The 56,643-nt window shown below is 71.0% G+C and carries 54 protein-coding genes and 1 pseudogene (1 of these 55 only partly in view); 12 read left to right on the top strand and 43 right to left on the bottom strand.

Annotated features, from left to right (window positions below):
• Window positions 1-465: the 3' portion of an FAD-dependent oxidoreductase gene (locus ACWBNA_RS37105; protein ID WP_482708941.1), read on the top strand. Its footprint begins 735 nt before the window's first position; the window shows 465 of its 1,200 coding nt (coding positions 736-1,200); the start codon falls outside the window, past its left edge; its stop codon occupies window positions 463-465.
• Between the two features lie 52 nt (window positions 466-517).
• On the opposite strand, the gene ACWBNA_RS37100 is transcribed toward ACWBNA_RS37105, so the two are convergent.
• From ACWBNA_RS37100 to ACWBNA_RS37040, 13 genes are all read right to left on the bottom strand, one after another.
• The gene (locus ACWBNA_RS37100; protein WP_482708940.1) at window positions 518-1,111 is read right to left on the bottom strand and encodes a TetR/AcrR family transcriptional regulator; all 594 of its coding nucleotides are present in this window, start codon (window positions 1,109-1,111) and stop codon (window positions 518-520) included.
• Window positions 1,112-1,162: 51 nt separating this feature from the next.
• Complete coding sequence (locus ACWBNA_RS37095; RefSeq protein ID WP_482708939.1) at window positions 1,163-2,527, bottom strand: acyltransferase domain-containing protein; 1,365 nt, start codon at window positions 2,525-2,527, stop codon at window positions 1,163-1,165.
• Between the two features lie 13 nt (window positions 2,528-2,540).
• Window positions 2,541-3,365: a cyclase family protein gene (locus ACWBNA_RS37090; protein WP_482708938.1), complete on the bottom strand. Its 825-nt coding sequence runs from the start codon at window positions 3,363-3,365 to the stop codon at window positions 2,541-2,543.
• 3 nt (window positions 3,366-3,368) lie between these two features.
• The gene (locus ACWBNA_RS37085) at window positions 3,369-3,956 is read right to left on the bottom strand and encodes a methyltransferase family protein (RefSeq protein ID WP_482708937.1); all 588 of its coding nucleotides are present in this window, start codon (window positions 3,954-3,956) and stop codon (window positions 3,369-3,371) included.
• Between the two features lie 44 nt (window positions 3,957-4,000).
• A complete protein-coding gene (locus ACWBNA_RS37080; RefSeq protein WP_482708978.1) occupies window positions 4,001-4,984 on the bottom strand; it encodes a carbohydrate kinase family protein in 984 nt (327 codons plus the stop codon).
• 47 nt (window positions 4,985-5,031) lie between these two features.
• Entirely contained in the window at window positions 5,032-5,484 is a 453-nt protein-coding gene (locus tag ACWBNA_RS37075) for an SRPBCC family protein (RefSeq protein WP_482708936.1), read from the bottom strand.
• A 4-nt stretch (window positions 5,485-5,488) separates the two neighbouring features.
• Window positions 5,489-5,740 carry an acyl carrier protein gene (locus tag ACWBNA_RS37070; RefSeq protein WP_482708935.1) on the bottom strand — a complete coding sequence of 84 codons (252 nt, stop codon included), beginning with the start codon at window positions 5,738-5,740 and terminating at the stop codon, window positions 5,489-5,491.
• A gap of 115 nt (window positions 5,741-5,855) precedes the next feature.
• A complete protein-coding gene (gene acpS, locus ACWBNA_RS37065) occupies window positions 5,856-6,284 on the bottom strand; it encodes a holo-ACP synthase (protein WP_482708934.1) in 429 nt (142 codons plus the stop codon).
• Complete coding sequence (locus ACWBNA_RS37060) at window positions 6,263-7,501, bottom strand: beta-ketoacyl-[acyl-carrier-protein] synthase family protein (protein WP_482708933.1); 1,239 nt, start codon at window positions 7,499-7,501, stop codon at window positions 6,263-6,265. Before ACWBNA_RS37060 ends, acpS begins: the two co-directional genes overlap by 22 nt.
• Window positions 7,498-8,784 carry a beta-ketoacyl-[acyl-carrier-protein] synthase family protein gene (locus ACWBNA_RS37055; RefSeq protein WP_482708932.1) on the bottom strand — a complete coding sequence of 429 codons (1,287 nt, stop codon included), beginning with the start codon at window positions 8,782-8,784 and terminating at the stop codon, window positions 7,498-7,500. The genes ACWBNA_RS37060 and ACWBNA_RS37055 overlap by 4 nt, the downstream gene beginning before the upstream one ends.
• Before the next feature lie 2 nt (window positions 8,785-8,786).
• Window positions 8,787-9,839 carry a methyltransferase domain-containing protein gene (locus ACWBNA_RS37050; protein WP_482708931.1) on the bottom strand — a complete coding sequence of 351 codons (1,053 nt, stop codon included), beginning with the start codon at window positions 9,837-9,839 and terminating at the stop codon, window positions 8,787-8,789.
• 11 nt (window positions 9,840-9,850) lie between these two features.
• Window positions 9,851-10,885, bottom strand: coding sequence for a methyltransferase (locus ACWBNA_RS37045; RefSeq protein WP_482708930.1), 1,035 nt, complete (start codon window positions 10,883-10,885; stop codon window positions 9,851-9,853).
• Window positions 10,882-11,289, bottom strand: coding sequence for a cupin domain-containing protein (locus tag ACWBNA_RS37040; RefSeq protein WP_482708929.1), 408 nt, complete (start codon window positions 11,287-11,289; stop codon window positions 10,882-10,884). Before ACWBNA_RS37040 ends, ACWBNA_RS37045 begins: the two co-directional genes overlap by 4 nt.
• A 258-nt stretch (window positions 11,290-11,547) precedes the next feature.
• On the opposite strand from ACWBNA_RS37040, the gene ACWBNA_RS37035 reads away from it, so the two are divergent.
• Window positions 11,548-11,997 carry a helix-turn-helix domain-containing protein gene (locus tag ACWBNA_RS37035; protein WP_482708928.1) on the top strand — a complete coding sequence of 150 codons (450 nt, stop codon included), beginning with the start codon at window positions 11,548-11,550 and terminating at the stop codon, window positions 11,995-11,997.
• Window positions 11,994-12,632: a TetR/AcrR family transcriptional regulator gene (locus ACWBNA_RS37030; protein ID WP_482708927.1), complete on the top strand. Its 639-nt coding sequence runs from the start codon at window positions 11,994-11,996 to the stop codon at window positions 12,630-12,632. Before ACWBNA_RS37035 ends, ACWBNA_RS37030 begins: the two co-directional genes overlap by 4 nt.
• A 5-nt stretch (window positions 12,633-12,637) precedes the next feature.
• Here the strand turns inward: ACWBNA_RS37030 and ACWBNA_RS37025 are convergent, their stop codons facing one another.
• The 8 genes from ACWBNA_RS37025 to ACWBNA_RS36990 all read right to left on the bottom strand — a co-directional run bounded on the left by ACWBNA_RS37025 (window position 12,638) and on the right by ACWBNA_RS36990 (window position 20,317).
• The gene (locus ACWBNA_RS37025) at window positions 12,638-12,991 is read right to left on the bottom strand and encodes a cytidine deaminase (protein WP_482708926.1); all 354 of its coding nucleotides are present in this window, start codon (window positions 12,989-12,991) and stop codon (window positions 12,638-12,640) included.
• A 250-nt stretch (window positions 12,992-13,241) separates the two neighbouring features.
• Window positions 13,242-13,601 carry an MmcQ/YjbR family DNA-binding protein gene (locus ACWBNA_RS37020; RefSeq protein ID WP_482708925.1) on the bottom strand — a complete coding sequence of 120 codons (360 nt, stop codon included), beginning with the start codon at window positions 13,599-13,601 and terminating at the stop codon, window positions 13,242-13,244.
• Entirely contained in the window at window positions 13,598-14,899 is a 1,302-nt protein-coding gene (locus ACWBNA_RS37015; protein ID WP_482708924.1) for a hemolysin family protein, read from the bottom strand. The genes ACWBNA_RS37020 and ACWBNA_RS37015 overlap by 4 nt, the downstream gene beginning before the upstream one ends.
• Window positions 14,896-15,393 carry an rRNA maturation RNase YbeY gene (ybeY, locus tag ACWBNA_RS37010; protein WP_482708923.1) on the bottom strand — a complete coding sequence of 166 codons (498 nt, stop codon included), beginning with the start codon at window positions 15,391-15,393 and terminating at the stop codon, window positions 14,896-14,898. Before ybeY ends, ACWBNA_RS37015 begins: the two co-directional genes overlap by 4 nt.
• A gap of 12 nt (window positions 15,394-15,405) precedes the next feature.
• Window positions 15,406-16,464, bottom strand: a complete 1,059-nt coding sequence (locus ACWBNA_RS37005; protein ID WP_482708922.1) for a PhoH family protein — start codon at window positions 16,462-16,464, stop codon at window positions 15,406-15,408.
• 163 nt (window positions 16,465-16,627) lie between these two features.
• Window positions 16,628-17,785 carry a carbohydrate kinase family protein gene (locus ACWBNA_RS37000; RefSeq protein ID WP_482708921.1) on the bottom strand — a complete coding sequence of 386 codons (1,158 nt, stop codon included), beginning with the start codon at window positions 17,783-17,785 and terminating at the stop codon, window positions 16,628-16,630.
• 298 nt (window positions 17,786-18,083) lie between these two features.
• Window positions 18,084-19,373 (bottom strand): glucarate dehydratase family protein, encoded by a 1,290-nt coding sequence (locus ACWBNA_RS36995; protein WP_482708920.1) that lies wholly within the window; start codon window positions 19,371-19,373, stop codon window positions 18,084-18,086.
• Window positions 19,370-20,317, bottom strand: coding sequence for a 5-dehydro-4-deoxyglucarate dehydratase (locus tag ACWBNA_RS36990; RefSeq protein WP_482708919.1), 948 nt, complete (start codon window positions 20,315-20,317; stop codon window positions 19,370-19,372). The genes ACWBNA_RS36995 and ACWBNA_RS36990 overlap by 4 nt, the downstream gene beginning before the upstream one ends.
• Before the next feature lie 99 nt (window positions 20,318-20,416).
• Between ACWBNA_RS36990 and ACWBNA_RS36985 the strand changes: the two genes are divergently transcribed.
• Together ACWBNA_RS36985 and ACWBNA_RS36980 are read left to right on the top strand one after the other, a co-directional pair.
• Window positions 20,417-21,211, top strand: coding sequence for an IclR family transcriptional regulator (locus tag ACWBNA_RS36985; RefSeq protein WP_482708918.1), 795 nt, complete (start codon window positions 20,417-20,419; stop codon window positions 21,209-21,211).
• Between the two features lie 315 nt (window positions 21,212-21,526).
• On the top strand, window positions 21,527-22,864 hold the full coding sequence (locus ACWBNA_RS36980; protein ID WP_482708917.1) for an MFS transporter: 1,338 nt from the start codon (window positions 21,527-21,529) through the stop codon (window positions 22,862-22,864).
• A 12-nt stretch (window positions 22,865-22,876) separates the two neighbouring features.
• On the opposite strand, the gene ACWBNA_RS36975 is transcribed toward ACWBNA_RS36980, so the two are convergent.
• From ACWBNA_RS36975 to ACWBNA_RS36955, 5 genes are all read right to left on the bottom strand, one after another.
• The gene (locus tag ACWBNA_RS36975) at window positions 22,877-23,869 is read right to left on the bottom strand and encodes an adenosine deaminase (protein WP_482708916.1); all 993 of its coding nucleotides are present in this window, start codon (window positions 23,867-23,869) and stop codon (window positions 22,877-22,879) included.
• Between the two features lie 20 nt (window positions 23,870-23,889).
• The gene (locus ACWBNA_RS36970; protein ID WP_482708914.1) at window positions 23,890-24,795 is read right to left on the bottom strand and encodes a ribonuclease Z; all 906 of its coding nucleotides are present in this window, start codon (window positions 24,793-24,795) and stop codon (window positions 23,890-23,892) included.
• 6 nt (window positions 24,796-24,801) lie between these two features.
• On the bottom strand, window positions 24,802-25,155 hold the full coding sequence (locus ACWBNA_RS36965) for a histidine triad nucleotide-binding protein (protein WP_482708913.1): 354 nt from the start codon (window positions 25,153-25,155) through the stop codon (window positions 24,802-24,804).
• A 108-nt stretch (window positions 25,156-25,263) separates the two neighbouring features.
• Window positions 25,264-28,467, bottom strand: coding sequence for a S41 family peptidase (locus tag ACWBNA_RS36960; RefSeq protein WP_482708912.1), 3,204 nt, complete (start codon window positions 28,465-28,467; stop codon window positions 25,264-25,266).
• A gap of 85 nt (window positions 28,468-28,552) precedes the next feature.
• Window positions 28,553-29,083 carry a hypothetical protein gene (locus ACWBNA_RS36955; RefSeq protein WP_482708911.1) on the bottom strand — a complete coding sequence of 177 codons (531 nt, stop codon included), beginning with the start codon at window positions 29,081-29,083 and terminating at the stop codon, window positions 28,553-28,555.
• An 80-nt stretch (window positions 29,084-29,163) separates the two neighbouring features.
• Here ACWBNA_RS36955 and ACWBNA_RS36950 point away from each other — a divergent pair, with 80 nt between their 5' ends.
• Window positions 29,164-29,562 (top strand): hypothetical protein, encoded by a 399-nt coding sequence (locus tag ACWBNA_RS36950; RefSeq protein WP_482708910.1) that lies wholly within the window; start codon window positions 29,164-29,166, stop codon window positions 29,560-29,562.
• Here the strand turns inward: ACWBNA_RS36950 and ACWBNA_RS36945 are convergent.
• The 5 genes from ACWBNA_RS36945 to hrcA all read right to left on the bottom strand — a co-directional run bounded on the left by ACWBNA_RS36945 (window position 29,504) and on the right by hrcA (window position 34,066).
• Window positions 29,504-29,899, bottom strand: coding sequence for a VOC family protein (locus ACWBNA_RS36945; protein ID WP_482708909.1), 396 nt, complete (start codon window positions 29,897-29,899; stop codon window positions 29,504-29,506). The genes ACWBNA_RS36950 and ACWBNA_RS36945 overlap by 59 nt on opposite strands.
• A 24-nt stretch (window positions 29,900-29,923) precedes the next feature.
• Window positions 29,924-30,661 (bottom strand): 16S rRNA (uracil(1498)-N(3))-methyltransferase, encoded by a 738-nt coding sequence (locus tag ACWBNA_RS36940; RefSeq protein WP_482708908.1) that lies wholly within the window; start codon window positions 30,659-30,661, stop codon window positions 29,924-29,926.
• Window positions 30,658-31,731 carry a nitronate monooxygenase gene (locus tag ACWBNA_RS36935; RefSeq protein WP_482708906.1) on the bottom strand — a complete coding sequence of 358 codons (1,074 nt, stop codon included), beginning with the start codon at window positions 31,729-31,731 and terminating at the stop codon, window positions 30,658-30,660. Before ACWBNA_RS36935 ends, ACWBNA_RS36940 begins: the two co-directional genes overlap by 4 nt.
• 181 nt (window positions 31,732-31,912) lie before the next feature.
• Window positions 31,913-33,049 (bottom strand): molecular chaperone DnaJ, encoded by a 1,137-nt coding sequence (gene dnaJ / locus ACWBNA_RS36930; protein ID WP_482708905.1) that lies wholly within the window; start codon window positions 33,047-33,049, stop codon window positions 31,913-31,915.
• Entirely contained in the window at window positions 33,050-34,066 is a 1,017-nt protein-coding gene (gene hrcA / locus ACWBNA_RS36925; protein WP_468654320.1) for a heat-inducible transcriptional repressor HrcA, read from the bottom strand. It abuts the gene before it with no gap.
• 161 nt (window positions 34,067-34,227) lie between these two features.
• Between hrcA and ACWBNA_RS36920 the strand changes: the two genes are divergently transcribed.
• Window positions 34,228-34,956, top strand: coding sequence for an MBL fold metallo-hydrolase (locus tag ACWBNA_RS36920; protein ID WP_482708904.1), 729 nt, complete (start codon window positions 34,228-34,230; stop codon window positions 34,954-34,956).
• A gap of 34 nt (window positions 34,957-34,990) precedes the next feature.
• Entirely contained in the window at window positions 34,991-35,797 is an 807-nt protein-coding gene (locus ACWBNA_RS36915; protein ID WP_482708903.1) for a DUF3097 domain-containing protein, read from the top strand.
• Window positions 35,798-36,008: 211 nt separating this feature from the next.
• On the opposite strand, the gene hemW is transcribed toward ACWBNA_RS36915, so the two are convergent.
• Both hemW and ACWBNA_RS36905 read right to left on the bottom strand, forming a co-directional pair.
• Entirely contained in the window at window positions 36,009-37,241 is a 1,233-nt protein-coding gene (hemW, locus tag ACWBNA_RS36910) for a radical SAM family heme chaperone HemW (RefSeq protein WP_482708902.1), read from the bottom strand.
• 169 nt (window positions 37,242-37,410) lie between these two features.
• Entirely contained in the window at window positions 37,411-39,345 is a 1,935-nt protein-coding gene (locus ACWBNA_RS36905) for a SpoIIE family protein phosphatase (protein ID WP_482708900.1), read from the bottom strand.
• A gap of 113 nt (window positions 39,346-39,458) precedes the next feature.
• On the opposite strand from ACWBNA_RS36905, the gene ACWBNA_RS36900 reads away from it, so the two are divergent.
• Both ACWBNA_RS36900 and ACWBNA_RS36895 read left to right on the top strand, forming a co-directional pair.
• Complete coding sequence (locus ACWBNA_RS36900) at window positions 39,459-43,589, top strand: HAMP domain-containing protein (protein ID WP_482708899.1); 4,131 nt, start codon at window positions 39,459-39,461, stop codon at window positions 43,587-43,589.
• A 14-nt stretch (window positions 43,590-43,603) separates the two neighbouring features.
• Window positions 43,604-44,173 carry a response regulator gene (locus ACWBNA_RS36895; protein ID WP_482708898.1) on the top strand — a complete coding sequence of 190 codons (570 nt, stop codon included), beginning with the start codon at window positions 43,604-43,606 and terminating at the stop codon, window positions 44,171-44,173.
• Window positions 44,174-44,257: 84 nt separating this feature from the next.
• Here the strand turns inward: ACWBNA_RS36895 and ACWBNA_RS36890 are convergent, their stop codons facing one another.
• Window positions 44,258-46,132: an AMP-dependent synthetase/ligase gene (locus tag ACWBNA_RS36890; protein ID WP_482708897.1), complete on the bottom strand. Its 1,875-nt coding sequence runs from the start codon at window positions 46,130-46,132 to the stop codon at window positions 44,258-44,260.
• Between the two features lie 212 nt (window positions 46,133-46,344).
• Window positions 46,345-48,213 carry a translation elongation factor 4 gene (lepA, locus tag ACWBNA_RS36885; RefSeq protein ID WP_482708896.1) on the bottom strand — a complete coding sequence of 623 codons (1,869 nt, stop codon included), beginning with the start codon at window positions 48,211-48,213 and terminating at the stop codon, window positions 46,345-46,347.
• Between the two features lie 231 nt (window positions 48,214-48,444).
• Between lepA and rpsT the strand changes: the two genes are divergently transcribed.
• Window positions 48,445-48,711, top strand: coding sequence for a 30S ribosomal protein S20 (rpsT, locus tag ACWBNA_RS36880; protein ID WP_482708895.1), 267 nt, complete (start codon window positions 48,445-48,447; stop codon window positions 48,709-48,711).
• A 212-nt stretch (window positions 48,712-48,923) separates the two neighbouring features.
• Here rpsT and ACWBNA_RS36875 read toward each other — a convergent pair whose 3' ends face one another.
• The 6 genes and pseudogenes from ACWBNA_RS36875 to ACWBNA_RS36850 all read right to left on the bottom strand — a co-directional run.
• Entirely contained in the window at window positions 48,924-49,322 is a 399-nt protein-coding gene (locus ACWBNA_RS36875; protein ID WP_482708893.1) for a nuclear transport factor 2 family protein, read from the bottom strand.
• 573 nt (window positions 49,323-49,895) lie between these two features.
• Window positions 49,896-50,885 (bottom strand): DNA polymerase III subunit delta, encoded by a 990-nt coding sequence (gene holA / locus ACWBNA_RS36870; RefSeq protein WP_482708892.1) that lies wholly within the window; start codon window positions 50,883-50,885, stop codon window positions 49,896-49,898.
• A 76-nt stretch (window positions 50,886-50,961) separates the two neighbouring features.
• On the bottom strand, window positions 50,962-51,207 hold the full coding sequence (locus ACWBNA_RS36865) for a hypothetical protein (protein ID WP_482708891.1): 246 nt from the start codon (window positions 51,205-51,207) through the stop codon (window positions 50,962-50,964).
• 36 nt (window positions 51,208-51,243) lie between these two features.
• Complete coding sequence (locus ACWBNA_RS36860; protein ID WP_482708890.1) at window positions 51,244-52,125, bottom strand: YceI family protein; 882 nt, start codon at window positions 52,123-52,125, stop codon at window positions 51,244-51,246.
• 152 nt (window positions 52,126-52,277) lie between these two features.
• Window positions 52,278-53,123 (bottom strand): arylamine N-acetyltransferase family protein, encoded by an 846-nt coding sequence (locus ACWBNA_RS36855; protein WP_482708889.1) that lies wholly within the window; start codon window positions 53,121-53,123, stop codon window positions 52,278-52,280.
• A 4-nt stretch (window positions 53,124-53,127) separates the two neighbouring features.
• A pseudogene (locus tag ACWBNA_RS36850) lies at window positions 53,128-53,730 on the bottom strand (ComEC/Rec2 family competence protein); the annotation flags it as partial.
• A 141-nt stretch (window positions 53,731-53,871) separates the two neighbouring features.
• Here ACWBNA_RS36850 and ACWBNA_RS36845 point away from each other — a divergent pair.
• A complete protein-coding gene (locus tag ACWBNA_RS36845) occupies window positions 53,872-54,636 on the top strand; it encodes a phosphotransferase family protein (protein ID WP_482708888.1) in 765 nt (254 codons plus the stop codon).
• Between the two features lie 24 nt (window positions 54,637-54,660).
• Here ACWBNA_RS36845 and ACWBNA_RS36840 read toward each other — a convergent pair whose 3' ends face one another.
• Both ACWBNA_RS36840 and ACWBNA_RS36835 read right to left on the bottom strand, forming a co-directional pair.
• Entirely contained in the window at window positions 54,661-55,107 is a 447-nt protein-coding gene (locus ACWBNA_RS36840) for a hypothetical protein (RefSeq protein WP_482708887.1), read from the bottom strand.
• Window positions 55,104-56,594, bottom strand: coding sequence for a hypothetical protein (locus ACWBNA_RS36835; RefSeq protein WP_482708886.1), 1,491 nt, complete (start codon window positions 56,592-56,594; stop codon window positions 55,104-55,106). Before ACWBNA_RS36835 ends, ACWBNA_RS36840 begins: the two co-directional genes overlap by 4 nt.
• Between the last annotated feature and the right edge of the window lie 49 nt (window positions 56,595-56,643).

Here is a 56,643-nt window from a genome sequence, read left to right as displayed (position 1 = left end):
GTCTCCAGCGTGCATCCGCCCTTCGCCGCGCGGGTCGAGGAGGAGATCCGCGACTGGGACGAGGTGAAGCTGCTGGGCGTCCGCGTCGACCGGCTGCGCACCTGGCACCGGCCCGGCCTGCTGTGCATCGGGGACGCGGCGCACGCCATGTCGCCGGCCGGCGGGGTCGGCATCAACCTCGCCGTGCAGGACGCGGTGGCCGCCGCACGGATGCTCGGACCGGTGCTGCGCACGGGGCGCACGCCGACACCGCAGGAGTTGCGCCGCGTGCAACGGCGGCGTGAACTCCCGGTGCGTGCGGTGCAGTTGGCGCAGGTGCACATGCTGGCGGACCTGTATCCGAAGGACCGGCGGTCGGTGGTGGAGCGGCCGTTCGCGGCCCGGCTGGTACGACGCTTCCCCTTCCTGAACCGGTGGACGGCACAGTTCATCGGGGTGGGGCTGCGGCCGGAGCACATCTCCTGAGTCGTGATCCGTCCTTGCCCGTCCTCCCTCTGTCGTCGCTCCGTCGTCGCTCTCAGGTGGACCGGATCGCCGGCCAGATCGTGTCGACCACCGAGTCCGCCCAGTCGGCGGGCGGCGGCGCGCCCCGTACGGCGAACCGGGCGATGAACGAACCGGCCAGCATGCTGACGACCGTCTCGTAGTCGACGTCGGCCCTCAGCTCGCCGTCCTCCACCCCGGCCTGCAGGGTCCGGAAGATGACCTGAAGGCGCGGCCCCAGGATGGTCTCGCGGAAGACCTGGGTGAATTCCGGGTCCTCGTCGCCGTGCAACAGGGCGACCAGGGCCCGGAGGCCGACGACCTCTTCCAGACCATGCCTGAATTGCTTGAGCAAATAGACAAGCCGTTCACGCACCGGAAGGCCGGGGGACGGTTCCGGGATGTCCTCCACAAAGGCGAGCGAGGACCGAAGAAGTTCATAGCGGTTCTTGTACCGGCGGTAGATGGTCGTCTTCGCGGAACCCGAATACTGGGCCACCGCCTCCACCGTCACGCCCTGCGGGCCGCGTTCCCGCAGCAGGGCGAGAGCGGCCAGATTGATTCCTCTGGATACTTCCGCACTGCGGGGGCGGCCCGGAGTGGACCGGGCGATATCTTCTTCAACCATTGCGCCCAGTATAGGGACGACCGGGGGCGGTTCAGGGCGGCACAGGGACGGTTATACGGCGGAGCCGGGCCCGAAGTGGACACGGGTCCAGCTCACCGGCACTCCCGCCGCGTGCAGTCGCCCCAGCGCCATGAGCATGGGGGCGGTGCCGTCGGTGCTCCGGCCGAGCGAGGCCAGCCACAGCCGCTCGCCTCCCGGCAGACAGCGTGCGCCGAGCCCGGTCAGCGCCCGGCCGGGGCCGACCTCCACATGGGCGCGTACGCCGAGTTCGTCGAGGACGCGGACCGCGTCCAGGAACCGCACCGGGCCGCGCAGGTGCCGGCACCAGTGGTCCGGGGCGAGCGGACCGGTGACCCGCGTGCCGGTGACCGTGGAGACGAAGGGGATGCGAGGCGGATGCGTGCGGATCGTGGCGGCCACGGCTCGCAGTTCGTCCGAGGCCGGTTGCTGGAGCGGTGAGTGGAGACCGGCTGAGACCGGCAGGCTGCTGGTCCGGACGCCGGAGGCCGTGAGCCGGTCGACGATCCGGGCCAGTGCCGTGGCCCGGCCGGACAGGGACACCTCGTCCGGGGAGATGACCGCCGCGAGGCCCACCGACGGCTCGGTGTCCGCGAGGAGTTCGAGGGCGGCCTTCTCCCCCAGCGCCACCACCGCCATCGCGCCGTCGGTGACCCGCTCAGCCAGCGTGACCTGCGTGCCGAGCAGCCGCACCGCGTCCTCCGGGGAGAAGATCCCCGCCCAGCAGGCGGCGGCGTACTCGCCCGAGCTGAAGCCGAGCACGGCCGCGGGTTCGACGCCCCAACTGCGCCACAACTCGCCCAGCGCGATGTTGACGCAGAACGTGCCGAGGGCCGCGTGGGCGAGCCGGTGCACCACGGGTGGCCCGGCGCCGGGGTCGAGCAGCTCCTGGAGAGGCACGCCGACGAAGGGGCGGGCCGCCTCCGCACAGCGGTCGAAGGCCGCCCTGAACACCGGTTCCGTGCGGTGGAGTCCCTGGGCCATGCCGGCGTACTGCGCTCCCTGGCCGCTGAACAGGAAGGCGACCGGCGGCCGACGGGCCGGGTCGGCGTGCCCGACGAAGACCTCCCGGACCGGCTCGCCCGCCAGGTGGACGCCGATCCGGTCGGCCATCTCACCCGCCGTACGGCCCACCACACCGAGCCGGTGGCCGGAATGCGGCCCCGCGGCGGCCTCGGCGCACAGTTCGGCGGGGGAGACTCCGCCGAGCCGGGCGAGGCGGGCGGCGGTGTCGCGGGCGGTGGTGGTCAGGGCGTCCGGGGCGGAGGCGGCGAGGATGAGCAGGTGGGTGGTGCGGGGGGCGTACGGGGCGTGGGGGTCGTAGCGGGCGCCGTAGGAGTCGACGTGTGCGTCCCCGCGGGAGTCGTCGAAGGGGTCGTCGTAGGGGTCGTGCGTCATGGTGGGAGGCCCTTCACCTGGGGGCGGGGTCGTCGGACCCCGTGCGGGCGACCGCCCGGCACCAGGCCGCTCCCGCGTCGGCGAGGGCGATCGGGAACGCCATGAACGTGAACGGGCCGTCGGGAAGGGTCCGCAGCCGGGCCAGCCCTTCGATCTGGATGAACTCCCGTTCCCGCCCGTGCAGATGCGTGGGCCACAGGGCCCCGGAGTCGCCCGTGGCGAAGAAGTTCTCGACCATCCGGCGGGCCGGCCCGTCGAAGCTCCAGCAGTCCGTGCCGAGCACCTTCACGCCGAGGTCCAGGAGGAGGTCGACGGCCTCAGGGGTGATCGCCGTGGACTCCGTGTAGTACGCCGGGGTGCCGAGCCGCAGATCGGAGTCGGTGCGGAACAGCACCACCCAGCCCGGGCCGACCCGCGGATGGGCCGCGCGCAACGCCTCCTTGACGTCGGTCGCCGTCACCCGGCCACCGCAGTCGCGCACGTCGAGGACGACGCCGGGGCCGTGGAACCACTCCAGGGGCAGGTCCATGACCTTCTTCGCCGGCTGCCCCTCGCACTCCGGGCCGTAATGGAAGGGCGCGTCGACGTGGGTGCCCTGGTGGACGGACATCCGGTAGAACTCGTTCGACATGAAGCAGCCGTCGGGCAGGTCCTGTTCGCGCAGGCGGCGGCTGCCGGTGAGCCAGCGCAGGTGATTGACGAGCCGGTCCCGGCGGCTGTCCCCGGGCAACGCCCTGATCCTCCGGGAGAGGTGGCGGACACCGTCGCGGTGGAGCCACTGCTCGAACTCGACACCGGGGGCGTCTCGGCTGACGGGGATGCTCAGATCGACGAACACGAGCTACTCCTTGGTGGTTCCGGACTGCGGCTCCTCGCGTGCGTCCGGCAGCGGTCGCCGCCGGACGGCCCGGCGCCCGGTGCCCGCCGTGGTGCCGGGTATCCACGCGGGCACGGCACGCCGGTAGGCGGTGTACTCGGCGCCGAAGGTCTCGGACAGTCCCGGCTCCTCGACCCGGCGGGCGGTCGTCCAGGAGACGGCCAGGACGAAGGCGGCCCACAGGGCGATGCCCGGCGCGGACCACAGCAGGGTCTCGCCGGTCAGGACGAGGGTCATTCCGGCGGCCATGGGGTTCCGGATCACCGCGTACCAGCCGGAGCGCACGAGGCGTTCGGGCGGCCGGTCGCCGAGGGGGGTGGGCTGACGCAGGTAGACGCGGTCCACGGCGTCCGCGGTCATCCAGGCGCCGAGCAGGACGAGGCCGGCCCCGGCAGGCAGCGACAGCCAACCGGACAGAGGCAGTCGCGGACCGGGCAGCCACAGCCCCAGCACCGCGGGCACGATCCCGGCGACGGTCACCGGAATCAGGAGGGGACCGGTGCGTATACGGCGACGGCGGTTCACGGGTTCGTCGCTGTGTACGCCGCTCACAGGTTCCTCACCCGTGTGCCGGTTCACTCCTCGGCGTCCCCGGTTCACAGAAGTCTCCGCGCCGCGGGTGTGCACACGGCGGCCAGCTTCGGCACGTCGGCCAACGCCGCCATCACCCGCTCCCCGTAGACCTCCCGCACCCGGCCCGCCACCGCCCGCGCGCCCGGCGCATACGTCTGGGTGCCGATCGACTCCAGGGCGAAGGACGCGAGCACACAGCCCAGTCGGGCCGCGGCCTCGACCGGTACGCCGAGGGAGACCGCAGCGAGCATGCCCGCCCGCAGCGCGTCGCCCGCCCCCGTCGGATCGGTCACCGGGACACCCGGCACCGCGGGCACGACGACCGGTTCGTGGCCGGCGCGCTGGAGACGTACGCCGTCGGCGCCGAGCGTGGTCACCCAGGTGCCGACCCGGTCCAGGACGCTCGCGGCGCCCCAGCCGGTGCACTCCTGGAGCAGTGCGGCCTCGTACTCGTTGGTGAACAGCCAGCGGGCCTCCCCCAGCAGAAAGCGGACGTCCGCCCGGTCCATCCGGGCGATCTGCTGGGAGGGGTCGGCGACGAAGGGCAGTCCGGCGCTGCGGCACTCCTCGGTGTGCCGCAGCATCGCCGCGGGGTCGTTCGGCGACACCACCACCAGGTCGAGCCGCCCGAGGCGTTCGCGCACGTCCCGTAGGGCGATGGTGTACGCCGCCCGCATCGCACCCGCGTGGAACGTGGCGATCTGGTTGTGGTCCGCGTCGGTCGTGCACACGAACCGTGCCGTGTGCTCGCCGGGCACCACCAGCACGGAGTCGGTGTCCACGCCGTGCTGCTTGAGCCACACCTGGTAGTCCGGGAAGTCGGCCCCGGCCGCGCCGACCAGCACCGGGGACAGCCCGAGCCGCCCGAGACCGTACGCGATGTTGGCGGCGACGCCACCACGCCGTATCTCCAGCCGGTCGGAGAGGAACGACAGGGAGACGCTGTGCAGTTGGTCGGCGACGAGTTGCTCGGCGAAACGGCCCGGGAAGGACATGAGGTGGTCCATCGCGATGGACCCGGTGACGGCGACACGTACCGAGGACGGGTGTCGGGTCACGGCTTTACGGCCCCCGACTCGATCTTCTCCTTGATGCCGGCCTGGTTCTGTCGGGTGTGCGTGTTCATCCGCTCCAGGACGGTGGCGAGCGGGACGTCGAACTTCTCGTCGAGCTCGAAGTCCTGGATCCAGGTCATCAGCGTCCCGTCGGGGACGGCCTGACAGCTCCACCTGAGGTGCATGTAGGCGAACGGGTAGAGGGGGTCACGGCGTTCGGCGACCGCGACCAGCTCGCGGTGGTCCAGGATCCGCCAGGAACGCCAGCTAGCCCCCTCCTCGTTGGTCAGCTCGAACACGATCTCCGTCCAGCGGCCGTCGCGTTCCTCGGAGAGGACCTTGGCCTGGCTGTACTCGTCGAAGATCTCCGACCAGCGGGCGATGTCGTTGGTGACGTCGAAGACGAGCCGGGCGTCGGCCCCGATGACGATGCTGTTCTCGATCCGCGGCATCCCGTCACCCCCGCACGGCGGTGCCGGCGGACAACAGCCGCCCGACACACGCCACCAGGTCACCCACGGTGGTGAACCCGCCCTCGGCGTCGGCGTCGATACCGATGCCGAAGTGCTGCTCCAGGGCGACGACGATCTCCACCAACTCGGTCGAGTCGATGTCGAGGTCCTCGGCGAGCCGCCGGCCGTCCTCCAGTTCGTCCCCGTCGAACCCGACGCCGCGCATGACCGCGACCACCTGCTCCCGTACGTTCATCGCTTCTCTCTCCTCCTCTGCGTGATCCCTGTGATCCCTGGGTTATGTGGCTATGTGGCTATGTGGTTATGTGGTCTCTGTTGTTGCCGTGTCCCCGTGGACTCCGTGGCTGCTCCTAGACGGCGAGGGCGATCGCCACGGCGACCCCCGCCTCATGGGTGATGCTCAGGTGCAGCCCGGTGAACGAGGCCCGCCGGAACGCCTCCTCGGCCCGCCCGGACAACCGTGGCACCGGCTGTCCGGAGGCCGCGCGGCCGATCTCGACGTCCAGCCAGCCGCAGCCCGGCCCATGTCCGCCGAAGGTCTTGCGGACGGCCTCCTTGGCCGCGATCCGGCCGGCCAGACGGTAGACCCGGTGGCGCGGCGAGCCGCTCTCGCACAGGGCCTGCTCGGCGGGCGTGAACAGCCGGTCGTACAGAGGCTGTCCGCGGCGTTCGAGCATGGCTCGCAGGCGTTGTACGTCCACGACGTCGATGCCGATCCCGCGTACCGTCGCGGGGACGTCCCGGAGGGCTTCCGCGATCAACGCCTCAGCAGCAGACACGCGTTCACACCCCCAAGGCCTCGGGACACGACCAGCGTGTGCTCCCACTCCGGGGCCGGCCGGGCCACCCCCCGCACGAGGTCGAGGTCGATGCCGGGCGCCGGGCGGTCGAGGTTCACGGTGGGCGGGATCACGCCCGCCGCCATGGCCCGCAGGGCGAGCGCCACGTCGGCCGGGGCGGCCGCGCCGAGCAGGTGCCCGAAGCCCGACTTGGGTGCGGTGACCGGGAGGTGGGCCGCGTCCTTGCCGAACGCCTCCTGCAGGGCGTAGCCCTCGGTGACGTCCTCGAAGGGGATGCCGGAGCCGTGTGCGAAGACCGCGCCGAGGTCGCCGCCCGAGATCCCGGCCCGCTCGGTGGCGGTACGCATGGCCCGGCCCAGCACCTGTCCGGTCGGTTCGACCGTGTAGTACGGCATGTAGCCGTCGGTGCTGACGCCCCAGCCGGCGAGTTCGCCGAGGATGCGTGCGCCGCGCCGCTCGGCGTGCTCGCGGCGCTCCAGCACCAGGAACGCCGATCCTTCGGCGAAGACGCTGCCGCCGTGCCCGGCGTCGAAGGGCCGGTACAGCTCGTGCGGGGCGAGGGAGCCGCGGGCCTTGGCGACGAGGCCGCTGGTCTCCAGGCACAGCCAGCCGTACGGCGACAGGGGTGCCTCCACGCCGCCCGCGATGACGACGTCGGCCCTGTCGCGCAGCAGGGTCTCGGCGCCGCCGATCAGGGCGTAGGCGCCGCTCGCCCGGTCGGCGACGAAGGTGCGGGCCGGGCCCTTGATGCCCTGGTCGATGCAGATGTTGCCCTGCGGCGCCGCCGGGAACCAGGCCGTGGCCTGGTACGGGCTGACCGCGCGCGGCCCGTCGGTCCACAGCTTGCGCAGCTCACGCTCGGCGAACTCCCAGCCGCCGAGGATGTTGCCCACCATGACGCCGGTGCGCTCGGGGGCCACGTCGGTTCCGACCGCGACCCCGGCGTCCGTGAGGGCCCGGCGGACGGCGTGCACGGCGAGGTGGGTGAAGCGGTCGGTGCGTTTGACGAAGCGGGACGGCAGCTCGGCCTCGGCGTCGAAGCCGGCCTGGCCTGCGACGGGGCAGGCGTAGTCGCCGGCGTCGAAGCGGTCGATGGTGGCCAGGTGGGAGGTGCCCTCGCGGGCGCTGTTCCACAGGGGTTCGAGGCCGTCGCCCGCCGGGGTGAGGGCCCCGGCACCGGTGATAACGATGCTCATGACCGGCCCCCGTCCCGCACGGCCCGGACGACCATTGCCGCGTGCAGCCCTGCGAAGCCGCTGGCGTCCTTGAGGATGACCTCGCCGTCCCAGGGGCGGCCGGTGCCCGGCACGTAGTCGAGGTCGCACGTGGGGTCGGGCGTCTCGTAGTTGGCGGTGGGGTGGACGAAGGAGTGCCGGCTCGCCAGGGCGCACAGCACGATCTCCATGGCGCTGGCGGCGGCCAGGGCGTGGCCGAGCATGGACTTCGCCGAGTTCACCGGGATCTCGTGGGCGCGCTCGCCGAGCGCCAGCTTGAGCGCGCTGGTCTCGCAGGTGTCGTTCTGCCGGGTCGAGCTGCCGTGCGAGCTGACGTGGTCGACGGCCCCGGGCGCCACCCCGGATGCGTCGATGGCCTGGCTCATGGCCCGGGTCAGGTCCTCGCCGTCGGACAGCAGGTCGGTCATGTGGATGGCGTTGGATGTGTGCGAGAAGCCGCTGATCTGGAGGTAGGCGGTGGCGCCGCGCCGTAGCGCGTGCTCCTTCTCCTCCAGTACGACGACACCGCAGCCCTCGCCGAGCACGAAGCCGTCGCGGTCCGCGTCATAGGGGCGGGACGCCGCCTCGGGGCGGTCCGGGTGGGCGCGGGAGAGGCAGTTGATGATCTCGAAGGAGGCCACGGTCACCGGGGTGATGGGGGCCTCGCTGGCTCCCGCGATCATGACGTCCGCGTCGCCGTGGGCGATCGTCTCGTAGGCGTGGCCGACCGCGTCGATGCCGCCGATGCAGCCCGTGGACAGGGTGACGCAGGGACCCTGGGCGCCGAGCAGGGCCGACAGGACGGTCCCGGGTGTGTTCGACATGGCCGCGAGGTACAGGTCACGGCCCGCCTTCGCCGGGTCGATGGGCTTACGTCCCTCATCGGTGACGGCGAGGAACTCCTCCTCCATCTTCGGCGTGCCGCAGATGGCCGTGGACAGCGAAATACCGGTGCGCTCCCCGTCGTGGCCGCCCTCGTCGAGGCCCGCGTCCCGTACGGCCTGCAAAGCCGCCGCGACCGCGAACTGCACGTACCGGTCGAGCCGCTGCACCTCCGGGGGCAGTGACGGTATCTGCTCTTCGAATCCCGGCACTTCGGCTATCGCGTCGGAGGCGAAGTCGAAGGACGTGAACAGTGAGGAACTCGTGATTTCGGAAAGGGATTTCGTGACGCTTTTGCCTGCCGAGACCGTGTCCCAGAAGGCGTCCTTTCCGATTCCCGCCGGGCTGATCACGCCGAGCCCGGTGACGACCACTTCTCGCATGGTTACCGCCTTTCTCCTGTCTGGGCCGTCACCAGCCCGCGCGTTACGCATTCCTTCGCCGTCACCCCGGCTTCTTCCATGAGGGCGCGGTAGTTCTCCGCCGCCATGACGGCTCCTTCCGCGGTGTTGACCAGCAGGCTGAGCCCGAGCATCGGGCGGCTCAGCGCGGGCCGTCCCGGCTCCGGCCGCATGACGTCGGCCAGCAGCAAGGTGCCTCCCGGGCGCAGCAGGCGGGCGCACTCCCCGACCAACCGTGCCGTCGCCGTAGGTCCCGCGAAGCGGCCCGTGTGCGCCAGCACCACGGTGTCGAAGCCGGCGTCGGCGAACGGCGGGGCGGCGAAGTCGGCGGACACGAAGCGGAACCTGTCGCCCACCGCGAACTCCGCCGCCCGCGCCCGGGCACACTCGAGCAGCACCGGATCGTCGTGCGCGGTCACCTCGGCCAGCGGATCGGCCGCGGCCAGGGCGATGCCCCACTCGCCGCCCCCGCAGGCCAGGTCCAGCACCCGTCCGGCCCGGCCCGCCCCGCGCAGCTCCAACGCCTCCACCGCCTCGAAGGCGACCCGTACGGCGATCGGGAAGCCGCCGCCGAACAGCCCCGGGTGCCGGCCGCGCGAGGCCGGTGCGCCGAAGTTCCCGGAGCGTTCGCCGGAGCGGGTGACCGAGGTCAGGGAGCTCCAGCGGTCCCACTGGGCGAGCACCTCGGCGAAGTGGTCGCCCAGGTAGGCCGGTTCGCCCTCGACGAGGTAGGTGCGGGACAGCTCGGTCAGGGTCTGCCCGTCCTCGGTGAGCAGCCCGAACTCCGTGAGGACGGCCAGCAGGTCGCCCAGCGCCCGGGGGTCGCAGCCGAGGGCCGTCGCGAGGTCCTCCACGCGGCGCGGCCCCCAAGCCAGTTCGCTGAACACGCCCAGCTCCAGGGCCGTACCGAGGGCTCTGGCCCTGGCGAAACCGAAGTTCAGGGCCAGTAACGGAGCGGGGTCGGGGGCGTTCGTGTAGCGGGCCAGGGCCGCAGCGTGGGAAGCGGGGGGCGCGGCCGGCGCCGAGGTGTCGGTCATCCTGGCGCGTCCTACTTGGTGGCCGTGAGCAGACCGGAGAGCAGGGACACGTTGCGGGTCCCGATCTCGCGGAACCCGGCGCCCTCCACCCAGGCCCGGATCTCGTCCACGTCGCGGACCTCGCCCTCCTCCGTGTTGACGAGCAGGATCAGCCCGAACATCGACGGGAAGAGGCCGGTGGCCAGGGCGGGCATGTGGGAGTGCACCAACAGCCGCCCCCCGTCGGGCAGATGGGCGTGGATGCGTTTCACCAGGTGCGCGGCGCGCTCGGGGCCGTATCCGTCGAGCACGTGGGACAGGAGGACCGCGTCGGTCTCGGGCCAGGGGTCCTCCATGATGTCCGCGGGCCGGACCTCGACCCGGTCCTGCAGACCGGCCTCGCGCACGTTGGCGCTCGCCAGGTCGGTCACCGCGGGGTAGTCGAGGGCGGTGACCTTCAGCTCCGGGTGGTGTGCGGCCAGGGCGATCGAGTAGTCGCCGGAGCCGCAGCCCAGGTCGACGACGCGGCGCACACCGGCCAGCGGTGCCGCGGCGGCCAGCTTGCCCGCCTGGAGGCGGGAGCTGACCCGCATGGCCTGGATGAGCCGCCCGGTGCCCTCGCGGCCCTCGCCGGCCGCGGCGCCCTGGTCGCGGTAGCCCTTCTTCAGGACCCGCTGGTTGAGGGAGGTGTTGGTGCGTACGGCCTCGTCGAGGCGGGAGAAGTGGCCGAAGTGGGTGTTCTGGTGCGCGGCGAACCCGCCCATGTACTCGGGGCGCCCGGCGACCAGGTAGCGGCTCGCCTCGTCGGAGTTGCGGTAGCCGCCGTTCTCGACGCGTACCAGGTCCAGGCCTTTGAGCGCGACGAGGAGGGCGCGGGCGGGGCGCTCCTCCAGCCCCAGTCCACCGGCGAGTTCGGCCAGGGTGTGCGGGTGCTTCTCCAGCGCCTCGAAGACGCCGAGTTCGAGGGCCGTGAACACGGCCTTGGACTGGAGGTAGGCGGTCAGGATGGTGTGGACCCGGGACGAGTCCCCGCCGACGGAGGCCTTCGCGGCCTGAGCGCTGGTCACTTGCCCTCCAGGAGGCTGGTGTACTCGGGCATCTGCGTGTACTCGTAGGGGTCCTCCGAGAGGAAGACGTTGCGTACCGGAGGCCGCTCGCACGGGGCGACCACGAGGAAGCGGCACGTCTGTCCGGGCCCGGTGACGAAGCCGTGCGGCTCGCCTCGGGGGATGAAGATGGCCTCGCCCGGACCGACCTCCTCGGTACGGCCCTGATCGGGCAGGACGAGCCCCATGGAGCCTTCGAGCACGTAGATCTCGTGCTCCCACTCGTGGAAGTGGGGCGGGGTGGATCCGTCGGGCGACACCTCGAACTCGGTGAGAACGAAGCGGTCCGCGCCGTCCGGAGTGTCGATCAGTTTGCGGTGCGTTGTTTCCTTCGCTCCCGGTTCCCTTACGATTTCCGCCTTCACGTCGGTTCGGTGCACGCGTTTCATCGGCCGCCTTTCGGTTCGCCGGGACCCGTCATCCCTTGATTCGAAACGCGACTCTAGGGCGGAAACAGGAAATCCCTCTACGGGCACCTGTCACCGCGCATCCGTGACAATCACCCAGAAACGACCGGGACATGCGCCCACCCGGTGGGGACACCCACCCAAGAAGCCACCGCCGGTCAGAACTCTGCCGGAATTCGACTGTGGCCGGCATGCGGAAGCCGGAATTCTGAAGATGTGAACAAGGACCGAATTCTCAGCGCGGCCCGTCAGGAACTGTGCCGGCACGGCTTCGAGGGGACGACCCTGCGCGGGGTGGCCCGTCGGGCGGGGGTGGACGCGCGACTGGTGAGCTACTACTTCGCGGGCAAGGAGCAGTTGTGCACCGAGGCCGTGCGGCTGCCGTGGGACTGCCCATCCGCGGGCCGCGCCGCGCTCGCCGCCGCGCTGACGCACCGGCCCTCCGCCGCCTGGCTGGGCGACGCGCTCGGTGCCGCGCTCGGCGAGAGGTGCCGGGCGGCGGGGGCGCGGGACCCGGCCCTAGGTGCGGGGGCCACGGCGAGCGTCCTGCTGGGCGTCACGCTGCTCTCCTGCGCCGGGGTCCCCGCGCTGGATCCGCCCGAGCCCGGGATGGCCGCGGCCGTGTCGGCCCACCTCGGGACCCTCCTGTCGGAACCGCCGTCATGAGTCCCAGGAGCAGGGGCCGCCGACCGGGCACCGGCAGCGCCCGCGCGCAGATACTCGACGCGGCCCGCACCGTTTTCGCCGAACGCGGCTACTCGGGCACGACCCTGCGGGCCATCGCCCGCGCCGCCGGGGTCGACGCGTCACTCGTCCACCACTTCTTCGGCCCGAAGGAGGACGTCTTCGTGGCCGCGATCGGCCGGGCGCCGAGCCTCGACATCCCCACGGCGGCCGCCACCGGTGGAGCGCCTGTAGGGGTGCCACCGGTCGGGGTGCCGCCGGTCGGGGTCGCTGTCGGCGCCGCGGAGCGCATCCTCCGTGCCTGCCTGGACCAGTGGGAGGCTCCGGAACGCCGCGACGCCGTCCTGGCGGTCGTCCGCTCCACGGTCTCGCACGCCGAGGCCGCCGCACGGCTACGGCACTTCGTCGCCGTGGAACTCCACGGCACCCTGGCGCGGACCCACCCCGGACCCGACGCGGCGACCCGCGCCACCCTGGTGGGGGCCCAGCTGATCGGCCTGATGGTGGCGCGGCACGTGGTCCCGATGGAGCCACTGGCCTCGGCCGACCGGGACACGCTGGTGGGTCTGCTCGCCCCGGCACTCGGGCGGTATCTGGACACGCCCCCGGTCCGGTGAGCCGGTCAGCCCGCGGAGACCGTCGCCCGCACGGCCCCGTCCGGCCCCGCCACCAGCACCGGCGTCTCGGGTCCGCCCAGATCCCGTACGGCTGCCCGGTCCTCCGGTGCCGCCGACTCCGCGTCCGTCACGACCGCGGCCGCCTCCAGGGACTTGGCGCCCGAGGCCACCGCCATCGCCACCGCCGTCTGCAGGGCGCTCAGCTTCAGCGAGTCGAGGTCGACGGTCCCGGCGACATACGTCCGCCCGGTCTCGTCGCGTACGGCCGCCCCCTCGGGCACACCGTTACGGGCCCGCGCCGAACGGGCCAGGGTGACGATCTTGCGGTCCTCGGGGTCGAGCGCGCTGCTGTCGGTCATGAGGTGAGCATACGTAGAACCGCCGCGACGCCCCCGCCGCGGGGTGAGGCACCCAGATATGCGGTACGATTGATCTTGAGCCGAACGCCACAGCTACTGGTCGCCGGTCACGCGTTGGTGGTCCAAGGAAAGACGCCCCGCTTCCTGCGGGGAGATGCAGGTGCAAGGCCTGCCCAGCGCTCCACACCAAGCCCCGTCCCGCATCACGCCGGGCGGGGCTTCACCGTTGTCCGGCAGCGATGTACGCGGTTCACGGCCGGTCGAGGCGGAGCCGGTCGGCGCGCGGGAGACCGGCCACCACCAGGTCGTAGGAGTCCTCGACGAGCTCCCGGACCAGCCGGTCGGGGAGGTCGCCGTCGACCGTGACCGTGTTCCAGTGGCGCTTGTTCATGTGGTAGCCGGGAATGACGAGCCCGGGGTGCTCCTCACGGAGCCGCACCGCGTCCTCCGGGTCGCACTTGAGGTTCACCGTCAGAGGCCGCGCGTCGAGATTCGTCAGGGCGAACAGCTTGCCCCGCACCTTGAAGACGGACGTCTGCGGGTTGAACGGGAAGTCCTCCACGGCCGCGTTGAAGGAGAGACAGAAGGCGCGCAGCTCCTGCGGGGTCACTCCGCCTTCGCCTCCTCGTCCGCGGAGGCCCCGACCGGCTCCACCAGCACCGTCACGATCTTGTTCCGGCGGCCCGCGGCGGCCTCTGCCGTCAGCCGCAGCTCGCGCCCATCGGGAAGTTCGACGACGGCCGACGCCCCGGCGATCGGGACCCTGCCCAGCGCCTTCGCCAGCAGCCCGCCGACGGTCTCCACGTCCTCGTCGTCGTACTCCTCCAGGCCGTACAGCTCGCCGAGGTCGGTGATGTCGAGGCGGGCGGTCACGCGGTGGCGGTCGTCGCCCAGTTCCTCCACCGGCGGGAGTTCGCGGTCGTACTCGTCGGTGATCTCGCCGACGATCTCCTCGAGGATGTCCTCGATGGTGACGATTCCGGCCGTGCCGCCGTACTCGTCGATGACCACGGCCACGTGGTTGCGGTCCTGCTGCATCTCCCGCAGCAGGTCACCGGCGTTCTTGGTGTCGGGCACGAAGGCGGCCGGCCGCATGGCCGTCGACACCAGCTCGCTCTCCGCGTCCCGGCTGATGTGCGTCTTGCGGACCAGGTCCTTCAGATACACGATCCCGACGACGTCGTCCTCGCTCTCCCCGGTGACGGGGATGCGCGAGAATCCGGACCTGAGCGCCAGGGTCAGCGCCTGACGGATCGTCTTGTAGCGCTCGATCACGACGAGGTCGGTCCTCGGGACCATGACCTCCCGTACGAGCGTGTCGCCCAGCTCGAAGACGGAGTGCACCATACGGCGCTCCTCGTCCTCGATCAGCGACTCCTTCTCGGCGAGGTCGACCAGCGCCCGCAGCTCCGCCTCGGACGCGAAGGGGCCGCGGCGGAAGCCCTTGCCGGGGGTGAGGGCGTTGCCGATGAGGATCAGCAGGGACGGGATCGGGCCCATGATCCGCGCGAGCGGGAGCAGGACGTACGCCGCCGCCGTCGCCGTGTTGAGCGGGTGCTGGCGGCCGATGGTGCGCGGCGAGACCCCGACGGCCACGTACGACACCAGGACCATCACCCCGATCGCGACCAGGAGCGCCTCGGTGGTCCCGGCGAACTCCTGCAGGCAGGCGTAGGTGATGAGGGCGGCGGCCGCCATCTCGCAGGCGACGCGCACCAGCAGCGCCACGTTCAGGTAGCGGGTCGGGTCGGCGGCGATCCGGGCGAGCTTCTCGCTGCCGCGGCGGCCGGTCCGCACGGCCTCCTCGGCCCGGAAGCTGGAGACCCGCGCGAGGCCCGCCTCCGCGCAGGCGGCGAGCCAGGCGACGACGACCAGGGCGATCGCGCCGGAGACGAGGGTCGGACTCATGAGACGGTCGGAGCCGGGGACGGACCGGTCAGGCCCTTCTCCCCACGCCAGCCGTCCACGATGGCGGCCTGCAGCCCGAACATCTCGGCCTTCTCGTCGGGCTCCTCGTGGTCGTAACCGAGAAGGTGCAGCACTCCGTGGACGGTGAGGAGCTGGAGCTCCTCGTCCATGGAGTGCTGCGTGTCCGCTTCCTTGCCCTGCTTCTCGGCGACCTCGGGGCACAGCACGATGTCGCCGAGCAGCCCCGGCGGGGGCTCCTCGTCGTCCTTCGACGGCGGACGCAGCTCGTCCATGGGGAAGGACATGACATCGGTCGGCCCCGGCAGGTCCATCCACTGGATGTGCAACTGCTCCATGGCGTGTTCGTCCACGACGATCACCGAGAGCTCGGAGAGCGGGTGGATGCGCATCCGCGCGAGCGCGTAGCGGGCGATGTCGAGGATCGCCTGCTCGTCGACCTCGGTTCCGGACTCGTTGTTGACGTCGATCGACATGGTCGCGCTGGTCTACTTCCGCTTGTTACGGGCGCCCTTGTGGGTGCCGTTCTCCGTACCGTTCTCGCTGTCGTACTTCTCGTACGCGTCGACGATACGGCCGACCAGCTTGTGCCGTACGACATCGTGGGACGTGAGCCGCGAGAAGTGGACGTCGTCGAGACCCTCCAGGATCTCCTGCACCTGCCGCAGCCCGGACTTCGTGCCACTCGGCAGGTCCACCTGGGTCACGTCACCCGTGATCACGATCTTCGAGTCGAAGCCGAGACGGGTCAGGAACATCTTCATCTGTTCGGGGCTCGTGTTCTGGGCCTCGTCGAGAATGATGAAGGCGTCGTTGAGCGTGCGACCGCGCATGTACGCCAGCGGCGCGACCTCGATCGTCCCCGCCGCCATCAGCCGCGGGATCGAGTCGGGGTCCAGCATGTCGTGCAGCGCGTCGTACAGCGGGCGCAGGTACGGGTCGATCTTCTCGTAGAGGGTGCCCGGGAGGAATCCGAGGCGCTCTCCCGCCTCCACCGCCGGGCGGGTCAGGATGATGCGGGTGACCTGCTTGGACTGCAGGGCCTGCACCGCCTTGGCCATGGCGAGGTAGGTCTTGCCGGTGCCGGCCGGGCCGATGCCGAAGACGACCGTGTGCTTGTCGATCGCGTCGACGTACCGCTTCTGGTTGAGGGTCTTGGGGCGGATCGTGCGGCCGCGCGAGGAGAGGATGTTCTGCGTGAGCACCTCGGCGGGGGTCTCCTCGCCGTCGCTCTCGCCGCTCTCACTGGCTCTCAGCATGGCGATCGAGCGTTCCACTGCGTCCTCCGTCATCGGCTGTCCGGTGCGGAGCACCAGCATCATCTCGTCGAACATGCGCTGGATGAGTGCGACTTCGGCGGCTGCGCCGACCGCGTTGATCTCGTTTCCGCGGACGTGGATGTCGACCGCCGGGAACGCCTTCTCGATCACGCGCAGTAGGGAGTCGCCGGAACCCAGTACGGTCACCATGGGGTGCTGGGCGGGGACGGTGAACTGTGCTCTGGCCTGCCCCTGCGCGGGTGTGTGAGCTGTGGGTGTCTGAGTCATGGGCCGGCTCTGTAGGCCTGCGGTTCCTCCTCATCACGGCCGCGTAGCTGAGAGCGGCCTCGCGATACCAAGGGTACGACGGTGCACTGACAACGCCGTAGGGCTTTTCACCGGCCGTTCCCGGGGCGGGGCCGCGGGGACGGTCCCCGCAGGGCCGGGCGGTTCACGCCGACCGGCCGAACCCGATCGTCGGCACGGCCCGTCGCAACGGCCACGGCCGCGCCGCCTCCTCGGGCACCAGCCCCGCCAGGAACCCGTACCGCCGCAGCGCCGTCGGATCCTGCCCGTCCACCGACTGCACCTTCCGCCACCACGCCCCGATCTCGGACCACCCGGGCGCCGACAGCGACCCGCCGAACTCCTGCACGGACAACGCGGCCGTCAGCCCGCCGAACGCCAGCCGGTCGGCCAGCGGCCACCCCGCCAGGGTGCCGGTGACGAAGCCCGCCACGAACACGTCCCCCGCCCCGGTCGGATCCAGCGCCTCCACGGCGATCGCCGGCACCTCCGCCGTCTCCCCCGTCCGGCGGTCCACCGCGTACGCCCCCTCCGCACCGAGGGTGACGACAGCCACCGGAACGTGGGCGGTCAACGCGTGGGCGGCCGCGCGCGGACACGCCGCCCCCGTGTACCGCATCGCCTCCTCCGCGTTCGGCAGGAACGCCTCGCAGTGCTCCAGGTCGGGCAGCCCCGCCAGATCCCACGCCCCCGTGTCGTCCCACCCGACGTCACCGAAGATCCGCGCCCCCTTGCGGGCGGCCTGCGCGATCCAGGGCGCCCGTCTGCCCGGCGTGAGCGAGGCGATGGCGGCACGCGCGCGTGGCGGACACTCGGGCGCGCCCTCGTCGATGAGCTCGGCGTCGGGGGGCGGCTCGTGGCCATGGGAGATCATCGTGCGCTCCCCCTCGTACGCCATGGAGACGGTGACCGGCGAGTGCCAGCCGGGAACCGTGCGGGACGGCGTGAGGTCGATGCCCTCGCCCGTCTCCAGCGCGTCCCAGCAGTACTCGCCGTAGTGGTCGTCGCCGAACGCGGCCGCCAGGGAGGTCCGCAGGCCGAGGCGGGCCAGCGCGGTCGCCATGTTCGCCACGCCGCCCGGGCTGGACCCCATTCCGCGCGCCCAGGACTCGGTCCCGCGCACCGGGGCGGAGTCGAGCCCCGTGAAGATGATGTCGAGGAAGACGGTGCCCGTGAGGTACACGTCCCAGGGTGGTTCGCCGGGGGTGCGCAGGGCGGCGAGCGGGTCGACCTGGGCCCGGGGGTGCCCGGCCTCTCCGAGGTGCGACGGTCCCTTTCCGATGGACGCGGTGGACGCGATCACGGTGCGCTCCCTGACGTGGTGCCGATCAGGCCAGTCTGCACCAAGCCAGGGTCGACGCGCCGTCGTCACGGCGTAGCCGCAGGTCACGTCACGGCGGCCGCGGGTCGCGGCCGGGGCACCGCGGGTCCCGCCCGGATGCGCCGTCCCGGCCGCCCTGCCCCCCGCCTGGGCGGCCTCCTGCGCCCAGCCGTACGCCGGAGCCGCTCGCCGGAGCCGCTCGCCGGAGCCTTCTCCGCCCGTGACCGGATCCGGACGTCGCGCCCGTGCCGTACCGCGGTCGGATGTCGAGCGGGGCCGCCTACCAGCGGGGAACGGCCGGTGCGGCCCAGCCGGGCTCGGCGACCCGCATCGCCGCCGCGTCGTCCCGCTCGCGCAGCGAACCGTCGTCGTCGAGCCAGCGCTGGTGGAGGAACCGGAGCCGGTCCCGGTCGAGTTCGACGCCCAGGCCGGGTGCGTCCGAGACGGTGACCTTGCCGCCCTCGAAGGTGAGGCGCTCGGTGAGGACGTCCTCCGACTGCCAGGGGTAGTGGGAGTCGCAGGCGTGGTGGAGGTCCGGGACGGTGGACGCGACATGGGTCATCGCGGCCAGCGAGATCCCCAGGTGGGTGTTGGAGTGCATGGACACCCCGACGCCGAAGGTGCGGCAGATGGCGGCGAGTTGCCGGGTGTTGCGCAGTCCGCCCCAGTAGTGGTGGTCGGAGAGCACCACCTGGACGGCACCCTGGGTGAACGCCTCCTTGATCTCCGCGAAGGTCGTCACGCACATGTTGGTGGCGAGGGGAACATCCGTACCGGCGGCGACCTCGGCCATGGCCGCTGTACCGAGCGCCGGGTCCTCCAGGTACTCGAGGACGTCCCCGAGCTCCTTCGCCACCTTCAGCGAGGTCGCGACGCTCCACGCCCCGTTGGGGTCGAGCCGCAGCGGGTGTCCGGGAAACGCCTCGGCCAGCGCCCGTACGGCCGCGATCTCCTCGTCCGGCGGGAAGACACCGCCCTTGAGCTTGAAGGAGGTGAAGCCGTGGCGCTCGGTGAACTTCCGGGCCTGCTCGACGACCCCGGCCGGGTCGACGGCGGCGCCCCAGTCGTCCTTCTCGGCCCGTACGCCCTCGGGATGGTCCGCCCACTTGTAGAAGAGGTACGCGCTGTACTCCACCGCGTCCCGCAGCTTGCCGCCCAGCAGGGCGTGCACGGGCAGTCCGAGCGCCTTGCCCAGGGCGTCGAGGCAGGCCACCTCGAAGGCGGACACGACGGACAGGCGCAGCTTGTCGGCGGTCTGGACGCCGCGCAGTCCGCCGACGTCGGCCTGACCGGAGACCCGGGAGCCGTCGACGGCCACCTCGTCGGCGAGGACGAACAGGCCGTTCAGGTCGCTCACCTGGCGGCCGACCAGCTTCCGCGCGAACGGCCTGGCCAGTTCCAGGTACTTGGTGTCGCCGTACGTCTCGCCGACGCCGGTGATCCCGTCGGCCGTCACGACCTCCACGATCAGCCGGGGCGTGTACGGCTGGTGCACGCCCTGTGTGTTCAGCAGCGGCGGGTCGGCGACCAGGATCGGGGTCAGCCGTACGTCCGCGATGGAGAGGTTCACAGGGCGGCTCCCACGAGGTCGAGTCCGGTGGTCAGCAGCTGTTCGAGCTCGGCCAGGTCGGCGGCCGAGGGGTCGGTGAGCGGGGCGCGCACGGGTCCCACGGGAGCGCCGCGCAGCCGGGCCGCCGCCTTCACGAGGGACACGGCGTATCCGGGTACCCGGTCGCGGAGTTCGACGAGCGGGACGTAGAAGTCGCGCAGCAGCTTGTCGACGGTGCCGTGGTCGCCGCCCTGGAACGCGGTGAAGAAGGCGTTCGCGATCTCGGGGGCGAATGCGTGGACGGCGGAGGAGTAGGCGGGGACGCCGACGGTGGCGTAGGCGCGGGCCTGGATCTCGGCGGTGGCGGCGCCGTTGAAGAAGAGGAAGTCCTCGGGGGCGGCGAGGGTGAGGCGCTGGAGCCGGTCGAGGTCGCTGTGGCCGTCCTTGAGGCCGACGACGGTCGGGATGCCGGCGATGCGCTGCAGGGAGGCGACCGCGAAGGCGACCTGCCCGCGCTGGTAGGCGATGAGCGGCAGCCGGGTGCGGGCCGCGATCTGCTCCAGCTGGGCGACGAGTCCGTCCTGCGGGGCGGCGACCAGGTAGTGCGGCAGGACGAGGAGCGCGTCGGCTCCGGCCTCCTCGGCGATGCGCGCGAAGCGGACGGCCTGCGCCCAGCCGTAGCCGATCCCGGCGACGACGGGCACGTGGCCGCCGGCTTCCTCGACGGTGATGGTGACGACCTGCCGGTACTCGTCCTCGTCCAGCGAGAAGAACTCGCCGGTGCCGCAGGCGGGGAAGACGGCGCCGGGGCCGGTGGCGATCCGGTCCGCGACATAGGCGCGGTAGCCGTCCGGGTCGAGGGAGCCGTCGTCGTGGAAGCTGGTCAGCGGGAACGACAGCACGCCGTTCACCATGCCCTGCCGCAGTCTCCGCGTCACGGCGCCGGTGTCAGGACTCACCCTCACTCATCTCCCTATGTAGATGACATCCACGTATGAAGATGAAGATTAGATACGCGAACGATTTCCGTCAATGGGCCGGACGTCCGCGCTTACGATCGACGCATGTCAGAGACAGGGGGCGTCCGCGAGGTGAAGTCGGCCGCACGCACGGTCGAGCTGCTGGAACTGCTCGCCGCGCGGGGCGACCGTCCGGCGCGGCTGCAGGAGCTCGCCGACGAGCTGGGCGTGCCGCGCAGCTCGATGTACGCGCTGCTGCAGACCCTGATCTCGCGCGGCTGGGTCCGCACGGACGTCACCGGCTCCCTGTACGGCATCGGTATCCACGCCCTGCTCACCGGCACCAGCTACCTCGACTCCGACCCGCGCGTGCGCCTCGTACGGCCGTACCTCGACGAGGCCTCCCAGGCGCTGGGCGAGACGATCCACATGGGGCGGCTCGACGGCCGGGGCGTGGCGTACCTGGCGACGCGCGAGTCGCACGAGTACCTGCGGACCATCAGCCGGGTGGGGCGCCGGCTGCCGGCCCACGTGGGCGCCCTGGGCAAGGCGCTGCTTGCCGAACGGGACGACGCCGAGCTGCCCGACGGGCCGTACGAGGCGCTCACCCCGAACTCGCACACCAGCCGGGAGTCACTGGCGGCGGACCTGGCGTGGGTCCGCAGCCGCGGCTACTCGATCGACCGCGAGGAGGGCGTCCTCGGCATCGTCGGCTTCGGCTTCGCCCTGCGCTACGACTCCCCCGCCCAGGACGCCGTCAGCTGCTCGGTGCCGGTGGCCCGGCTGACGACGGAGCACGAGGCGCAGATCGTCGCGGTGATGCGGGAGATCAGGGGCAAGATCGAGGCGACGGCGACGGCGGCGCCGCCTGCGGGAGGCGGGGCGGTGCACTGGCGCTAGCGTCGGATTGCGAGGGTGCCCGGGGCTGGTGCCGGGGGTAGGCCGCGCCGCCCGGCGCTGCGGGGTGCCGTCCGCCCCCACCCGTCCGCGCCCACCCGTGCCGCCCAGCGGCACGACTACCCGCGACGTACAGAGAGGCGCTGCGTTTACCCGGCATCACCAGCCCCAAACACAACGTGCGCCACATCACACCCCCCGCGTTTCTTTCCCGAACCGCGTGCTTGATACAAATTGGCCGCGCGTTCCTGTCCGTCGACGGTCGTCGCCCAACCCCCTTTTTTTGAGCCGCTTCTTTCGCATGCCCTGGGAACGCCCGTGTTCGCCCGCACCACCACGCCCTGGCCCCTCGTTGCCCTTTTCACGGCCGGGTACCTCGCCCCGTACCTCCTCCCGACGACCGTCGGCAGGCTCGACTCGGGACTACCACTGTCCGCCACGCAGGCGGGCGCCATCGGCAGTGCCCTGCTGCTGAGTTCGGCCGCGGCCGGCTTCCTGCTCGCCTCGCGGGTCGACCGCGTCGGCCCGCGCACCCTCGCCCGCGCCGCACTGGCGCTGGCCGTCGTCGGCTACGGCACTGCCGCCCTCACCACCTCCGTCCCGGCCGTGGTCGCGGGCGCGCTGCTCGGCGGCTTCGGTTCCGGTACGGCCACCACGGTCGCCGCCACCGGAATCGCCGCCCAGCCGGACCCGCACCGCACCACCACGCTGGGTCTGCTGAGCGTCTCCGCGCTCGCGGGCACGGTCTATCTGACGGTCCCGCACCTCGGCCCCGGCCACGGGTTGCCGCTCGCCGCGATCGCCCTGACCGCGGCGGCCGTCTGGCCGCTGACGAGCCGTCTCCCGGCCCGTACGGCCGCCACCCGGCACTCCCGCCGACACCGGAATCCGCTCCCCCACCTGCGCTCCGGTCTCGTCCTCGCCACCGCGATGCTCTTCTGGTCGCTCGCACAGAACTCCCTGTGGGGCGTCAGCGGCCGGATCGGCCTCACCCAGGCACATCTGACGGAGGCGACCGTCGGCGTCGTCTTCGCCGTGGCGCTGGGCGCCGGGCTCCTCGGAGTCATCGGCGCGGGGGCGCTCGGGCCCCGGCTCGGCCGGGCGCTGCCCGTCGGCGCGGGCACCGTCCTCATCGCCGGCTGCATCGCGCTCAGCGCGTCCGCCACCGACCTGCCGACCTTCGCGGCCGGCGAGATCGCCTGGAACACGCTCTACCCGATCGTCCTGTCGTACGTCATCGGCCTCGCCGCCTCCCTCGACCCGCGCGGCCGGTGGGCGGTGCTCGTCGGCTCGGCGTCCTCGCTCGGCACGGCGGCCGGCCCGCTCGCCGGCAGTCTGCTGTCCGCGCGGGCCGGCTTCCCGGCCATGGGCACGCTCCTCGGCCTCGGACTGCTGGTCGTGGCACTCCCGATGACCGCCGTGGCCGTGCACACCGGCGGGCGCCCGCTGCTCACCGGCGCGGTGCGCCGCCGGGGCGGCACCCCGGCCGCCGTGGTCGCCGCCTCGACCGGCACCCCGGCCGACGTGCTCCCGCAGGCCGGCGTCCCCGAGCAGCCGGTCGTGGAGATCCCGATCGACACCCCGGCCGTCCCCGCCCAGCGGTCCTACGACACGGCAGGGCCCCGGCAGGCGGGCACCGCCGCACCGGGGTCCTGAGGAACCGACGGCCTACGGGAAGTCGTACGCCTCCACCTCGGCCAGATAGCGCGCCCGTCGCTCCTCGTCGTGCTCCAGGAAGGACGCGACGAAGGAGTTGCGGGCCAGCTCGCGCAGCCGCTCCTCACCGAGGCCCAGCGCCTGGCGTACGGCGTCGAAGTTGTCGCCCGCGTAGCCGCCGAAGTAGGCCGGGTCGTCGGAGTTGACCGTGCACAGCAGCCCGGCCTCCAGCATCGCGGGCAGCGGGTGCTCGGCGAGGACGTCGACGGCGCGCAGCCGGACGTTGGAGAGAGGGCACAGGGTGAGCGGGACGCGGTCCCGGACGAGCCGCTCGACCAGTTCGGGGGACTCCATGCAGCGCAGGCCGTGGTCGATCCGCTCCACGCCCAGCACGTCCAGGGCCTCGGTGATGTACTCCGGCGGCCCCTCCTCACCGGCGTGCGCCACGCGCCGCAGCCCGAGGGCGGCGGCGGCCTCGTACACCTCGCGGAACTTCACCGGCGGATGCCCGACCTCGGCCGAGTCGAGCCCGATGCCGACGATCCGGTCGAGGTACGGCCTTGCCGCCTCCAGGGTCTCGAGCGCCGACTCGGCGGACTCGTCGCGCAGGAAGCACATGATCAGCTGGGTGGAGACGCCATGTGCGGCCTCGCTGTCGCCCAGCGCCCGCCACAACCCCTCCACGACCGTCCCCATGCCGACGCCCCGCGCGATGTGGGCCTGCGGGTCGAAGAAGATCTCCGCGTGCCGCACGCCCTGAGCGGCGGCGCGGGCGAGGTAGGCGTTCGCCAGGTCAGCGAAGTCCTGCTCGGTGCGGAGCACGGCCATGAGCTCGTAGTACAGGTTCAGGAAGGACTGGAGATCCTCGAACTGGTACGCCTTGCGCAGCTGGTCCGTGTCGGCGTACGGCAGCTCGACGCCGTTGCGGGCGGCCAGCTCGAAGGCCAGCTCCGGCTCCAGGGTGCCTTCGATATGGAGGTGCAGTTCAGCTTTGGGGAGGGACATCGAAGCATGGTACGGCGGTTTCACCGACGCTTCGGAACCGACACCCTCAGCAGATCGTGCGCGACCGTCAACTCGCCCTCGAACCCTGCGGCCCGCGCCTGCCGCTCGAACTCCTCCGGCTCGGAGTAACGCTGGCTGAAGTGGGTGAGCACGAGGTGCCGTATCCCGGCGTCCCGCGCGACCCGCGCGGCCTGACCGGCGGTCAGGTGGCCGTGCTCGACGGCCAGTTGCTCGTCCTCGTCCAGGAACGTCGACTCGATGACCAGCAGGTCGCAGCCCTCGGCGAGCGCGTACACGCCGTCGCACAGCCGGGTGTCCATGACGAACGCGAACCGCTGCCCGCGGCGCGTCTCGCTGACGTCGTCGAGCGAGACGCCGTCGAGGACACCTTCCCGTTGGATCCGTCCCACGTCCGGGCCCTTGATGCCGTGCGCGGCGAGCCGGTCGGGCAGCATGCGGCGGCCGTCCGGCTCGGTGAGGCGGTAGCCGTAGGACTCGACGGGGTGCGAGAGCTTGCGGGCGTCCAGGGTGTAGCCGGGGGTTTCGGCGATCGTCCCGTCCGCCGCCACCGGCGCCTCGACGAGCTCGACCGTCTCCCGGTAGGCGGTGGCGTACCGCAGCCGGTTGAAGAAGCGCTGCCCGGAGCGCGGGTAGTGGGCGGTGACCTCGTGCGGGACCCGGTCGAGGTTGATGCGCTGGATGACTCCGGCGAGACCCAGTGAGTGGTCCCCGTGGAAGTGCGTGACGCAGATCCGGTTCAGGTCGTGCGCGGCGACCCCGGCGCGCAGCATCTGCCGCTGCGTGCCCTCGCCGGGGTCGAACAGGATGCCCTCGCCGTCCCACCGCAGCAGATAGCCGTTGTGGTTGCGGTGCCGGGTCGGGACCTGGCTGGCGGTGCCGAGGACGACCAGTTCACGTACGGACACGGCCAGCTATCCGGGGGGCCACTGCAGGCCGCGGCCGCCGAGGACGTGCGCGTGGGCGTGCCAGACGGTCTGCCCGGCGCCGCTGCCGGTGTTGAAGACGATGCGGTAGCTCTCCAGCTTCTCGTCGTCGGCGACGGCCTGGGTCTCGCGCAGGACGTCGGCGGCGAGCTCCGGCGCTTCGGTGGCGAGCGCGGCGGCGTCCCTGTGGTGGGCCTTCGGGATCACCAGGACGTGCGTGGGCGCCTGGGGGTTGATGTCCCGGAACGCGACGGTGGTGTCGGTCTCACGGACGATCGTCGCCGGGATGCTCCCCCCGACGATCTTGCAGAACAGACAGTCGTCCTGCGGTTCCCCTGCCATGCGGTTCCCTCCGGGGGTCGAACGGGTTGAACGGGTTGATCGCGCTTGGGCATCGTATCGTCGCGGGGTGCTGCTGCTCTGTGGCTTGTCGCGCAGTTCCCCGCGCCCCTAGGTGGGCAACACCGGCGGAACCTTCGCCGGAGCCGACTCCAACGCCTCCAGCGCCACCCGCACCGCCTCGTCCAACTGCACGTCCCGCCCCGCCGCATGGTCCTGCGGCCGCTGCACGACCTCCACGTCCGGGTCGACGCCGTGGTTCTCGACCCCCCACTCGTAACCCTCCAGCCAGAACGCGTACTTCGGCTGGGTGATCAGCGTCCCGTCGACCAGCCGGTAGCGGCTGTCGATCCCGATCACCCCGCCCCACGTCCGCGTACCGACCACCGGCCCGATCCCCAGCGCCTTGATCGCCGCGTTGACGATGTCCCCGTCCGAGCCGGAGAACTCGTTGGCGACGGCGACGACCGGCCCGCGGGGCGCGTCGTGCGGGTAGCTGTAGGGCCGCATCCCGCGCGGCACGGCCCAGCCGACGATCCGCCGGGCCAGCTTCTCGACGACGAGCTGGGACGTGTGCCCGCCGCGGTTCTCGCGGACGTCCACGACCAGTCCCTCCCGGGCGACTTCCACCCGCAGGTCGCGGTGGATCTGGGCCCAGCCGGGCGCCTGCATGTCCGGCACGTGGAGGTAGCCCAGCCGGCCGCCGGACTTCTCGTGGACGTACGCCCGCCGGTCCGCGACCCACGCGTGGTAGCGCAGCGGCTCCTCGTCCGCCGTGGGGACGACCACCGCGTGCCGCACCTCGCCCCCGCCGGACGGCGAGATCGTCAGCTCGATGGGCTTGCCCGCCGTACCGACGAGGAGCGGTCCGGGTCCGGTCACCGGGTCGACGGGCATTCCGGCCACCGCCACGATCGCGTCCCCTGCGCGCACCGCGACACCGGGCGCGGCCAGTGGGGAGCGGGCGTCCGGGTCGGAGGTCTCGGTCGGCAGGATGCGGTCGATGACCCAGGTCCCGTCCGCGTGGCGGGAGATGTCCGCACCGAGCAGGCCCTGCCGGGGCCCGCCGCCGTGTCCGCCGCGCGGGACGACGTAGGCGTGCGAGGTGCCGAGCTCGCCCTGGACCTCCCACAGCAGGTCGACGAGGTCGTCGTGGGTGGCGACCCGGTCCAGCACGGGACGGTAGCGGTCGAGGACGCCGGGCCAGTCGACCCCGTTCATGTCGGGGCGCCAGAAGTGGTCCCGCATGACGCGGCCGGTCTCCTCGTACATCTGCCGCCACTCGGCCGCCGGGTCGACGGTCTGCCGTACGCGGGTGAGGTCGACGGTGATGTTCGTGTCGCTGTCGTCGTCGTTCGAGGCACGCCGGTCGCTGGGGACGACCTTGAGCCGGCCGTCGGTCCACAGCAGTACCCGCTTGCCGTCGCCGCTGACGGCGAAGTGGTCGGCGTCGACGGCGAGGTGCTCGATGCGCTGCTGGGCGAGGTCGTAGCGCTCCAGCTCGGTGTGCGGGTCCGGGTCGTCCGGGGTGGCCCGGGAGGAGCCGAGGACCCCGCGCACCGGGTGCCGCAGCCACAGCACGCCGTCCTTCGCCGCCCGCAGGTTGGAGTAGCGGGCCGCCTCCACCGGGAACGGCACGATCCGGTCGGCGAGGCCTTCCAGGTCGATCCGGGTGGCCGGGGTGCCCTCGCTGTCGGGCGTCTCGTCCTTGTCGGGCGCCTCGAAGGGGCGGCCGTGCCGCTGCGGGCCGAACGGGGAGGGCGTGGTCGCGGCCAGCGTGATCAGGTGCGGGCGGTCGCCGACCACGAAGGCCAGGTCGAAGACGTGCTCGTCGTAGACCGGGTCGAAGGAGCGGTTGGAGAGGAAGGCGAGGTGCTTGCCGTCGAGGGTGAACGCCGGGGCGTAGTCCCGGAACCGCAGCGGGGTCGCCTCGGTGACCGAGAGGTCGGTGGTGTTGGCGAGCCGGAGCTGACGCAGCGGGCCCGGGCCGGGGTGCGACCAGGCGAGCCAGGCCGAGTCGGGCGAGAAGACCAGCCCGGAGACGTCCCCCTCCTCGCTGCGGTCGACCTCGCGGACCTCGCCCGTCTCACGTTCGACGAGCAGGACCCGTCCGTCGTGCGCGGCGACCGCGGCCCGGCTGCCGTCGGGTGCCATGGCGAGCCCGAGGACCCGGCCGAGCTGTCCGGCGGCGAGCCGGCGCGGGGTGGCGCCGGGCGCGTGACCGGTGGCCGGCGCGAACTCCAGGGCGTCGTCGCCCTCGGCGTCCGTCACCCACACCACCCACTCCTCGCCCTCGGCGCGGAAGGTGCGCGGCAGCCGGGCCCGTACGCCGGGTTCGGCGGAGAGTGCGCGGGCCGGGCCGGCGCGGTGGGTCACCCAGTGCACGGCTCCGCGCACGGCGACCGCGCTGCCGCGCGCGGTGTGGTCGGGGGCGGCCGAGCCGAACCAGCGGGAGGCGTTCACCGTGAACGGCTGCCGGTCGGTGTGCTGTCCGCCGAGCCGCACGTCGAGCCAGCGGGGCTCGGCGCCGTCGAGGTCGTCCAGGATCCACAGTTCACCGGCGGACGCGTACACGACCCGGGTGCCGTCCCCGGCCGCGTGCCGGGCGTAGAAACCGTCGAGCGGCGTGTGCCGCCGCAGGTCGGAGCCGTCGGCGAGGGAGGAGTACAGCGCGCCGGTGCCCTCGTGGTCGGACAGGAAGGCGATCCGGTCGCCCGTCCACACGGGGTACTCGATGTTCCCGTCCAGCTCTTCGTGCAGCCGTACGAACTCGCCCTCGCCCTCGCGATCGATCCACAGCTTGCCCGCCGTACCGCCCCGGTACCGCTTCCACCAGGCCGCCTCGCGTCCCATCGGCGCGGACAGCAGGACCGTGCCCGGGCCGCCGTGGGCGACGTCGCCGACGGGGCCGTACGGCAGGGTCGTGGCCGGGCCGCCGTCGAGCGGGATCGCGCGGGCCCAGCTGCGGCGCAGGCTCGCCTGGCCGTAGGTGCTGAGCGCGAGGACCTCGCCGTCCGCGGTCCAGCCGCGTGTCTGGGTGCGTGAACTGCCCCAGTGCGTCAGGCGCTTGGCGGGGCCGCCGTCGACCGGGGCGATGTGCACCTCGGGGGCGCCGTCGCGGGTGGAGGTCCAGGCGACGGTGGTGCCGTCGGGCGAGATGCGGGGGTGGGTGACCGGCACGTTGTCGGCGCTGACCCGCCAGGCCCGGCCGCCGTCGAGCGGGGCCAGCCACACGTCGTCCTCGGCGGTGAAGGCGACCAACTCGCCGTGCAGGTGGGGGAACCGGAGATACGCGGAGGTCGCTGACTGTGTCACCCGATCACCCTATGCACGCACGGCGACCGGTGACAGGGGTTTGAACCAGGTTTGGATCACGCGACCGGCCGTCCGCTGCGGCGGCTCACTTGCCGTCCGGCCAGCACTGGGGCGCCTTCTGGCAGTAGACGGTCTTGGTGACGGTCACCGTGACCGTCGGCCCGGGCTGACCGGGGTTGTCGACGGGCGGGGTGGTCCGCGCGTCGCAGTTCCCGAGCCCCTCGACGTGGAACCACTGCTTGCCGTCGATCTTGGCGGTCAGGTCCCCGCGCACACACGCCCCACTGACCGCTCGGGTGACCTTGCCGGTGACGGTGATGTCCTTGCCGTCGTCGGTCTCGCCCTGGCAGTCGACATCGGCGACGGCGTTCTCGGTGGCCGTCGGCGTCGCGCCGCTGTCGCCGTACGAGGCCGTGCAGTTGAGCCACCGCACGTCGGCCTTCTGCCGCTCCAGCTCGTCGGTCACGGTCTGGTCGGTCGTGTACGCCACGGTCGCGGAGTTCAGCCCGCTCGGATCGCAGGCGACCGTCCCACCCACGGCGAGCACGCCCAGAGTCACCACAGCCGCCACGCGCCGCCCGTGCGGCCGACGCCGAATCCTCGTCAACGCCCCCATGCCAGGCAGCCTGCCACTGTCCCGCCCGTCGCGGTAGAGCGCAAACGGCCACTCGCGCGCCTGCTCGTTACCGTGGACGGATGCGCAACGAACGCAGCCTCAGAAGGCTCGTGGTGGACGAGCGGACCGTCTACCTGTGGAACGTCCGTCACCGGCACGGCGGGGGCGAGCCCTGCCGCGAGACCCTCACCCTGCTGTGCGACGGCGTCCGCACCCGGATCGTCTTCCGGTCCGGCGAGGGACACGACGCGGGCGGCGGCTACCCCGGCCACTCGGGCGGCGTGAGCGACGCCCACGGCCACTACGTCAACCTGCACGAACCCGGCGTCGTACGCGCCCTGGTCGACGAGGCCGCGAAACGCGGACTGCTGTCCGGCGGCGGGGAGTTGGACGGCTGGGGCCTGCTGCCCGCCGTGGCCGTCAGCCGCGCAGCAGCAGCCACTCCTGCAGCTCCACCAGATTGCCCTCCGGGTCCTTGAGGTGCGCGACCCGCATCCGGTCGGTCATCGGCGCCGGGCCGCGCAGCAGGGTGGCTCCGCGGGCGGTGATCTCCTCGCAGTAGGCGTCCAGGGCGTCGACGCGCAGCACCACCAGGGAGCGGTGGCCGGTGGCCGCGTCACCCAGCTCGTCGCCGAGGATCTCGGACATCATGGCCCGGTCCTGGAGGGCTATTCCGGCGGAGCCGGTGGCCGGGCTGAACTTCTCGTACGGCCCCTCGGCCGTCCCCGACTGCGGCTTCAGACCGAGGACTTCGGCGTAGAAGCGGTAGCAGGCGGGGAAGTCGCTGACGAGCAGGCGTACCTGGGCGAGTTCCACGAACCGTTCTCCTGGTGGCAGAGGTCAGGACCAGCGGCCGGAGCGGCCGAGGAGCAGGGCGGTCGCCGCGGTCCCGGCGGTCGACGTCCGCAGCACGGTGGGTCCGAGCCGGTACGCCTTCGCGCCCGCCTCCGCGAAGAGCGCCAGCTCCTCGGGGGAGACACCGCCTTCGGGGCCGACGACGAGCACGATCTCGCCCTCGGCGGGCAGGGCGGCGGTGGCCAGGGGCTCGTCGCCGCTCTCGTGCAGTACGGCGGCGAAGTCGGCTTTGGCGAGAAGTGCCGCAACCTGCTTGCCGGTTACGGCGTCCGCGACCTCGGGGAAGCGCACCCGGCGGGACTGCTTGCCGGCCTCCCGGGCGGTGGCCCGCCACTTGCCGAGCGCCTTCAGGCCGCGGTCGCCCTTCCACTGCGTGATGCAGCGGGAGGCCGCCCAGGGGACGATCGCGTCGACGCCGGTCTCGGTCATCGTCTCGACGGCCAGCTCGCCGCGGTCGCCCTTGGGGAGGGCCTGGACGACGGTGATGCGGGGCGACGGGGGAGGTTCCTCGGACACGTTCGCGATGTGGACGATCAGCCGGTCCTTGCCCTCGGTGCCGACCACCTCGCACCCGGCCCAGCGCCCGGCACCGTCGGTGAGGACGACACTCTCGCCGGGCTGCAGCCGCTTCACGGAGACGGCGTGACGCCCCTCGGGCCCGTCGAGGACGTACTGCCCGCCGCCCGCGTCGACGTGCTCGACGACGAACACCGGCGCCGTCATCGCGCCCCGCCCCGCGACAACGCTGTCCAGGCGGCGGCGAGTTCGGCCGCAAGCACCTCCACCAGCTGTCCGGCGGGCAGCTCACGGGCCATCCGGTGCCCCTGGCCCGCCCACAGCGCCATGCCCTGCGCGTCGCCCGCCTTGGCGGCCGCCTTGCGCAACGGGGCGGTCAGGTGGTGGATCTCCGGGTAGGCGGCGGGCGCGTAGGGGCCGTGCTCGCGCAGGAAGCGGTTGACCAGTCCGCGGGCCGGGCGGCCGGAGAAGGCGCGGGTCAACTCGGTACGCACGTAGAGGGGGTTGGTCAGTGCCTGCTTGTGCACGGCGGACGCGCCGGACTCGGGGGTGGCGAGGAACGCCGTACCGAGCTGGGCCGCGCTGGCGCCCGCGGCGAGCACGCCGGCGATCTGGCCGCCGCGCATGATGCCGCCGGCGGCGACGACCGGGATGCCCACGGTCTCGCGGACCTGCGCTATCAGGGACAGGAGCCCGATGCCCGAGCCGTCGGTCTCCGGGATGTCGCGGTGGGTGCCCTGGTGGCCGCCCGCCTCCACGCCCTGCGCGATCACCGCGTCGGCGCCCGCCCGCTCGACCGCGAGGGCCTCCTCTGCGGTTGTCGCGGTGACCAGCGTGAAGGTGCCGGCCCGGCGCAGCGAGTCCAGCAGGTCCCGGCTCGGCACGCCGAAGTGGAACGAGACCACCGGCACCGGGTTGTCGAGCAGCACGGCGAGCTTGGCCTCGTAGCCGTCGTCACGGCCGCTCTCGGGGTCGCCCAGCTCGGTCTCGTACCAGGCGGCCTCGCCGGCCAGCTGATGGGCGTACACGTCGACGGCGGCCGGGTCCGCGTACTCCGGCTGCGGCATGAAGAGGTTCACGCCGAACGGGCGGGCCGTCAGGCTCCGCAACTGCTTGATCTCCTGGTACAGGCCGTCGGCCGTCTTGTACCCGGCAGCGAGGAACCCCAGCCCGCCGGCCTCGGACACGGCGGCGGCGAGCGTCGGTACGGAGACGCCGCCCGCCATGGGGGCCTGCACGATCGGGTGGGGGAAGAGATCGGTCAGTGCGGAGGACATGACGGCATGTTGTCACGTCCTCCGAACAAGTCCGAATCGACCCTTCCCCTTGGCATCGGCCCGTCCGGCGCTTGAGGACGAGGCCCGTTCAGGACCGAAGCGGAGGTCTGGGGGCGCAGCCTCCAGGGACGGGAACGGGAAGGGGCGGCGGGGGCGAGGAACAGCCTTCCGCCGCCACCCGTCAACGACCGTTGAACGCGTCCTTCAACCGCGAGAACAACCCTTGCTGTCCCGGCTGGAACTGCCCCGTGGGCCGCTCCTCGCCCCGCAGCTTGGCCAGCTCGCGCAGCAGACGTTCCTGCTCGGGATCGAGCTTGTTCGGGGTCTGCACCTCGACGTGGACGATGAGGTCACCGCGTCCGCCGCCGCGCAGGTGCGTGACGCCCCGGCTGTGCAGCGGGATCGACTGGCCGGACTGGGTGCCGGGCCGGATGTCGACCTCCTCCAGGCCGTCCAGCGTCTCCAGCGGGACCTTGGTGCCGAGGGAGGCCGCGGTCATCGGGAGGGTGACCGTGCAGTGCAGGTCGTCACCCCGCCGCTGGAACTGCGAGTGCGGCAGCTCGTGGATCTCGACGTACAGGTCGCCGGCGGGACCGCCACCGGGCCCGACCTCGCCCTCGCCGGCCAGCTGGATGCGGGTGCCGTTGTCGACACCGGCGGGGATCTTGACGGTCAGGGTCCGACGGGACCGGACGCGGCCGTCGCCGGCGCACTCCGGGCACGGCGTCGGCACGACCGTGCCGAAGCCCTGGCACTGCGGGCAGGGGCGCGAGGTCATGACCTGGCCCAGGAAGGACCGCGTCACCTGCGACACCTCACCGCGACCGCGGCACATGTCACACGTCTGCGCGGAGGTCCCCGGTGCCGCACCCTCGCCGCTGCAGGTGGTGCAGACGATCGCGGTGTCGACCTGGATGTCCTTCGTCGTGCCGAAGGCCGCCTCGTCGAGCTCGATCTCCAGCCGGATCATCGCGTCCTGGCCGCGCCGGGTGCGCGAGCGCGGACCCCGCTGGGACGCCGTACCGAAGAAGGCGTCCATGATGTCCGAGAAGTTCCCGAAGCCGCCGGCTCCGAAGCCGCCCGCGCCCTGGCCGCCCGCCTGGGACAGGGGATCCCCGCCGAGGTCGTAGACCTGCTTCTTCTGCGGGTCCGACAACACCTCGTAGGCGGCGTTGATCTCCTTGAACCGCTCCTGGGTCTTCGGATCGGGGTTGACGTCCGGGTGCAGCTCGCGTGCGAGCCGCCGGAAGGCCTTCTTGATCTCTTCCTGCGACGCGTCGCGGCGCACGCCGAGAACGGCGTAGTAGTCCGTGGCCACTTACGACTCCGCCAGGATCTGTCCGACGTACCGTGCCACTGCGCGTACCGCTCCCATCGTTCCCGGGTAATCCATGCGGGTCGGTCCGACCACGCCGAGCTTGGCGACTGCCTCGCCGCCCGAACCGTAGCCGACCGACACCACCGAAGTGGAGTTGAGTCCCTCGTAGGCGTTCTCGTGACCGATGCGTACGGTCATGCCCGAATCTCCCGCCTCGCCAAGGAGCTTGAGGAGCACGACCTGCTCCTCGAGGGCTTCCAGGACGGGCCGGATGGTGAGGGGAAAGTCATGTCCGAAGCGGGTGAGATTGGCGGTGCCGCCGATCATCAACCGCTCCTCGTTCTCCTCGACGAGCGTCTCCAGCAGGGTGGAGAGCACCATCGAGACGGTGCCGCGATCCTCGGCGTCGAAACCCTCGGGCAGGTCCTCCACCAGATGCGGCACGTCGGCGAAGCGACGGCCGGCGATCCGGCTGTTGAGCCGCGCCCGCAGGTCGGCCAGCGAGGCCTCGCCGAACGGCGCCGGGCAGTCGACCATCCGCTGCTCGACCCGTCCCGTGTCCGTGATCAGGACGAGCATCACGCGCGCGGGGGCGAGGGACAGCAGCTCGACGTGCCGCACCGTCGACCGTGTGAGCGACGGGTACTGCACGACGGCGACCTGCCGCGTCAGCTGCGCGAGCAGCCGTACGGTCCGCGCCACCACGTCGTCGAGATCGACGGCGCCGTCCAGGAAGTTCTGGATGGCGCGCCGCTCCGGGCCGGTCATCGGTTTGACGCCGGCCAGCTTGTCGACGAACAGCCGATAGCCCTTGTCGGTGGGGATCCGCCCCGCGCTGGTGTGCGGCTGGGCGATGTACCCCTCGTCCTCCAGGGCCGACATGTCGTTGCGCACGGTCGCCGGCGAGACACCGAGGTTGTGCCGCTCGGTGAGCGCCTTGGAGCCGACCGGCTCCTCGGTGCCGACGTAGTCCTGGACGATGGCGCGCAGCACCTGGAGCCTGCGTTCACTCAGCATCGCGCACACCTCCAGAAAGTCGACCCCTTGGCGCTTCGCCTGGCACTCGTCACATCCGAGTGCCAGCGCACCCCGGCCAGTGTACGGCCGTGGGGTACGCCCGGGGCAAGGCCGGGCCTGCGATGCCGTGCCCGTGGAGGCTTCCCCGCTAGCGTCGCGGTATGACGGTGACTTGGGAAGAGCTGGGGTGGGAGCGGCTGGCGGCCGGGGTCGGCCGGTGCCGCCTGCCGGTGTGGGACTGCACGGTGGGGCTGGTCGTCGGGGCGGGCACGGCCCTGGTGATCGACGCCGGGTCGAGCCTGGCGGAGGGGGCACGGGTGCGGGCTCGGGCACAGGAACTCGCCGGTCGTCGTGTGACTCATCTCGCGCTGACGCATCCGCATTTCGACCATGTCTTCGGGGCGGCGGCGTTCGCGGGCGCGGAGGTGTTCGGCGCGGTCGGCGTCGAGACGGTGTTCACCGCCCGGCAGGGGCGTGAGGAACTGCGCGCGGACGCGGTCGGCAACGGGCTCGACGCGCACCTGGCCGACGAGGCCGTCGACGCCCTGCCGGTCCCCGGCCACCACGTTTCCGGCGAGTGGACGCTCGACCTGGGCGGCGGCCGCCAGGTCCTGCTGGCGAACGTGGGCCCCGGCCACACGGCCCACGACCTCGTGGTCCTCGTCCCCGGTTCGCCGGAGGTGGTCTTCTGCGGCGATCTGGTCGAGGAGTCCGGTGAACCCCAGGCGGGCCCCGACGCCGTACCGTCCCACTGGCCGGCCGCCCTCGACCGCCTGCTGGAACTCGGCGGCGAGGACGCGCGGTACGTGCCCGGTCACGGAGCGGTGGTGGACGCGGCGTTCGTCCGGGCGCAGCGGGACGCCCTGGCCGAGCGTTTCGGCGTGTCGTGACGGCCCCGCGTCGTCTTCTCCTATCGTCATCCGAATGCGCCAGTACTCTGCGGACCTGACTCCGCCGTGGAAGAAGCCCCAGCCCGCCCGTGAGGTCGCGGCGGAGTCCGGCCTGGTCGTGGAGGAGGCGGGGACGGGCTTCTGCGGTGCGGTGATCCGCTGCGAGGCGGGCACGGTGACCCTGGAGGACCGCTTCGGCAAGCACCGCGTGTTCCCGCTGGAGCCGCGCGGCTTCCTCCTGGAGGGCCGGGTGGTGACCCTCGTACGTCCCACCGGCCGCGCTCCGGTACGCCCCACCCGTACGGCCTCCGGCTCGGTGGCCGTCCCCGGCGCACGCGCGCGCGTGGCCCGCGCCGGACGCATCTACGTCGAGGGCCGGCACGACGCCGAACTGGTCGAGAAGGTGTGGGGCGACGACCTGCGCATCGAGGGCGTGGTCGTGGAGTACCTGGAGGGCGTCGACGACCTCCCGGCCATCGTCACGGAGTTCGCGCCCGGGCCCGACGCCCGCCTGGGCATCCTGGTGGACCACCTGATCCCCGGCACCAAGGAGTTCCGTATCGCCGAGTCGGTGACCAGCGATCACGCGCTGGTCGTCGGCCACCCGTACATCGACATCTGGGAGGCCGTGAAGCCCTCCGCCGTGGGAATCGAGGCGTGGCCCCGCGTCCCGCACGGTCAGGACTGGAAGACGGGCGTCTGCCGGGCCCTGGGCTGGCCGGAGAACACGGGCGCGGTGTGGCAGGCGATCCTGAAGCGGGTGAACTCCTACAAGGACCTGGAGCCGGAGCTGCTGGGCCGCGTCGAGGAACTGATCGACTTCGTCACGGCCCCGGAGTAGGGCCGCACCCCTGCATTGTCGCCCCCGCCGCCCCTTCCCGTTCCCGTCCTTCCGGGGCTCCGCCCCAGACCCCGCTCCTCAAACGCCGGAGGGGCTGATTTCAGCCCCTCCGGCGTTTGAGGACGAGGCCGTTCAGGCCGAAGCGGGGGTCTGGGGGCGCAGCCCCCAGGAACGGGACGGGGCGGGAAGGGGCGGCGGGGGCGGAAACCCCTCAGTCCACCAGATCCCGCACCACCGCATCCGCCAGCAACCGCCCCCGCAGCGTGAGCACCGCACGCCCCTCCTCGTACGGCCCGGCCTCCAGCAGCCCGTCGGACAGGGCGCGCCCCGAGGCCGCGAGGCCGTCCGCGTGCAGCAGGGACAGCGGTACACCCTCCCGCAGCCGCAGCTCCAGCAGGATCCGCTCCACCCGTCGGTCCTCCTCCGACAGGAGCTCCCGGCCCGCGCCCGGCGAGCGCCCGGCGGCGAGGGCCGCCGCGTACGCGCCCGGGTGCTTCACGTTCCACCAGCGCACGCCGCCCACGTGGCTGTGGGCCCCCGGCCCCGCGCCCCACCAGTCGGCGCCGCGCCAGTACAGCTCGTTGTGGAGGCAGCGCCCGGCGTCCGAAGTCGCCCAGTTCGAGACCTCGTACCAGTCGAAGCCGGCCGCCGAGAACATCTCCTCGGCGATCAGGTACCGGTCCGCGTGCACGTCGTCGTCCGTCATGGGGACCTCGCCGCGCCGGATCCGCCGGGCCAGCTGGGTGCCCTCCTCGACGATCAGCGCGTACGCCGACACATGGTCCGGCCCGGCGCCCAGCGCAGCCTCCAGCGAGGCCCGCCAGTCGTCGTCCGACTCCCCCGGGGTGCCGTAGATCAGGTCGAGGTTGACGTGCGAGAACCCCGCCGCACGCGCTTCCGCCACGCACGCCTCCGGGCGCCCCGGCGTGTGCGTGCGGTCGAGCACCTTCAGCACGTGCTGCTTCGCGCTCTGCATGCCGAAGGAGACCCGGTTGAAGCCGCCCTGGCGCAGAGCGGCCAGATACGCCGGATCCACCGACTCCGGGTTCGCCTCGGTGGTGATCTCCGCGTCCGCGGCGAGGCCGAACTCGTCGCGGATCGCCGCCAGCATCCGTACGAGGTCTCCCGCGCCCAGCAGGGTGGGCGTGCCGCCGCCGACGAAGACCGTGCGGACCTCGCGCGGGTCGTCGCCGAGGACCTTGCGGGCCAGGCGGATCTCGTCGATCACGGTGTCCGCGTAGTTGTCGCGGGAGGCGAGGACGCCACCGGTGCCGCGCAGCTCGGTCGCGGTGTAGGTGTTGAAGTCGCAGTAGCCGCAGCGGGTCGCGCAGTACGGAACGTGCAGGTAGAACCCGAGGGGGCGGTCGGCCGCCCCGGCGAGCGCGGGCGCGGGCAGTGCGCCGTCGTCGGGGACGGGCTCGCCGTCGGGGAGTGCGGAAGGCATGCCTTCCATTGTCCAGCACGCGCGCCCCGGCCCAGGGCCTGCTCGGCGATCATGCCGCGGAGGCGGGGCCCGGCACACGGTCTGCGGCGATGAGGCGCCGTCGATTTCCAGCGGCGATGAGGCGCCGTCGTTCTCCTGCGACCTGATCCGCCGGGCAGGCTCTGGCCGGCTATTCGGCCTGCAGCACCAGCAGGGCCAGGTCGTCCTCCGGCGGCCGGGCCCCGAACTCGTGCACCAGCCGTTTGATGCGCTCCGCGATCAGTTCCACGTCGAGTCCCACGCAGCCCGCGAGCGCCTCCGCCAGCCCGTCCTCGTCGTCGAACTGGCGTGAGCCGCTGCGCCGCTCGGTCACCCCGTCGGTCACGCACAGCAGGCTGTCGCCGGGGCGCAGCTCGAAGGTCTCGCTGGTGTACGTGGCGTCCTCGACGACCCCGAGGAGGGTCTGCGGGTGCGCGGCCGTGCGGACCTCGCCGTCCGCGCCGAGGAGCAGCGGCAGCGGGTGTCCGGCGGAGGCGAGGGTGCAGCGCACTCCTCCGTCGAAGGGGGCAAGTTCGCCGTAGAGGAGGGAGAGGAAGCGGGTCTGCGGGCCGTCTCCGGGGGCCATCGGCCGGCCGCCCGCGGAGATGAGTGCGCGGGCCGCCGCGTCCGCGGCCTCCGTCGCGTCGTCGAGGAGCAGCTGGTTGAGGCGGTCGAGGACGTCGGCGACGCGGTAGCCCTCGCGGGCCAGCAGCCGCAGCCAGGGCCGGGCGAGGCCGATGACGACGGCCGCCTCGGGTCCCTTGCCCTGGACGTCGCCGACGGCGAAGCACCAGCGGCCGTCGCCGGCCGGGAACAGGTCGTAGAAGTCGCCGCTGGGTCCGCCCTTGTCGCACGGCTCGTACACCAGGGCGCTGCGCACCCCCGGTATCTCGGCGACCGCGCCGGGCAGCAGTCCGCGCTGCAGGACGGCGCTGATGGTGGCCTGCCGGGCGTACTGGCGGGCCGCGCCGATGGCGAGGGCCACCCGCCGGCTGAGGTCCTCGACGAGGCCGGTGATCTCGTCGGCGAAGCCGAACAGCCCGGACCGGCCGATGACCAGGGTGCCGAGCGGGCGGCCGCCGGCCGTCAGCCGGTAGGCGAGGGCGGAGCCGTGGGTGCCGTGCGAACCCAGCGCCTCGCCGGGCCAGGGGAACGGGGCGGGGCCCGGCCGTGCCGGGTCGGGCGGGTGCGGTGGTTCCTTCTCCAGGGCCTGGCGCAGTTCCTCGATGCGGTTCTCGCTGCCGTGCCACACCCGGGCCAGGCGCGGTCCCGACCCGTCGGCCGCCCAGCCGCCGCGGCCGCCGGTGGCCTCGTCCTCCAGCCACACCGCGCACCACTCGGCGAGCCGCGGCACGATCAGCTGTCCGGCGAGCGCGGCCACCAGGTTCTCGTCGAGCTGCCCGGCGAGCAGGTCGGAGGCCTCGGCGAGGAAGGAGAGGGCGCCCCGGTTGAGCCAGTCCTGGTCCTGCTCGGTGCGCTGCGGCTCCGGGGCGAGTATCTCCGCCACACGCAGCTCCCGCTCCCCCGTGTACGCCTCCCGCGCGTCCGCGGCCGACTCCCCCTGTGCGGGCAGCCGCGCCCACACCGTCTTGGCGCCCGTGCGGTAGGTGATGCCCCAGGACTCGGAGAGCGCGGCGACCAGTCTGAGGCCGCGCCCGTACTCGGGTGTCTCGTACGACGTTTCGGCGGCGTCGCGTGGAGCGCGCGAGGGGTGGTGGTCCAGGACCTCGACGACGAGGGCGCCGGTCTCCGGTTCCAGCCGGCAGTCCAGCTCGACGTCGGTGCCGGCGTGCACGACGGCGTTGGTGACCAGCTCGCTGACGACGACCAGGGCGTCGCCGGCCAGGAGGTCGGTGAGGTGCTCGGTGCCGGGCAGGTCGCGCTCGGCCCATTCGGCCAGCGCGGCGCGTAACAGGGCGCGGGCGGCGCTCGGCGCGAGGGAGCTGCCGGGCAGGGCGGCGTGCACGTGCGCGCGCGGGGGCGCGTCTGCGGGGGCAAGCGCCTCGGTGCGCCGGGGCGCCCCTTCGTGCGCAGGCGCATCAGAGGCACGGGAAATGGTCTCCCGTTGCGTCGAAATGGCACCCATGTACAGCTCCCCTACAGCTCCCCGAGCGGTTCGGACGAATACGCCTCAGTCGATGCCGACAGAGTGACAGACTGGCCCCGCCCATAAGCGCCGAGTTACCGAAGTGGGCCGCCATGAGTGAGAACAGTGCTACACGTGTGCTCGAAGAGGGGCACAAAGATGGCCTGATTCGAGCATCGGATCTACGTCCTCTGCTTGCCGCGATGACCGCGGCCCGGGACGGCGACTTCTCGAAGGTGCCGGAATCGGGCCACGGCCTGGTGGCCGAACTGACCGCCGTCTTCAACCAAATCATGGACCGCAGCACCCACTTCAACACGGAAGTGCAGCGGGTGAAGCGGGAGTTGGTACGGCACGGCCGGCTCGACGAACGTCTCTCGGCCAGCCCGGGCCAGGGCGCCTGGACCTCCCGGGTCAACGATGTGAACCAGGTGCTCGACGCCCTGGTCGCCCCGGCGGCCAACGCCACGCGGGTGTTGGACGCGGTGGCCGGCGGCGACCTGACCCAGCGGGTCGACCTGCACGACGGCAGCAGGCAGTTGCGCGGTGACCTGCGGCGGCTCGGCCGGGCCGTGAACAAGATGGTCGACCAGCTGTCCCTGTTCACCGGCGAGGTGACCCGGGTCGCGCGCGAGGTCGGCACCGAGGGGCGGCTCGGCGGACGGGCCAAGGTGACGGGCCTGTCCGGAAGTTGGCGGGACGTGACCGAGGCGGTCAACACGATGGCGTCCCGGCTGACCGCCCAGGTCCGTGACATCGCCCTGGTGACCACGGCCGTGGCCCGCGGCGATCTGACCCGCACGGTCACGGTCGAGGCGACCGGCGAACTGCTCGAACTGAAACTGACCGTGAACACGATGGTCGACCAGCTGTCCGCCTTCGCCGACGAGGTCACCCGGGTGGCCCGCGAGGTCGGCACCGAAGGCCAGTTGGGCGGCCGGGCGCAGGTGCGAGGCGTGTCGGGCGTCTGGAAGGACCTCACCGACAACGTCAACTTCATGGCCTCGAACCTGACCTCGCAGGTCCGCAACATCGCCCAGGTCACCACCGCCGTGGCCAACGGCGACCTGAGCCAGAAGATCACCGTCGACGCGCAGGGCGAGATCCTGGAGCTGAAGTCCACCATCAACACGATGGTCGACCAGCTGTCCGCCTTCGCCGACGAGGTCACCCGGGTCGCCCGCGAGGTCGGCACCGAAGGCAACCTCGGCGGCCGGGCCCAGGTCCGGGGCGTGTCGGGCGTCTGGAAGGACCTCACCGACAACGTCAACTTCATGGCGGACAACCTGACGTCGCAGGTCCGCAACATCGCCCTGGTCTCCACCGCCGTGGCGCAGGGCGACCTCGGCAAGAAGATCACGGTCGAGGCGAAGGGCGAGATCCTGGAGCTGAAGTCGACGATCAACACGATGGTCGACCAGCTGTCCGCCTTCGCCGACGAAGTGACCCGGGTCGCCCGCGAGGTCGGCACCGAAGGCAACCTCGGCGGTCAGGCCCAGGTCAGGGGCGTCAGCGGGGTCTGGAAGGACCTCACCGACAACGTCAACTTCATGGCGCTGAACCTGACGTCGCAAGTGCGGAACATCGCCCAGGTCACCACCGCCGTCGCCAACGGCGACCTGTCGAAGAAGATCACGGTCGACGCCCGCGGCGAGATCCTCGAACTGAAGGACACCGTCAACACGATGGTGGAGCAGCTGCGCGCCTTCGCCGACGAGGTGACCCGCGTGGCCCGCGAGGTCGGCACCGACGGCCGGCTCGGCGGCCGCGCCCAGGTGCTGGGCGTCTCCGGCGTCTGGCGGGACCTCACCGACAACGTCAACTACATGGCCGACAACCTCACTTCGCAGGTCCGCAACATCGCCCAGGTGGCGACGGCCGTGGCGCAGGGCGACCTGTCGAAGAAGATCGACGTGGACGCCCGCGGCGAGATCCTCGAACTGAAGACGACCATCAACACGATGGTCGACACCCTGTCCTCCTTCTCCTCCGAGGTCACCCGGGTGGCCCGAGAGGTCGGCAGCGAGGGCCAGCTCGGCGGCCAGGCCCGGGTGGAGGGCGTGTACGGCACCTGGAAACGCCTGACGACGAACGTGAACGAACTCGCCCTGAACCTGACCACCCAGGTCCGCGCGATCGCCGAGGTCGCCTCCGCCGTGGCCCAGGGCGACATGTCCCGCTCGATCACCGTGGAGACGCAGGGCGAGGTCACCGAGCTGAAGGACAACATCAACCTGATGGTGGCCAACCTCCGCGAGACGACCCGCGCGAAGGACTGGCTGGAGTCGAACCTGGCCCGCCTGGCCGCGTTGATGCAGGGCCACCGGGACCTGATGGAGGTCGCCGACCTGATCCTGCGGGAGCTGACCCCGCTGGTGAACGCCCAGTACGGCGCGTTCTTCCTCGCCGACCCGGACGAGGACGGCACGTCTCTGCACACGGCCGTTCCGGCGAAGGGGCTCGCGTTCATCGCCGGGTACGGCTCGGCGCAGAGCGCGACCGTCGACACGGGAGCCATGCCGGTGCACGGTCTGGTACGCCAGGCCGCGCGGGAGAAGAAGCGGATCCTGGTGGAGGAGGCCCCGCCGGACTACATCAAGATCAACAGTGGTCTAGGTGAGGCGGCCCCGGCGAGCGTCGTCATCATCCCGATCCTCTTCGAGGACAAGCTCCTCGGCGTGATCGAGCTGGCCTCCTTCTCCCGCTTCTCCGACGTCCACCTGGCCTTCTTCGACCAGTTCGTGAACACCATCGGCGTCGCCATCAACACCATCATCGCCAACTCCCGCACCGAGTCCCTGCTCGGCGAGTCCCAGCGCCTGGCCATGCAGCTGCAGGAACGCTCGGACGAACTGCAGAAGCAACAGGCGGAGTTGCAGCGCTCGAACGCCGAACTGGAGGAGAAGGCCGCCCTGTTGGCCACGTCCTCGCAGTACAAGTCGGAGTTCCTGGCGAACATGTCGCACGAACTGCGCACACCGCTCAACTCCTTGCTGATCCTGGCGCGTCTGCTCTCCGACAACCCGGACGGCCGTCTCTCCGACCAGGAAGTGCAGTTCGCGTCGACGATCCACCGCTCGGGCTCCGACCTCCTCCAGCTGATCAACGACATCCTCGACCTGTCGAAGATCGAGGCCGGCCGGATGGACGTCCGCCCCAAGAGGCTCCCCCTCATCAAACTGCTCGACTACGTCCACGCCACCTTCCGCCCCCTCACCATCGACCGGGGGCTCGCCTTCGAGGTGACGGTCGGGGAGGACGTACCGCGGGAGATGTACTCGGACGAGCAGCGCCTCCAGCAGATCCTGCGCAACCTGCTCTCCAACGCGATCAAGTTCACCGCCACGGGCCGGGTCGAGCTGCGCGTGAACCGCATGAAGGACCCCGAGCACCGTCACGTCCGCGACAGCGACGACGTGATCGCCTTCGCGGTCTCCGACACCGGCATCGGCATCGCCCGCGAGAAACTACCCGTGATCTTCGAGGCGTTCCAGCAGGCCGACGGCACGACGAACCGCAAGTACGGCGGCACCGGCCTGGGGCTGTCCATCAGCCGGGAGATCGCCGGCCTGCTGGGCGGCCGTATCGTCGCCGAGAGCGAGCCCGGCAAGGGATCCACCTTCACGCTGTACGTCCCCGTCATCAGCCCCGGCCACTCGGCGACCGGCCCGACCCCGGAGGACCGGCCCGTGCCGGTGTCCGACGAACTGTCGACCGAGCTCTTCCCCACCACCCACGAGCCGGAGGACTCCTGGCCCGCGCCCACCAAGCTGGAAGCGTGGAAGGAGGGGCGTGCGGGGCAGGTCCTGGCCGGGCGCAGGGTGCTGATCGTCGACGACGACATCCGCAACGTCTTCGCCCTCACCCATGTCCTGGGCCGGGTCGGCATGCCCGTCCTCTACGCCGAGAACGGCCGCGAGGGCATCGAGACGCTGGAACGCAACCCGGACGTCGAACTCGTCCTGATGGACATCATGATGCCGGAGATGGACGGCTACGAGACCATCGCCGCCATCCGCCGCACCCCGCGCTGGATCGGCCTGCCCATCGTCGCCCTCACCGCGAAGGCGATGCCGGGAGACCGCGAGAAATCCATCGCGCGAGGCGCCAACGACTACGTACCGAAGCCGGTGGACGTCGACCAGCTGCTGACCGTCGTCTGCGCACTCCTGGACCCCGAGAGCGCGCATGACGAGGAGCACGCCGACGCCGAGGAGGCGGTGGTCCCGCCGGCGGACGACTGAATGAGGCCAGTCACATGAGCGCTGAGGCAACGACCGACGAGAGCGCCAGCATCCTCCTGGTCGACGACATGGAGGACAACCTGATCGCGCTGGAGGCCGTCCTGGGATCCCTCAACGAACCGCTCGTCCGCGCGCGTTCGGGCGAGGAGGCGATGAAGGCACTGCTCCGGAGGCAGTTCGCCCTCGTCCTGCTCGACGTCCGCATGCCGGGCATGGACGGTTTCGAGACCGCCGCGAACATCAAGCGGCTCGACCAGACCAAGGACGTCCCGATCATCTTCCTGACCGGCGCGGAGGACGACTCCGGTTACGCGTTCCGCGGTTACGCGACGGGAGCGGCCGACTACCTGGCCAAGCCCTTCGACCCGTGGGTGCTGCGCGCCAAGGTCACCGTCTTCCTGGACCTGCACCGCAAGAACCAGCAGTTGGAGCGGCTGCTGACGCAGGAGCAGGCCGACGACCGGGAGTTGAACAGCCGACTGGCGGCCCTGGAGGAGCAGCTGACCGACTCTCCGGACATGTCCACCCTGCGCAAACAGGTCAGGGAGCTACGGCATCTGGTGAACAGGGGACGCGTGTCCTGACCTCCAGGGACGCGGGGAACTGCGCGACAAGCCACAACGGACCGGCAGCCGTCGGCGGTCCCCCGCCACCCTTCCGCTTCCGCGCTACGCCTCCCGCGACCCCGCGTACATCTCGTCGATCAGGTGCTTGTACTCCCGCTCGACAACCGGCCGCTTCAGCTTCAGGCTCGGCGTGATCTCACCGTGCTCGATGTCAAGATCCCTCGGCAGCAACCGGAACTTCTTGATCGTCTGCCACCGCTGAAGCCCCTCGTTGAGCTCCTTGACGTATCCCTCGACCATCGAGACCGTCGCCGGCGCGGCAACGATCTCCGCGTACGACTTCCCCTCCAGCCCGTTCTCCTTCGCCCAGTCGAGGATCGCGACCTCGTCCAGGGCGATCAGCGCGGTGCAGAAGTTCCGGTCGGCCCCGTGGACCAGGATGTTGGAGACATAGGGGCACACCGCCTTGAACTGTCCCTCGACCTCGGCGGGCGCGATGTACTTGCCGCCGGACGTCTTGATGAGGTCCTTCTTGCGGTCGGTGATCCGCAGGTACCCGTCGGGCGACAGCTCACCGATGTCACCGGTGTGGAACCAGCCGTCGGACTCCAGGACCTCGGCGGTCTTCTCGGGCAGCCCGTGGTAGCCCTCCATGATGCCGGGGCCGCGCAGCAGGATCTCGCCGTCGTCCGCGATGCGCACCTCGGTGCCGGGCAGCGGCTTGCCGACCGTGCCGGTGCGGTAGGCCTCACCGGGGTTCACGAAGGACGCGGCCGAGGACTCCGTGAGGCCGTAGCCCTCGAGGATGTGGATGCCGGCGCCGGAGAAGAAGTAGCCGATCTCGGGCGAGAGCGCGGCCGAGCCGGAGACGCAGGCGCGCAGGTTGCCGCCGAACGCCTCGCGGATCTTGGCGAAGACGAGCGCGTCCGCGACCTTGTGCTTGGCTCCGAGCCCGAAGGGGACGGACGCCGTGCCGGTGCGACGGAAGTTGTCCTGGGCGACCTTGGCGTACTCGCGGGCGACCTCGGCGGCCCACTGGAAGATCTTGTACTTGGCACCGCCGCCCGCACGGGCCTTCGCCGCGACCCCGTTGTAGACCTTCTCGAAGATGCGCGGGACGGCCGCCATGTACGTCGGCTGCACGACCGGCAGGTTCTCGATGATCTTGTCGACGCGGCCGTCCACGGCGGTGACGTGCCCGACCTCGATCTGGCCGGAGGTGAGCACCTTGCCGAAGACGTGGGCGAGCGGCAGCCACAGGTACTGCACGTCCTCGCTGCTGATCAGCCCGGTCGCGGCGGTCGCCTTCGCCATGTACGACCAGTTGCCGTGCGGCAGGCGGACACCCTTGGGGCGGCCGGTGGTGCCCGAGGTGTAGATCAGGGTGGCGAGCTGGTCCCTGGTGATCGCGGCGACCTTCTCCTTGATCAGGTCGGGGTTCTTCTCCAGGTACGCGGCACCGCGCTGCTCCAGCTCGGTGAGCGTGAGCACCCAGTCGCCGGTCTCGGCGCCTGCCGGGTCGATGACCACGACGTGGGTGAGGTCAGGCAGCTCGGCCCGCTTCTCCCGCGCCTTGGCCAGCTGCTCGGCGTTCTCCGCGAACAGGACCTTGCTGCCGGAGTCCGACAGGATGAAGGCGGACTCGTCGGCGTTGGTCTGCGGATAGATCGTGGTCGTGGCGGCGCCGGCGCACAGGATGCCCAGGTCGGCGAGGATCCACTCGACCCGCGTCGAGGAGGAAAGGGCGACCCGCTGCTCCGGCTGCACACCGAGCTCGATCAGGCCGGCCGCGATGGCGTAGACCCGCTCGGCGGTCTGCCCCCAGCTCAGCGACTTCCACTCGTCCGGCCCCTCACCGGAGGCCGGAGGCACGGGATAGCGGTACGCCTCGGCGTCCGGCGTGGCCGCCACTCGGTCCAGGAAGACGGCCGCCACACTCGGCGGACGGTTCTCGATCAGTGTCTGTGTGTCGCTCACGACATCCTCCGGGGCCCGCGGCTGTGCGGCTGGCTCATTGCGGCTGTTGTTTAACTCACGAGTAACTACCGAGCAGGGATCAGAGTAAAGCGCGACCGGCCGGTGCGTAAGGGGCGGCGGCCTGTCACTTCCTACAGAGAGCGACACTACGCACGCGTAGGGGCCTGCCCCGTGAACATCCGGCAGGCCCCTAGTTTCGCGGTAAAGGACGGCTACTTCTTGCCCTTGCCGGAACCCGCGTTCTCGTCGCTGGACAGGACGGCGATGAACGCCTCCTGCGGAACCTCCACGGAACCCACCATCTTCATCCGCTTCTTGCCTTCCTTCTGCTTCTCCAGCAGCTTCCGCTTACGGGAGATGTCACCGCCGTAGCACTTGGCGAGGACGTCCTTGCGGATGGCGCGGATGGTCTCGCGGGCGATCACCCGGGAGCCGATCGCGGCCTGGATGGGGATCTCGAAGGCCTGCCGCGGGATCAGCTCGCGCAGCTTGGCGACGAGCCTTACGCCATACGCGTACGCGGCGTCCTTGTGGGTGACGGCGGAGAAGGCGTCGACCCGGTCGCCGTGGAGCAGGATGTCGACCTTCACCAGCTGGGCGTCCTGCTCGCCGGTGGGCTCGTAGTCCAGGGAGGCGTACCCGCGGGTCTTGGACTTCAGCTGGTCGAAGAAGTCGAAGACGATCTCGGCGAGGGGCAGCGTGTAGCGGATCTCGACGCGGTCCTCGGAGAGGTAGTCCATGCCGAGCAGGGTGCCGCGGCGGGTCTGGCAGAGCTCCATGATTGAGCCGATGAACTCGCTCGGAGCGAGGATCGTGGCCCTCACGACCGGCTCGAAGACCTTGTCGATCTTGCCCTCGGGGAACTCGCTCGGGTTGGTGACCGTGTGCTCCTTCCCGTCCTCCATGATCACGCGGTAGACCACGTTCGGCGCGGTGGCGATGAGTTCGAGGTTGAACTCGCGCTCCAGGCGCTCACGGATGACGTCGAGGTGCAGCAGGCCGAGGAAGCCGACGCGGAAGCCGAAGCCGAGGGCGGCGGAGGTCTCCGGCTCGTAGACCAGGGCGGCGTCGTTGAGCTGGAGCTTGTCCAGCGCCTCGCGGAGGTCGGGGTAGTCCGAGCCGTCCAGCGGATAGAGGCCGGAGAAGACCATCGGCTTGGGGTCCTTGTATCCGCCGAGGGCCTCGGTGGCGCCCTTGTCCTTGCTGGTGATCGTGTCACCGACCTTGGACTGACGGACGTCCTTCACGCCGGTGATGATGTAGCCCACCTCGCCGACACCGATGCCGTCGGCCGGCGTCATCTCGGGCGACGAGACGCCGATCTCGAGGAGCTCGTGGGTGGCGCCGGTCGACATCATCTTGATGCGCTCGCGCTTGTTGAGCTGGCCGTCGATGACACGGACGTAGGTGACCACGCCCCGGTACGAGTCGTAGACCGAGTCGAAGATCATCGCGCGGGCGGGGGCGTCCTTGACGCCGACCGGGGCCGGGACGTCGCGGACCACCCGGTCCAGAAGCGCGTCCACGCCGATGCCCGTCTTCGCCGAGACCTTCAGCACGTCGTCGGGGTCGCAGCCGATGAGGTTGGCGAGCTCCTCGGAGAACTTCTCCGGCTGGGCGGCCGGCAGGTCGATCTTGTTCAGAACGGGGATGATCTTGAGGTCGTTCTCCATCGCCAGGTAGAGGTTGGCGAGGGTCTGGGCCTCGATGCCCTGGGCGGCGTCGACGAGGAGCACGGTGCCCTCGCAGGCCGCGAGCGACCGCGAGACCTCGTAGGTGAAGTCGACGTGCCCCGGAGTGTCGATCATGTTGAGGATGTGCGTGTTCTTCTTGTCATGGGTGGGGGCCCACGGCAGACGCACGGCCTGTGACTTGATCGTGATTCCGCGCTCACGCTCGATGTCCATGCGGTCGAGGTACTGAGCACGCATCTGCCGTTGCTCGACCACACCGGTCAGCTGGAGCATCCGGTCGGCGAGCGTGGACTTGCCGTGGTCGATGTGCGCGATGATGCAAAAGTTGCGGAGCAGTGACGGGTCGGTACGGCTCGGCTCGGGCACATGGCTGGGGATCGCGGGCACGCAGGGTCCTGATTCTTGAGGCGTCCGCAGTGTCTGCGGTCTCGGGTCGGATCGATACGTAGCCTCCATGGTCCCACGGGCGGGGACCGGCGACCGGTTTGGGCCACTCGGACGCCCGCTGGTACTCTGGGTGGCTGTGTCTCCTGCCCTCTCAGCACGAGACACGACTTCTGGAAAATCATCGGTGCGGGACCCGTGCGGCTCCGTGCCTGAACCTGTAGAGGCTCATTCGTGGCGAACATCAAGTCCCAGATCAAGCGGATCAAGACCAACGAGAAGGCCCGGCTGCGCAACAAGGCCGTCAAGTCCTCCCTGAAGACCGCGATCCGCAAGGCCCGCGAGGCCGCTGCCGCGGGTGACGTCGAGAAGGCCACCGAGTACCAGCGCGCGGCTGCGCGTCAGCTCGACAAGGCCGTCTCCAAGGGCGTCATCCACAAGAACCAGGCCGCCAACAAGAAGTCGGCGCTGGCGTCGAAGGTCGCGTCCCTCAAGGCCTGAACTGCTTCCTTGATCTGACCGCCGGAAGGACCCAGAGCGGGCCCTCTCTCATCCGCTCCCGTCCGGCACCCCGAGTCTGTACGCGGCCTGCGTTCGCCACGCGGGTACGGACTCACCCTTCTTTGAATGCCATTGCACCGAAGGCCCCGCCGCCGCCCTTCCCCAGGGCCGGCGACGGGGCCTTCGGCATGCCCGCAGCGGCCCGCGGGCCGTCACGACCAGAACTCGTCGCCCTTCTCCATGTCCTCGACGCACTCGTCGAGGTCGGTCATCTTGTCCCCGACGATCCGGAAGACGATGCCCCCGCGTTCGTCGATGTGCTTGCCGCCCCGGTCGGCGGTGAAGCGGTGCACGGAGACGGCGTGCCCACGGCCGTCGACGAACACGTTGAGCAACTCGACACGGAACGACCCGTCCGTCTCAGAGGAGAGCCGGCCGTAGTACCCGTCGAAGATCGAGTCGACGCCCTTGTAGTCCCCCGAGAGCGGGTGGGAGCCGGGTACATGGTGGGTGCAGTCCCCGGTCATCATGGAGCGCAGGGTGTCCATGTCCCCACGCTGGAAGGCCTCGTAGCCCTTGCGGACGAGCATCGCGTGCGGGTGTTCAGCCACGGTGATCGCCACCTTTCCTGATCCGGCGATGGACGGCTGATACGCCCGATTCTCCTCCTCCAGGAGGGAAGAGCCACTGGATCACGCTCCGAGAGGGAAGGGCCACCGGACCACGATCCGAGAGGGAAGGGCTACCGGGCCAGGCTCGGGACGGACTACTGGATCGCGCTCGAGACGGACTGCTGGATCGCGCTCGAGAAGGACTACTGGATCACGCCGGGCCTCTGCGCTGCGCTCTGTCCTGTGAGGCGAGGTTTGGGCACTGGGGTCGTGACTCGTCCTATGGACGCTCTGGACGGTGCTCGTGCTTTGGACCGTGTCCGTGCCTTGGGCCATCTCCGTGTCCGTGCCTTGGGCCGTGGCCGGGCTTTGGACCGTGGCCGGGCTCTGGACCGTCTCCGTGCCTTGGACCGCGCTCGTGCCTTGGACCGTGGCCGGGCTCTGGACCGTGTCCGTGCCTTGGACCGCGCTCGTGCCTTGGACCGTGGCCGGGCTCTGGACCGTGGCCGGGCTTTGGACCGTGGCCGGGCTTTGGACCGTGGCCGGGCTTTGGACCGTGTCCGGGCTCTGGGATCACGCCCGCCCTCTGGAGCGCGCCGCCCGCGCGATCGCTACGACCGCCTTCTCCAGGGCGTACTCGGGGTCGTCCCCGCCGCCCTTCACGCCGGCGTCGGCCTCGGCCACGGCCCGCAGCGCGAAGGCCACCCCGTCCGGCGTCCACCCACGCATCTGCTGCCGCACCCGGTCGATCTTCCACGGCGGCATCCCGAGTTCCCGCGCGAGATCGGCGGGGCGGCCTCCCCGTGCGGAGGACAGCTTGCCGATGGCCCGCACGCCCTGCGCCAACGCACTGGTGATCAACACCGGCGCGACCCCCGTCGCCAGCGACCACCTGAGCGCCTCCAGCGCCTCGGCGACCCGCCCCTCCACCGCCCGGTCCGCGACGGTGAAGCTCGATGCCTCGGCCCGCCCCGTGTAGTACCGGCCGACAACGGCCTCGTCGATGGTCCCCTCGACGTCGGCGGCGAGCTGGGACACGGCGGATGCCAGCTCCCGCAGGTCGCTCCCGATCGAGTCCACGAGCGCCTGACAGGCCTCGGGCGTCGCCGACCGCCCGATCGTCCGGAACTCACCCCGCACGAACGCCAGCCGGTCCGCCGGCTTCGTCATCTTCGGGCACGCCACCTCCCGCGCCCCCACCTTGCGCGCGGCATCCAGCAGCCCCTTGCCCTTGGCCCCGCCCGCGTGCAGCAGCACGAGCGTGATCTCCTCGGCGGGCGCCCCGAGATACGCCTTCACGTCCTTGATCGTGTCGGCCGACAGATCCTGCGCATTGCGTACGACGACGACCTTCCGCTCCGCGAAGAGCGATGGGCTGGTCAACTCCGCGAGCGTCCCCGGCTGCAACTGGTCGGGGGTCAGGTCGCGTACGTCCGTGTCGGCGTCGGCGGCCCTCGCGGCAACCACCACCTCCCGCACAGCACGGTCGAGCAGGAGGTCCTCCTGGCCCACGGCAAGAGTCACCGGGGCGAGAGGATCGTCATTCGCAGTCTTCCTGGACATTGCGCCAAGCATGGCACGCGCCACTGACAACGGAGGCCGGTGCTGCGCTCGGACGGCATCACCAGCGGCGGCGGAGCTACGGCTCCTCCCGCCACCCTTCCCACTCTCCGGCGAACTCGTCCAGCTCCCGGGGGTCCAGCCGCTCCGCCTCGTCCCGCAGCACGACGAGCCACTGCGCGTCCTCGGCATCGTCCTCACCGGCCAGCGCGTCCCTTACCAGCTGCGGCTCCTCGGCGACCCCGAACCGGTCCCCGAGCGCCTGCGCCACCTCTTCCGCTGCATCACGGTCGGGCAGCACCAGCACGTGTCTCACATCGCTCACGAAGCCATTGTCCGGTACCCCGCCCCGGCGACCGACTCACTCCTTGCGCACGACCTGTACGTCGAGGTCGATCCGGATGCTGGGCCCGACCACCGCGATCCCCCGCGCCAGCATCGTCTGCCAGCTCACTGTGAAGTCGTCCCGGCGCAACTCGGTCGTGGCCCGGCAGGCCGCCCGCACCTCGCCCTCCATGCCGTTGCCGAGCCCGAGGTACTCCGTGTCGAGGGTGACCGTACGAGTCACCCCATGCAGCGTCAGCGCGCCCGTGATCGCCCACCGGTTGCCGCCCTTGTGCACGAACCGCTCGCTGTAGAACTCCAGCGTCGGATAACGATGCACGTCGAGGAAGTCCTCCGACCGCAGATGGTCGTCGCGCATCCTGACGTTCGTGTCGATCGACGCCGCGTCGATCAGGACGTGCATCGCCGAATGATCCACCTGGTCGGCGATCCGTATCACCCCGGCGAAGGAGTTGAACCGCCCGTGAACTCGGGCCAGCCCGATGTGCCGTGCGGTGAAGGCGATCGAGGAGTGCGTCGGCTCGATCTCCCAGTCCCCGGGCGACGGCAGCTCGGGCGGCCGGGCCACCTGGAGGGTCACATCGCCGAGCGAGGCGAGCGCGTTCTCCCCGACCACGGCGGTCGCCCGGTACGACGTGTATCCCTCGGCCGAGACAGCGAGCCGGTACTCCCCCGCCGGCACCGTCGTCACGAACGACCCGAAAGGATCCATACCTCCGCCGACCACCTTGCGGCCCGCAGCGTCCGTGACCGCGAACTCGGCGTGGGTCACCGGCTCATTGACCGGGTCGAGCACTCGGCAACTGAGCGCCCCGGCGCTCGGTGGGGTCCGTACCGCCGCCAGGGGACTCGTCCGCTGCGTCCGGTTCGTTCGGCTTCCCAGCCAGCGACCGATCATCTTCACCCCTGCACGACTCGACATCACTGTGGCCGAAAACGCATTCGACCATCAGTGAGGCTTTCGAGGCAACACAAGGCCACATGATGGGAAACCAGCGCATGTGCCGGATCTAAGGATGAGTGGTCCCGCGTGGCCCCGCGTGGCCCGAATCAGCCATGCGAGTCGGGATGTCGCACAGTCGGCACGCTGTCGAGCTCGATTCCGAACCGCTCCCGGTACGCCGCCAGTACCTCCTCTGCCGAGACAAGCTCGCGTTCCTCCCGCGTCCCGTCGGCAGCCGTCGTCTTGAAGGTGTGGCCACTGAGCGTGATCCTCCCTCCGTCCTCCGTTACCCGCGAGCAGACCAGCGACTGCGTGAAGTGCGAGACCGGCGAGGTGCGGTGCCACCAGGCCCCGGCCGCGAAGTCAGCGAGCACCCGAGGCCGCTGCTCCAGGCGGTACTGGGGTCTGTCATTCACGAGGACGTCCAGGTCCGCCACCCCCACGCCGGCCACGTCCGGCCCCGCCTCGACGATCCGGAACGTGCCACCGGGATCCTCCTGCTCCTCCCGCGCCCCGAACGCCAGCGGATAGTGACTGTGCGCCCCGAACCCCACGTCGGCCAGCCACTCACCCCCGTCCACCGTCCGGACCCGCAGCGCGACGTGGTCGTACGGAATCCCGAGCCGCCCCTCCTCCCCGTACACCCGCGCCGCGAGCAGCGTGACGTCGAACCCGACCGCGGTGAGCAACAGCCCGAACGCACCGTTGAGTTCGTAACAGAGTCCTCCCCTGCGCGCGCCCACCACCTTGTCCAACAGCCGCCTCTCCTCCAGCACGATCTCCTCCCCGAGGTGGACCGAGAGGTTCTCGAAGGGCACGGTCCGCAGATGGCGCAGATGGAGATCGCGCAGCACGCCGACGGTGGCGCTCGGGGCGCCGCCGGCGTCGGCGGGCCACGCCGACCTCTCGATTCCCAGACGGCGAAGGTAGGCATCAACCTGTGCGGAGTTCATGGCCTCAGTCTCGCGCCACCCGCAGCTCCCCGGGGCCCCTACCGGCAACCGCGACAGCCCCGTCCCGATCGGTCCGCAGCACCACCGCACCCTGCGCCCGCAGCGCCGCGACCGTACTGGGAGCCGGATGTCCGTACGGGTTGTCGGCACCACAGGAGATGAGCGCCAGCCGCGGGGCCACTCGGCGTATCAGCTCCGGGTCCTGGTACGCGGAGCCATGGTGGGCGACCTTGAGCACGTCCATCCCGCCCAGCCGCGCACCCGCGGGGGACCTCAACAGGGCCTGCTGGGCCGGAGGTTCGAGGTCCCCGAGGAGCAGGAACCGCAGTCCGGCCGACCTGACGAGCAAGGCCACACTCGCGTCATTCGGCCCCTCCGGCTCCGGCACCGGGCTCGGGGGCGGCCAGAGCACCTCCCAGGACAGCGCCCCGGTCCGCCGCTGCTCCCCGGCCACGCCGCGCGTCACGGGAATGCGCCGCGCCGCCGCCTGACTCCGTACGAACCCGGCCTGGTCCACGGGCTCTTCGTAACCGGTCGTCTCGATCGCCCCGACGGACCGTCCGCGCAGCACTCCGGGCAGCCCCGCCACATGGTCGGCGTGGAAGTGTTCTTCGCGCTCAGCGTGTCTCATGAGACATGCTGTCGATCACGGGTCAAGCGCTGGGCCTGGGAAGCAGGGGAGCTCGCGAGGCCTCAGGGAACGTCACGCGTCAGCAGCCGCCTGAGACAGCAGAAGGGAACCAGTGGCATGTCCGAAATTGTTGACGAAGTGATCCCTCTGCGAGGCGGCCGCATCACCGAAGGCGTCGTCCGCATCGGTGACACGGTCCGGAGGCCGACCTCGGCCGCCTCGCCGTTCGTCGCCTCCTTGCTTGATCTGTTGGAGAGCGGAGGATTCACGGGGGCCCCGCGATATCTCGGTCAGGATCAGGCCGGCCGGGACACCTTCAGCTTCGTGCCGGGCTGGGTCCCGCCCAAGTTCCGGCCATGGACCGACGCGCAGGTCGCTGCGGCCGGCGCCCTGGCCCGCACCATGCACGACGCCACCCGGGACAGTGATCTTGCTGGTCAGCATCAGGTCGTGTGCCACCACGATCTAGGACCGAACAACGCCGTCTTCCAGGACGACGTGCCAGTCGCCTTCATCGATTTCGACATGGCCGCGCCGGGCAGTCCGCTGGAAGATGTCGGGTATATGTCCTGGCTGTGGTGTGTGTCCTCGAAAGCGGGGGCTCCTCCCGTGGTTGTTCAGGCCACACAGGTGCGTGTGCTGGCCGACGCTTATGGCCTGGCTGGTCCTGAGCGTGCTGTGCTGGTCGACGCGATGCTGGAACGACAGGCCCGCAATGCCCGTTTCTGGGCAGAGGTGCAGGCCGGTTTCAGGACCGTCGAAGCCACTGACCAGCAAATCTCGGATCGCATCGCGTGGTCTCGCCGCGAGCACGAGCACACTGCCGAGAACCGCAAAGTGTTCGAAGACGCTCTCAGTGACGAACCACGGAGAGATCAGTGATGGGCCTGCTGAGGCGATAGACGATCACTGGCGTTGCCGCGGACCGCGGGGGCGCATGGGTGTGACCGAGGTTGCGGTGTCCTTGTTGAGCTGCTGCCGGAGGGCTTCGTTGTCGTGGAAGAGGGCGGCGATCGCGGTGTGGGCGGCTTTGAGTTTGTTCTCCAGGAGCGTGTACTCCTGGGTCTTCTTGGTCAGGCGCCTCTTGAGGTCGGCGATGGCCGCGTCGCGTTTGGCCTCGCCGGGGGTGGCCTTGCCGTGGGCGGCGAGGTGCGCGTCCCACTCGGCCAGGATCGCGTGCGCGCGGTTCATCGTCGCGCGGCTGACCTGGGCTTCTCTGTAGAGGTTCTCTTTCGTGAGGCGGCCGTCGGTCCGCTGTGGGCGACCTTCGAAGAGGCGTGTCATAGCTGCCCATAGTGCGGCGGCGGTCTTGGAGCTGACCTGGTCTTCGGGGGTGCCGGCGGAGTCGGTCACTGGGTCTGTCCTGCCATCTTGAGCACGTTGCGGGTGATATCGAGTTCGCGTTCGGCGAGGTCTCGGCGGCAGGCCGGGATAGCGGGGTTGTTGATGATTTGGAGCTGTTTGCGCTGATGGGAGTCGTAGATCGGTAGGTGCTCGGGGCCGATCATGCTGTTGGCGCATCGGTCGGGCCGACAGCGTTCATCCAGGGGGCCGATGTGTCCCTCGGGAACGATCGCGTTCTCAAGGCAGACGGCGCCGACTGGGTTGGTGTGGTCGGCGGTGCAGTTGTTGAGCATGCCGAAGCGAATGTGGATCCGCGTGGTGCGCAACAGGGTGTCCGCAGTGCGGGCGTCACCGGTGCGGGCCTTGACGGTGGCGTTGATCTGGTCGAAGGCATCTTTGACGCGTTCGGCACCGGGCCCGAATCCGATCTCCTCGCCTGCGTTGTGGCGCTCGTAGAGGTCTTTGATCTTGCGGAATTTGACGTTGTCGAGTGCGTCTTCGAGGTATTTCACCCAGTCGCTGTCGGAAGCGGCATAGCTGCGGGTGGTGGCGTTGGCCAGGGCCCGCTTGGCGAGGTGCTTGAGCTGGATGCCGGTGGCGATCTCGGAGTTGGGGAACTGATCGGTGAGCATCGCCATTGTCTTGCGGAACATGTGCGGGCGGATGTAGGTCGTCGGGATCTCGTCCAGGCCGGTCCAGGTCCGGTTCATGTTCACGAACTTCACAAACGAAGCCAGCATCCTGGCTCCGACGATGGTGCCATCCTGATTGTCGGCGCCGACCGGGGAGAACACGCGGTCGGGGTGGAGGGAGACAGCTTCCGCGACCGTAAGGGCTTCGACGAGTGGTTCGGCGATCCACCAGTGTTTGCCGGGGCGGTTGGCGGTTCCCTTGATCTTCGTTGAGGACACGGCGGGGGTGCTGTAGTGCTCCACAACGGATGCCTTCAAGATCTCGTGGATTTCTGAGTCGCGCATCATGGAGAGGCCCACGACCAGTGTGAATGCCGCATTGCGCAGGGCGGTTTTCAGGTCGTTCAGCGGTCTCGGGCCGATGCCTGGGTGCCAGGGTCCGGTGCTGCCGTCCGGCCGCGTCGTCTCTACGAGTTCTCCGGACAGCGCCTGAGTGGTGGTCCGCCCCTTGGCCACTTCCTCCAGGACCAGTGCACGTCGTTGTCTTTGCGCCTGGCAGCGCGAAGCGGAGAAGACGCCATGGCTGTCCCTCTGATAGCCCAGGAGAAGTGTCAGCAGGCTCCAGTTCACATACGGCGCCTGGTCTTTCGAGGGCGCGGTGTGGAGGGGGATCTTATTCTGGGGGTCGGCGAGCCACTCCTCGAGCTGTTCGTCGATGTCGAGTGCCGACGGGTTCGCAGTGGCGAGGAGTTCGTCGTAACGACGGGCTGTGCGCATGATGTCAGGGGCGAAGTCGTGGATATAGGCCCAGGCTGCGCGGATCAGGGGGAACCAGGTGTCCAGGTACTCGTGTGAGTGCACCACCGAGTACGAAGTTATGTGCACCACTCGTTAGGCCACGTCGGTCTCCCGC

This window comes from Streptomyces sp. Q2 (assembly GCF_056820935.1).
This window is presented reverse-complemented; position numbering and strand designations above follow the sequence as displayed.

Coding starts and splice junctions, on each gene's coding strand:
- ACWBNA_RS37100 (WP_482708940.1), bottom strand. CDS start 1,111: ATGGTTGAAGAAGATATCGCCCGGTCCACTCCGGGCCGCCCCCGCAGT.
- ACWBNA_RS37095 (WP_482708939.1), bottom strand. CDS start 2,527: ATGACGCACGACCCCTACGACGACCCCTTCGACGACTCCCGCGGGGAC.
- ACWBNA_RS37080 (WP_482708978.1), bottom strand. CDS start 4,984: ATGGACCACCTCATGTCCTTCCCGGGCCGTTTCGCCGAGCAACTCGTC.
- ACWBNA_RS37075 (WP_482708936.1), bottom strand. CDS start 5,484: ATGCCGCGGATCGAGAACAGCATCGTCATCGGGGCCGACGCCCGGCTC.
- ACWBNA_RS37070 (WP_482708935.1), bottom strand. CDS start 5,740: ATGAACGTACGGGAGCAGGTGGTCGCGGTCATGCGCGGCGTCGGGTTC.
- ACWBNA_RS37060 (WP_482708933.1), bottom strand. CDS start 7,501: ATGAGCATCGTTATCACCGGTGCCGGGGCCCTCACCCCGGCGGGCGAC.
- ACWBNA_RS37055 (WP_482708932.1), bottom strand. CDS start 8,784: ATGCGAGAAGTGGTCGTCACCGGGCTCGGCGTGATCAGCCCGGCGGGA.
- ACWBNA_RS37050 (WP_482708931.1), bottom strand. CDS start 9,839: ATGACCGACACCTCGGCGCCGGCCGCGCCCCCCGCTTCCCACGCTGCG.
- ACWBNA_RS37030 (WP_482708927.1), top strand. CDS start 11,994: ATGAGTCCCAGGAGCAGGGGCCGCCGACCGGGCACCGGCAGCGCCCGC.
- ACWBNA_RS37025 (WP_482708926.1), bottom strand. CDS start 12,991: ATGACCGACAGCAGCGCGCTCGACCCCGAGGACCGCAAGATCGTCACC.
- ACWBNA_RS37015 (WP_482708924.1), bottom strand. CDS start 14,899: ATGAGTCCGACCCTCGTCTCCGGCGCGATCGCCCTGGTCGTCGTCGCC.
- ybeY (WP_482708923.1), bottom strand. CDS start 15,393: ATGTCGATCGACGTCAACAACGAGTCCGGAACCGAGGTCGACGAGCAG.
- ACWBNA_RS37005 (WP_482708922.1), bottom strand. CDS start 16,464: ATGACTCAGACACCCACAGCTCACACACCCGCGCAGGGGCAGGCCAGA.
- ACWBNA_RS36985 (WP_482708918.1), top strand. CDS start 20,417: ATGTCAGAGACAGGGGGCGTCCGCGAGGTGAAGTCGGCCGCACGCACG.
- ACWBNA_RS36975 (WP_482708916.1), bottom strand. CDS start 23,869: ATGTCCCTCCCCAAAGCTGAACTGCACCTCCATATCGAAGGCACCCTG.
- ACWBNA_RS36965 (WP_482708913.1), bottom strand. CDS start 25,155: ATGGCAGGGGAACCGCAGGACGACTGTCTGTTCTGCAAGATCGTCGGG.
- ACWBNA_RS36955 (WP_482708911.1), bottom strand. CDS start 29,083: ATGGGGGCGTTGACGAGGATTCGGCGTCGGCCGCACGGGCGGCGCGTG.
- ACWBNA_RS36950 (WP_482708910.1), top strand. CDS start 29,164: ATGCGCAACGAACGCAGCCTCAGAAGGCTCGTGGTGGACGAGCGGACC.
- ACWBNA_RS36940 (WP_482708908.1), bottom strand. CDS start 30,661: ATGACGGCGCCGGTGTTCGTCGTCGAGCACGTCGACGCGGGCGGCGGG.
- ACWBNA_RS36935 (WP_482708906.1), bottom strand. CDS start 31,731: ATGTCCTCCGCACTGACCGATCTCTTCCCCCACCCGATCGTGCAGGCC.
- hrcA (WP_468654320.1), bottom strand. CDS start 34,066: ATGCTGAGTGAACGCAGGCTCCAGGTGCTGCGCGCCATCGTCCAGGAC.
- ACWBNA_RS36920 (WP_482708904.1), top strand. CDS start 34,228: ATGACGGTGACTTGGGAAGAGCTGGGGTGGGAGCGGCTGGCGGCCGGG.
- ACWBNA_RS36915 (WP_482708903.1), top strand. CDS start 34,991: ATGCGCCAGTACTCTGCGGACCTGACTCCGCCGTGGAAGAAGCCCCAG.
- hemW (WP_482708902.1), bottom strand. CDS start 37,241: ATGCCTTCCGCACTCCCCGACGGCGAGCCCGTCCCCGACGACGGCGCA.
- ACWBNA_RS36905 (WP_482708900.1), bottom strand. CDS start 39,345: ATGGGTGCCATTTCGACGCAACGGGAGACCATTTCCCGTGCCTCTGAT.
- ACWBNA_RS36900 (WP_482708899.1), top strand. CDS start 39,459: ATGAGTGAGAACAGTGCTACACGTGTGCTCGAAGAGGGGCACAAAGAT.
- ACWBNA_RS36895 (WP_482708898.1), top strand. CDS start 43,604: ATGAGCGCTGAGGCAACGACCGACGAGAGCGCCAGCATCCTCCTGGTC.
- holA (WP_482708892.1), bottom strand. CDS start 50,885: ATGTCCAGGAAGACTGCGAATGACGATCCTCTCGCCCCGGTGACTCTT.
- ACWBNA_RS36860 (WP_482708890.1), bottom strand. CDS start 52,125: ATGATCGGTCGCTGGCTGGGAAGCCGAACGAACCGGACGCAGCGGACG.
- ACWBNA_RS36855 (WP_482708889.1), bottom strand. CDS start 53,123: ATGAACTCCGCACAGGTTGATGCCTACCTTCGCCGTCTGGGAATCGAG.
- ACWBNA_RS36845 (WP_482708888.1), top strand. CDS start 53,872: ATGTCCGAAATTGTTGACGAAGTGATCCCTCTGCGAGGCGGCCGCATC.